The sequence below is a fragment of the Rhodopseudomonas sp. genome (genome assembly GCF_013377015.1).
Taxonomy (GTDB): domain Bacteria; phylum Pseudomonadota; class Alphaproteobacteria; order Rhizobiales; family Xanthobacteraceae; genus JARJEH01.
In genome coordinates, this window is record NZ_JACABA010000001.1 from 654177 (window position 1) to 710241 (window position 56065).

The 56065-nt window shown below is 65.3% G+C and carries 55 protein-coding genes (2 of these 55 only partly in view); 31 read left to right on the forward strand and 24 right to left on the reverse strand.

Annotated elements, in window-relative coordinates; translation table 11 throughout:
* Both HXX15_RS03190 and HXX15_RS03195 read right to left on the reverse strand, forming a co-directional pair.
* Positions 1-1092, reverse strand: partial view of an adenylate/guanylate cyclase domain-containing protein gene (locus tag HXX15_RS03190; RefSeq protein WP_296512570.1) — the 5' portion only. 1065 nt of this gene lie to the left of the window's left edge; the window shows 1092 of its 2157 coding nt (coding positions 1-1092); the start codon lies at positions 1090-1092; its stop codon lies beyond the left edge, outside the window.
* A gap of 30 nt (positions 1093-1122) precedes the next feature.
* Positions 1123-1785, reverse strand: coding sequence for a hypothetical protein (locus tag HXX15_RS03195; protein ID WP_296512572.1), 663 nt, complete (start codon positions 1783-1785; stop codon positions 1123-1125).
* 171 nt (positions 1786-1956) lie between these two features.
* On the opposite strand from HXX15_RS03195, the gene pap reads away from it, so the two are divergent.
* Positions 1957-3462, forward strand: coding sequence for a polyphosphate:AMP phosphotransferase (pap, locus tag HXX15_RS03200; RefSeq protein WP_296512573.1), 1506 nt, complete (start codon positions 1957-1959; stop codon positions 3460-3462).
* Between the two features lie 38 nt (positions 3463-3500).
* Here the strand turns inward: pap and HXX15_RS03205 are convergent, their stop codons facing one another.
* On the reverse strand, positions 3501-4520 hold the full coding sequence (locus HXX15_RS03205) for a CBS domain-containing protein (protein WP_296512575.1): 1020 nt from the start codon (positions 4518-4520) through the stop codon (positions 3501-3503).
* A 427-nt stretch (positions 4521-4947) separates the two neighbouring features.
* Between HXX15_RS03205 and HXX15_RS03210 the strand changes: the two genes are divergently transcribed.
* Positions 4948-5511 carry a hypothetical protein gene (locus HXX15_RS03210; RefSeq protein ID WP_296512578.1) on the forward strand — a complete coding sequence of 188 codons (564 nt, stop codon included), beginning with the start codon at positions 4948-4950 and terminating at the stop codon, positions 5509-5511.
* A gap of 80 nt (positions 5512-5591) precedes the next feature.
* Here the strand turns inward: HXX15_RS03210 and HXX15_RS03215 are convergent, their stop codons facing one another.
* Entirely contained in the window at positions 5592-5720 is a 129-nt protein-coding gene (locus HXX15_RS03215) for a hypothetical protein (protein ID WP_296512580.1), read from the reverse strand.
* Between HXX15_RS03215 and HXX15_RS03220 the strand changes: the two genes are divergently transcribed.
* Positions 5710-6192: an aminotransferase class I/II-fold pyridoxal phosphate-dependent enzyme gene (locus tag HXX15_RS03220; RefSeq protein ID WP_296512581.1), complete on the forward strand. Its 483-nt coding sequence runs from the start codon at positions 5710-5712 to the stop codon at positions 6190-6192. The genes HXX15_RS03215 and HXX15_RS03220 overlap by 11 nt on opposite strands.
* Positions 6193-6317: 125 nt before the next feature.
* Here the strand turns inward: HXX15_RS03220 and HXX15_RS03225 are convergent, their stop codons facing one another.
* Entirely contained in the window at positions 6318-7928 is a 1611-nt protein-coding gene (locus tag HXX15_RS03225; protein ID WP_296512584.1) for an ABC transporter substrate-binding protein, read from the reverse strand.
* Between the two features lie 243 nt (positions 7929-8171).
* Here HXX15_RS03225 and HXX15_RS03230 point away from each other — a divergent pair, with 243 nt between their 5' ends.
* The 10 genes from HXX15_RS03230 to HXX15_RS03275 all read left to right on the forward strand — a co-directional run bounded on the left by HXX15_RS03230 (position 8172) and on the right by HXX15_RS03275 (position 21112).
* Positions 8172-9302 carry a M20/M25/M40 family metallo-hydrolase gene (locus tag HXX15_RS03230; RefSeq protein WP_296512585.1) on the forward strand — a complete coding sequence of 377 codons (1131 nt, stop codon included), beginning with the start codon at positions 8172-8174 and terminating at the stop codon, positions 9300-9302.
* 146 nt (positions 9303-9448) lie between these two features.
* Entirely contained in the window at positions 9449-10390 is a 942-nt protein-coding gene (locus HXX15_RS03235; protein ID WP_296512587.1) for an ABC transporter permease, read from the forward strand.
* A 12-nt stretch (positions 10391-10402) separates the two neighbouring features.
* Positions 10403-11293, forward strand: coding sequence for an ABC transporter permease (locus tag HXX15_RS03240; RefSeq protein WP_296512589.1), 891 nt, complete (start codon positions 10403-10405; stop codon positions 11291-11293).
* A gap of 2 nt (positions 11294-11295) precedes the next feature.
* Positions 11296-12969: an ABC transporter ATP-binding protein gene (locus tag HXX15_RS03245; RefSeq protein ID WP_296514798.1), complete on the forward strand. Its 1674-nt coding sequence runs from the start codon at positions 11296-11298 to the stop codon at positions 12967-12969.
* Between the two features lie 144 nt (positions 12970-13113).
* Positions 13114-14607 carry a M81 family metallopeptidase gene (locus HXX15_RS03250; protein ID WP_296512591.1) on the forward strand — a complete coding sequence of 498 codons (1494 nt, stop codon included), beginning with the start codon at positions 13114-13116 and terminating at the stop codon, positions 14605-14607.
* A gap of 316 nt (positions 14608-14923) precedes the next feature.
* On the forward strand, positions 14924-15937 hold the full coding sequence (locus HXX15_RS03255) for an alpha/beta hydrolase (protein WP_296512593.1): 1014 nt from the start codon (positions 14924-14926) through the stop codon (positions 15935-15937).
* Positions 15938-16075: 138 nt separating this feature from the next.
* Positions 16076-17080 (forward strand): hypothetical protein, encoded by a 1005-nt coding sequence (locus HXX15_RS03260; RefSeq protein ID WP_296512595.1) that lies wholly within the window; start codon positions 16076-16078, stop codon positions 17078-17080.
* A gap of 46 nt (positions 17081-17126) precedes the next feature.
* Positions 17127-18236 (forward strand): AAA family ATPase, encoded by a 1110-nt coding sequence (locus HXX15_RS03265; protein WP_296512597.1) that lies wholly within the window; start codon positions 17127-17129, stop codon positions 18234-18236.
* A complete protein-coding gene (locus tag HXX15_RS03270) occupies positions 18229-19596 on the forward strand; it encodes a VWA-like domain-containing protein (protein ID WP_296512599.1) in 1368 nt (455 codons plus the stop codon). The genes HXX15_RS03265 and HXX15_RS03270 overlap by 8 nt, the downstream gene beginning before the upstream one ends.
* 115 nt (positions 19597-19711) lie before the next feature.
* The gene (locus tag HXX15_RS03275; protein WP_296512601.1) at positions 19712-21112 is read left to right on the forward strand and encodes a carotenoid oxygenase family protein; all 1401 of its coding nucleotides are present in this window, start codon (positions 19712-19714) and stop codon (positions 21110-21112) included.
* 33 nt (positions 21113-21145) lie between these two features.
* Here the strand turns inward: HXX15_RS03275 and HXX15_RS03280 are convergent, their stop codons facing one another.
* Entirely contained in the window at positions 21146-21982 is an 837-nt protein-coding gene (locus HXX15_RS03280) for a DUF1194 domain-containing protein (protein ID WP_296512604.1), read from the reverse strand.
* Between the two features lie 342 nt (positions 21983-22324).
* On the opposite strand from HXX15_RS03280, the gene clpS reads away from it, so the two are divergent.
* Entirely contained in the window at positions 22325-22630 is a 306-nt protein-coding gene (gene clpS / locus HXX15_RS03285) for an ATP-dependent Clp protease adapter ClpS (RefSeq protein ID WP_296512608.1), read from the forward strand.
* A gap of 37 nt (positions 22631-22667) precedes the next feature.
* On the opposite strand, the gene HXX15_RS03290 is transcribed toward clpS, so the two are convergent.
* The 4 genes from HXX15_RS03290 to fabI all read right to left on the reverse strand — a co-directional run bounded on the left by HXX15_RS03290 (position 22668) and on the right by fabI (position 26739).
* A complete protein-coding gene (locus HXX15_RS03290) occupies positions 22668-23855 on the reverse strand; it encodes an adenylate/guanylate cyclase domain-containing protein (protein WP_296512610.1) in 1188 nt (395 codons plus the stop codon).
* A gap of 172 nt (positions 23856-24027) precedes the next feature.
* Complete coding sequence (gene aroC, locus HXX15_RS03295) at positions 24028-25113, reverse strand: chorismate synthase (RefSeq protein WP_296512612.1); 1086 nt, start codon at positions 25111-25113, stop codon at positions 24028-24030.
* A gap of 58 nt (positions 25114-25171) precedes the next feature.
* Positions 25172-25777, reverse strand: a complete 606-nt coding sequence (locus HXX15_RS03300) for a histidine phosphatase family protein (protein WP_296512614.1) — start codon at positions 25775-25777, stop codon at positions 25172-25174.
* 143 nt (positions 25778-25920) lie between these two features.
* Complete coding sequence (gene fabI / locus HXX15_RS03305; protein ID WP_296512617.1) at positions 25921-26739, reverse strand: enoyl-ACP reductase FabI; 819 nt, start codon at positions 26737-26739, stop codon at positions 25921-25923.
* Positions 26740-26949: 210 nt separating this feature from the next.
* Between fabI and HXX15_RS03310 the strand changes: the two genes are divergently transcribed.
* Together HXX15_RS03310 and HXX15_RS03315 are read left to right on the forward strand one after the other, a co-directional pair.
* Positions 26950-27450: a sigma-70 family RNA polymerase sigma factor gene (locus tag HXX15_RS03310; protein ID WP_296512619.1), complete on the forward strand. Its 501-nt coding sequence runs from the start codon at positions 26950-26952 to the stop codon at positions 27448-27450.
* A gap of 238 nt (positions 27451-27688) precedes the next feature.
* Positions 27689-28459 carry an anti-sigma factor gene (locus tag HXX15_RS03315; RefSeq protein WP_296512622.1) on the forward strand — a complete coding sequence of 257 codons (771 nt, stop codon included), beginning with the start codon at positions 27689-27691 and terminating at the stop codon, positions 28457-28459.
* Between the two features lie 210 nt (positions 28460-28669).
* Here the strand turns inward: HXX15_RS03315 and HXX15_RS03320 are convergent, their stop codons facing one another.
* Positions 28670-29632, reverse strand: coding sequence for a DnaJ C-terminal domain-containing protein (locus tag HXX15_RS03320; RefSeq protein ID WP_296512624.1), 963 nt, complete (start codon positions 29630-29632; stop codon positions 28670-28672).
* Positions 29633-29762: 130 nt separating this feature from the next.
* The gene (locus tag HXX15_RS03325; protein WP_296512627.1) at positions 29763-30296 is read right to left on the reverse strand and encodes an RT0821/Lpp0805 family surface protein; all 534 of its coding nucleotides are present in this window, start codon (positions 30294-30296) and stop codon (positions 29763-29765) included.
* Positions 30297-30311: 15 nt separating this feature from the next.
* Between HXX15_RS03325 and pdxH the strand changes: the two genes are divergently transcribed.
* Both pdxH and HXX15_RS03335 read left to right on the forward strand, forming a co-directional pair.
* Positions 30312-30953: a pyridoxamine 5'-phosphate oxidase gene (pdxH, locus tag HXX15_RS03330; protein WP_296512629.1), complete on the forward strand. Its 642-nt coding sequence runs from the start codon at positions 30312-30314 to the stop codon at positions 30951-30953.
* Complete coding sequence (locus HXX15_RS03335; RefSeq protein ID WP_296512631.1) at positions 30950-31738, forward strand: SDR family oxidoreductase; 789 nt, start codon at positions 30950-30952, stop codon at positions 31736-31738. Before pdxH ends, HXX15_RS03335 begins: the two co-directional genes overlap by 4 nt.
* Positions 31739-31756: 18 nt before the next feature.
* Here HXX15_RS03335 and HXX15_RS03340 read toward each other — a convergent pair whose 3' ends face one another.
* The 4 genes from HXX15_RS03340 to petA form a co-directional block, all read right to left on the reverse strand.
* Positions 31757-31978, reverse strand: coding sequence for a hypothetical protein (locus HXX15_RS03340; protein WP_296512634.1), 222 nt, complete (start codon positions 31976-31978; stop codon positions 31757-31759).
* A gap of 146 nt (positions 31979-32124) precedes the next feature.
* Positions 32125-32799, reverse strand: coding sequence for a dienelactone hydrolase family protein (locus HXX15_RS03345; RefSeq protein WP_296512636.1), 675 nt, complete (start codon positions 32797-32799; stop codon positions 32125-32127).
* 143 nt (positions 32800-32942) lie between these two features.
* The gene (locus tag HXX15_RS03350; RefSeq protein ID WP_296512638.1) at positions 32943-35021 is read right to left on the reverse strand and encodes a cytochrome c1; all 2079 of its coding nucleotides are present in this window, start codon (positions 35019-35021) and stop codon (positions 32943-32945) included.
* Positions 35022-35070: 49 nt separating this feature from the next.
* Positions 35071-35598, reverse strand: a complete 528-nt coding sequence (petA, locus tag HXX15_RS03355; protein WP_296512640.1) for a ubiquinol-cytochrome c reductase iron-sulfur subunit — start codon at positions 35596-35598, stop codon at positions 35071-35073.
* Between the two features lie 275 nt (positions 35599-35873).
* On the opposite strand from petA, the gene HXX15_RS03360 reads away from it, so the two are divergent.
* The 3 genes from HXX15_RS03360 (at position 35874) to HXX15_RS03370 (ending at position 37293) form a co-directional block, all read left to right on the forward strand.
* Positions 35874-36335 (forward strand): tRNA (cytidine(34)-2'-O)-methyltransferase, encoded by a 462-nt coding sequence (locus tag HXX15_RS03360; RefSeq protein ID WP_296512644.1) that lies wholly within the window; start codon positions 35874-35876, stop codon positions 36333-36335.
* Positions 36336-36339: 4 nt separating this feature from the next.
* Positions 36340-36972 (forward strand): 7-carboxy-7-deazaguanine synthase, encoded by a 633-nt coding sequence (queE, locus tag HXX15_RS03365; RefSeq protein ID WP_296512646.1) that lies wholly within the window; start codon positions 36340-36342, stop codon positions 36970-36972.
* Positions 36973-37065: 93 nt separating this feature from the next.
* Entirely contained in the window at positions 37066-37293 is a 228-nt protein-coding gene (locus tag HXX15_RS03370; RefSeq protein WP_296512648.1) for a DUF2158 domain-containing protein, read from the forward strand.
* 48 nt (positions 37294-37341) lie between these two features.
* Here the strand turns inward: HXX15_RS03370 and HXX15_RS03375 are convergent, their stop codons facing one another.
* From HXX15_RS03375 to HXX15_RS03390, 4 genes are read right to left on the reverse strand one after another with little or no spacing between them, the layout of a single operon-like run.
* The gene (locus tag HXX15_RS03375) at positions 37342-38598 is read right to left on the reverse strand and encodes a CCA tRNA nucleotidyltransferase (protein ID WP_296512650.1); all 1257 of its coding nucleotides are present in this window, start codon (positions 38596-38598) and stop codon (positions 37342-37344) included.
* The gene (locus tag HXX15_RS03380) at positions 38595-38858 is read right to left on the reverse strand and encodes a DUF6111 family protein (RefSeq protein ID WP_296512652.1); all 264 of its coding nucleotides are present in this window, start codon (positions 38856-38858) and stop codon (positions 38595-38597) included. The genes HXX15_RS03375 and HXX15_RS03380 overlap by 4 nt, the downstream gene beginning before the upstream one ends.
* Complete coding sequence (locus tag HXX15_RS03385) at positions 38855-39520, reverse strand: CoA pyrophosphatase (RefSeq protein WP_296512654.1); 666 nt, start codon at positions 39518-39520, stop codon at positions 38855-38857. Before HXX15_RS03385 ends, HXX15_RS03380 begins: the two co-directional genes overlap by 4 nt.
* A gap of 8 nt (positions 39521-39528) precedes the next feature.
* Entirely contained in the window at positions 39529-40140 is a 612-nt protein-coding gene (locus HXX15_RS03390; RefSeq protein ID WP_296512656.1) for a DUF1285 domain-containing protein, read from the reverse strand.
* 269 nt (positions 40141-40409) lie between these two features.
* On the opposite strand from HXX15_RS03390, the gene HXX15_RS03395 reads away from it, so the two are divergent.
* From HXX15_RS03395 to HXX15_RS03415, 5 genes are all read left to right on the forward strand, one after another.
* Positions 40410-41414 (forward strand): MoxR family ATPase, encoded by a 1005-nt coding sequence (locus HXX15_RS03395; protein ID WP_296512658.1) that lies wholly within the window; start codon positions 40410-40412, stop codon positions 41412-41414.
* Positions 41414-42358 carry a DUF58 domain-containing protein gene (locus tag HXX15_RS03400; protein ID WP_296512660.1) on the forward strand — a complete coding sequence of 315 codons (945 nt, stop codon included), beginning with the start codon at positions 41414-41416 and terminating at the stop codon, positions 42356-42358. The genes HXX15_RS03395 and HXX15_RS03400 overlap by 1 nt, the downstream gene beginning before the upstream one ends.
* Positions 42355-45171: a DUF4159 domain-containing protein gene (locus HXX15_RS03405; protein ID WP_296512662.1), complete on the forward strand. Its 2817-nt coding sequence runs from the start codon at positions 42355-42357 to the stop codon at positions 45169-45171. Before HXX15_RS03400 ends, HXX15_RS03405 begins: the two co-directional genes overlap by 4 nt.
* 166 nt (positions 45172-45337) lie before the next feature.
* Positions 45338-45580 (forward strand): hypothetical protein, encoded by a 243-nt coding sequence (locus HXX15_RS03410; RefSeq protein WP_296512664.1) that lies wholly within the window; start codon positions 45338-45340, stop codon positions 45578-45580.
* A 108-nt stretch (positions 45581-45688) separates the two neighbouring features.
* Complete coding sequence (locus HXX15_RS03415) at positions 45689-47752, forward strand: hypothetical protein (RefSeq protein ID WP_296512665.1); 2064 nt, start codon at positions 45689-45691, stop codon at positions 47750-47752.
* Here HXX15_RS03415 and HXX15_RS03420 read toward each other — a convergent pair.
* The 3 genes from HXX15_RS03420 to hisS form a co-directional block, all read right to left on the reverse strand.
* A complete protein-coding gene (locus HXX15_RS03420; RefSeq protein WP_296512667.1) occupies positions 47749-48144 on the reverse strand; it encodes a thioesterase family protein in 396 nt (131 codons plus the stop codon). The genes HXX15_RS03415 and HXX15_RS03420 overlap by 4 nt on opposite strands.
* Positions 48145-48152: 8 nt before the next feature.
* Positions 48153-48359: a tautomerase family protein gene (locus HXX15_RS03425; protein WP_296512671.1), complete on the reverse strand. Its 207-nt coding sequence runs from the start codon at positions 48357-48359 to the stop codon at positions 48153-48155.
* A 155-nt stretch (positions 48360-48514) separates the two neighbouring features.
* Positions 48515-50038, reverse strand: coding sequence for a histidine--tRNA ligase (gene hisS, locus HXX15_RS03430; RefSeq protein ID WP_296512673.1), 1524 nt, complete (start codon positions 50036-50038; stop codon positions 48515-48517).
* 175 nt (positions 50039-50213) lie between these two features.
* Between hisS and HXX15_RS03435 the strand changes: the two genes are divergently transcribed.
* From HXX15_RS03435 to HXX15_RS03450, 4 genes are all read left to right on the forward strand, one after another.
* Complete coding sequence (locus tag HXX15_RS03435) at positions 50214-50957, forward strand: sensor histidine kinase (protein ID WP_296512675.1); 744 nt, start codon at positions 50214-50216, stop codon at positions 50955-50957.
* Between the two features lie 88 nt (positions 50958-51045).
* Positions 51046-52392 (forward strand): aspartate aminotransferase family protein, encoded by a 1347-nt coding sequence (locus HXX15_RS03440; protein WP_296512677.1) that lies wholly within the window; start codon positions 51046-51048, stop codon positions 52390-52392.
* Between the two features lie 87 nt (positions 52393-52479).
* Complete coding sequence (locus tag HXX15_RS03445) at positions 52480-53961, forward strand: EAL domain-containing protein (RefSeq protein WP_296512679.1); 1482 nt, start codon at positions 52480-52482, stop codon at positions 53959-53961.
* 12 nt (positions 53962-53973) lie between these two features.
* Positions 53974-54831: a TIGR01459 family HAD-type hydrolase gene (locus HXX15_RS03450; RefSeq protein ID WP_296512681.1), complete on the forward strand. Its 858-nt coding sequence runs from the start codon at positions 53974-53976 to the stop codon at positions 54829-54831.
* An 88-nt stretch (positions 54832-54919) separates the two neighbouring features.
* On the opposite strand, the gene HXX15_RS03455 is transcribed toward HXX15_RS03450, so the two are convergent.
* Complete coding sequence (locus tag HXX15_RS03455) at positions 54920-55315, reverse strand: response regulator (RefSeq protein WP_296512683.1); 396 nt, start codon at positions 55313-55315, stop codon at positions 54920-54922.
* Between the two features lie 339 nt (positions 55316-55654).
* Here HXX15_RS03455 and rlmJ point away from each other — a divergent pair, with 339 nt between their 5' ends.
* Positions 55655-56065, forward strand: partial view of a 23S rRNA (adenine(2030)-N(6))-methyltransferase RlmJ gene (gene rlmJ, locus HXX15_RS03460; RefSeq protein WP_296512685.1) — the 5' end (the start) only. The gene runs 450 nt beyond the window's last position; the window shows 411 of its 861 coding nt (coding positions 1-411); it begins with the start codon at positions 55655-55657; its stop codon lies beyond the right edge, outside the window.

A 56065-nucleotide genomic window follows, 5' to 3' on the forward strand; every position in this document is an offset into this window, starting at 1 on the left:
GACCAGGCCGGCAAAGCCGATCGCGATCAGCGTCACCGGCAGACGGCCGAGCTCGGCGACGGCATTGCCGTTCAGCAGATTGTTGACCGCGGTCGCGTGGATATAGACGCCCGCGATGGTGCGGCGCTGGAATTGCCCCTTTTGCACCGACTCCGGCAGGACGCAGCGCGGCGCGCGCGCCGCTTCGAGGCCGGTCGCCAGCCGCTTCGACGTCTGCTTGCGATCATCAAAATTGAGCAGCGTCCCGAGCAGCACGACCTTGCCGTCGAACTGGCGCTTGAAGAAATCGCGGTTGCCCTGTTCGACGCAGGCACGCAGATCGGCCAGCGAATAGGTCGGAATGTCGTCGGCGCCGCCTTCGAAATTCAGCGTCAGCGTGTTCGGGATGCGGCCGTCGATCCGGCGTCCGGCGAAACGCATGCTACCGTCGTCGGAGAATTCCGGCGCGACACCGCGCGCCCGCGCGGCCAGTTCGACGGCCATCGCTGGCGTCGGCCTGCCCTCCGATCCGAACGACAGCGGCAACCGGCGGACCACATCGTCCGGATCAGCATAGACGTTGAGCGGCCTGATATTGAGCTGCTGCCGAACCGCGATCCGCTGCCCGGGCGCGGGCCGGATCGGATCGTCGCGCTGCTGGACTTCGCCGAGCACCACCTTGCCGGCCGCCGCGGCGGACGCCAGCGCGCGCAAAAAATCCCGATCGAAGCCGCGCATCCGCGCGCCCAGCAATTCATCGCCGAACGGAATTTCGGATTGCTCGATCGAGGTCGGGAACACCACGTCGAAGCCGACGACCTTGGCGCCGCCATCGATGATCGCGCCGAGCACCCGGCCGATCTCCCGCGTCCAAGTCAGCGTCGGCGAGCCCTTGAACGGTGGCGTCTGGTAGCTCTGCTCGTCGATCGCGACCACGACCGTCGGGCTCGACGACGGATCGGTGCTCGGCCCGACCGTCTGCCAGCGCAGCGCGGTCAGAATATCGAGCGATACCCCACGCGCCGCGTCCAGCGCCGGCGAGGCGAACAGCACGCCTGAAGCGGCTGCAATCACAAAGGCCGCGAGCGCTTCACCTTTGGTGATGCGGCCCATTCGGATGGCCAGCGATCGACGCGCGGGGGACTACAGGCGCAGAAGTCGGCTGACGATCGGCGCATCGCCCAGCTTCGCCAATGGCGCGATCTTGAAGTCGATCTTCCGCGAGCCGAACACGGCGCGATAGCTCGCCCCCGGCATCAGCGACTTACCAACCTTTGCCATGTCATAGAATTTGCCTTTGACTAGGGTGTTCTTGTCGAGCAACACTTCGTCGCGCGATCCTGGAAGATCGGTCCGTTCGATCACCAGTTTACCGGGACCGGAGGTCTCGAACACCGGCGAAACGCCGTAGATCGTCAGCGGCGCAGACTTTTTGTCGCCGACGCTGCGGAACGTGGTCGCAGCACTCTGACTGGCTTCGCTGTCGGACAGCTGCATGCGCTGTCCAACGCAATCTACCTTGGTGCTTTCAAGATTGGCCATCGGGTCGACCTTGCTTTGCTCGGTGCCGACCAGGACCACGCCACCCGTGATCGTCTCGCGGATGCAGGAGGCAAGGTAACTCAGCACGATCGACCCCGAGGTGCCGAGCTTGATCACCTTGCCGGGGAAAACATAGTCCATGAATTCGATGCCGGCGACATTGCCCTTGACCTCCTCGACGACCGCGGCCGGCGCTTTGAGCTGAGCCGCGGCCGGCGCCACCAGCGCGACAATGGCGGTCGCTGCTAAGATCAAGGTTCGCATGTGATTCTCCTGTTGTAATCGACCCGCTTTGTGACCGACCCGTCTGGATCGAACGCACCCCAACCACACAATACCGGCCGGTCGCATTTATTCAAAAAACACCCTCGCGCCGGCGACGACTTTGACCTAGATCACGCAGGCCGCTTCATTTCGGGGAATACTTAACACGCTATGTTCGATTCCGCGAATTTCAAACATCACATCAGCAAGCCCGTCTTCAAGCGCGAAGAGGGCAAGCTGCGAGAGGCGTTGCTCGGCGCCCAGTTCGATCTGAAGGAGCAACATCGGTTTCCGGTGCTGATCTTGATCGCCGGCGTCGAAGGTGCCGGCAAGGGAGAGACAGTTAATCTGCTCACGGAGTGGATGGACCCGCGCCACATCCACACCAGTGCGTTCGGCAACCCCTCGGACGAAGAGCGCGAGCGGCCGGCGAACTGGCGATTTTGGCGTGCGCTGCCGCCCAAGGGCGAAATCGGCGTGTTTTTTGGCGCGTGGCATACGATGCCGATCGTCCAGCGGGTGATGGGTCAGATCGACGAAGGTGAATTTTCCTATGCGATCGGCGAAATCCGGCGGCTCGAACAGATGCTGTGCGACGAGGGCGTGCTGCTGCTGAAATACTGGTTTCATCTCTCCAAGGCGCAGCAGAAGAAGCGGCTGCAATCGCTCGAACAAGATCCCGATACGAGCTGGCGGGTGACCGACGTCGAGTGGGACTATTTCAAGCTCTACGACAAATTCATCAAGGTATGCGACCCGTTCCTACGCCAGACCTCGACCGGACAGGCACCGTGGATCGTGGTGCCCGGCGCCGATCCGCGCTACCGGGCGCTGACCGTGGGCCGGCATCTGCTGGCGGCAATGCGGGAGCGGCTCGACGAAAAGCCGTCGAAGCTGCTGCCCGACAAGACGCCGCCGCTGCCGGCGCCCGCCGACAAGGTCAATGTGCTGAGTTCGCTCAGCCTCGATCAGCCGATGACCCGGACTGACTACAAGAAGCAGCTCGAGAAATGGCAGGGCCGGCTCAATCGGCTGTCCCGGGATCCGCGTTTCAAGACCCTCTCGGTGGTCGTGGTGTTCGAAGGCAACGACAGCGCCGGTAAGGGCGGTGCGATCCGCAGGGTCACAGGGGCGCTCGACGCCCGCTGCTACGGCAACATCTCGGTGGCCGCGCCAACCGAGGAAGAGCGTGCCCAACCCTATCTGTGGCGGTTCTGGCGCCATTTGCCGCGACAGGGGCGCTTCGCCTTCTTCGACCGCTCCTGGTACGGCCGCGTGCTGGTCGAACGAATCGAGGGCTTCTGCCCCGAGGCCGACTGGATGCGCGCCTATAGCGAGATCAACGACTTCGAGGATTCGCTGATCCGGCACAATACGGTCGTGGTGAAATTCTGGCTCGCGATCAGCAAGCAGGAACAGTTGCGGCGCTTCAAAGAACGCAAGGTGGTCGCTTTCAAGCGGTTCAAGATCACCGAGGAGGACTGGCGCAACCGCAAGAAGTGGGGCGTCTACGAAACCGCTGTGTGCGACATGGTCGATCGCACCTCGACCGCCTCCGCGCCATGGACACTGGTCGAAGCCAACAACAAGTATTTCGCGCGGATCAAGGTGTTGAAGACGATGTGCGACGCGCTCGAGCAAGCTCTAGAGCGGGCAGAGCACAAGAAGAAGCGATAGCGCCCCGGCTGTTCAGTTCAAGTAACCGTAACTGGCGCTCAATGCTTGCCGGCATCGGCGTTGCCCCATGACAGGAACAGACCGATATCGCCCGGAACGCCGTCCGGGAAATCCACCACTCTCGCGTGCAGCGAGAAGCCATGCGGGCGCAATTCGGCCTTCCAACGCATGAAGATTTCCGCCGCCATGCCGCGCAGCGTGGTCGGCCAATCTGGATCCGGAGCATTCACCGCACGGCCGTGATCGCTGCACAGTTCGGCAGGAAATCGCAGCAGCATGTGCTCGTCCTCGCCCTTTTTCGCGGTGGCGCGGGCGTTGCTGAGCATCCGCTGCCAGGTCTCCTCGGTGAGATGCGACGCCAGCATCTGACTGGCCTGACGATGATGCTTCTCGTCCTCCAGACGCTTGGCCTGTTTGCGTCGTTCTTCTTCCTCGGCTTCGTGGCTGGACGCCAAATGCAGGAACGCGGCGGCGGAAAACTCGTCGTCCGCCGCGGCGTGCGGCGCCGGCGCCGGCTCCTGCTTGTGGCGCGTCAACGCTTCCAGCCGATCGGAGGCGACCGGCAACAGCGAGCCGTCGTCGGGCGCGGGTTCCGGGTCGCGCCTTGCTCCGGGCGAGGCCAGCGATCGCAGCAGATCCGCGCGGCTCACGATGCCGACCATCCTGCCCTCGCGCAGCACCGGCACCCGCTTGATTTTATTGGCGAATAGCAACTCGGCGAGATCGGCCAGCTCCATCCCTTCGTCCGCCGTCACCACTGGGGACACCATCATCTGCTGGGCGGTGCGGGTGTCGGCTTTCAGGAATTCAAGATAGTCCGGGTGCAGGTCCTCGCCCTCGGACATCATTTGCAGCCACCAGTCGCGGCGCGCCTCCCTCGCCGCCTCGTTGCGCGGCATCAGGTCACCTTCGCTGACGATCCCAATCACCGCGCCATTGTCGTCGACCACCGGTACCGCGCTGATCCCGTGCCGCAACAGCGTATCGGCGACCGAGCGGGCCAGCGTGTCGGCGCGTACGGTCACGACCTTCGTGGACATCACATCGCTGGCCTTCATCGCCTCTTCCCCTTGCTGTCCCGCACGCACCGCGCCCGCTGCCGGGCCGGATCATCTGCAACCAGCCTCACCCGAGGCCTGTTGATCTAGCTCAATTCGCCGCGGTTGACTTCGGCTGCATCCACACCGGCGCACCGAACGGTGCGGTGCGGCAACCGCTTTGGTCCGGCCGGAATGAATCAACATGCATTGCTTACTTACCAAGACATGTCGAGGCTGACCACCAGCGCGTTGATCTGAATCGAGCCGCCTAAATATGGAGGTTAACGCCGGTTAATGACGGTTAATAAGCGTTAACGCCAATCGGGGCCGCGTGACCGGTTCAGCAGCGCGGGACGCCGCTGGCTCCCACCGTCTCGCGAGGTTTTGATTTACCTCAACGCAACATCGCTGGCACGGGCTCTTTTGATTTCCGACAATGCGGCGAATGGCGCGTCAAATCTATACAGATTGCACCGCGCAAAGCACGGATGGAAAAAGCGACATGGAGTACCTATCCGCAATTGGCGGCCTCGTGATCCTGCTGGTCGTCGGCGTCGGCGGCGCCGTCATGATCTATCTGGTCTGGGATGATCTCCGCCCGGCCGAATTCTCGCGATGGCCCGATCTGCGTGGTACGGTCGAGACGAGGATCAAGTCGCTGTCGCCACAGACCATGGTGATGGCGAGCGCGGTCCTGCTTGCTGCGGTCGCGGTCTATCTGGTCGCAAGCAACGGCGCCCTGCAAGGCGATGGCGCGGGGAGCGCGAGCTTGGCGGAGGCCGCTTCGGTTGCGCCTCTGGTCAACCCGATTCGGACGGTCACCTCGACGTCCTGTTCCATCAATGGCTGTCCGGTGAGCTGTGCGCCGGACGAGACCCTGATCACGGCGTATTGCGTCGGCGGCAACAGCGCGCGGCTTTCCGATTCGTTGCAGCCTAACAACGGCGTGCTGACCGCAAGGTGCAGTTCGACCTTCGCCAGCATCGTGGCTTCCTGCGCGCGCAAGTGATCGCACCGTCGGCCTGATCCACTCGCGCTTGGGCCGACATCGGCTGCGGCATTGATTAGCCTCCGGGATCGCCCCCGAGGCTACGACTTGGCCGACGCGGCTCGCTTCGCCGACAATCGCTCGAGCAATTGCGCAATCTCCTCCGGCGGCACGGCCATGCTGTAGAGATAGCCCTGAGCCGCCTCCAATGGCGGCTTCGTGGCCTGCAACAGCCGCGCCGTGAAGGAGTATCTGCGCTTCTACAGCGCGCCGGCGACGTTCTCCAACGCGCTGTCCCCGGTGCAGGCGGCGATCGTGCTGAAGGCATTCGAGATCGTCGACTCCGAACAGGGTAGCGCGCTGCGATCGGCGCTGATGACCAACATCCTCAGCCTGCGCGCGCAACTGCGCGAGGCCGGAATGGATTACTACAGCGACCCGTCGGCGATCGTCTGCGTCAAGATGGGGACCGAAGGCCTGGCCCGGTTGGTGAGCCGGCGGCTGCCCGAACTCGGTCTGGTCGCCAATCTGGTGGAATTCCCGGCCGTTCCCAAAGGCGCCGTGCGAATCCTGATGCAGGTGATGGCGGGGCACTCCGAAGCCAATATCACCAAGGCGGTGCAACTGCTGAAGACCGCGCGCGAGCTGGCGACGTTGGAGTTCGAGGCCGTTGGCGAGCCCGCGATCCGCGCCGTGGCCTGAGCCCGCCGCCACCGAACATCAACAAGAAGCCGGCGTCTCGTTGCCGAGACGCCGGCTTCTTGCCTGACCTTACCTGAGCCGACCGGCCTTCTCTGGACCGACGCGCACCAATGCGGCGCCGCGCCTCACTCCGACTTGTCGATGTTCCAGAACACCGGGGTCGCCGGGCCGTCGACGACGCCGGTCAGCGATTTACGCCACACGCTCGGACTGGTGTACTGGCCGAGCGGAATGTAGATCACCTCGTCAAAGACTTCCTTCTGAATCTCGGCGGCGAGCTTTTTCTGATCGTCCGGCGAGGTGGCGCGAGCGAAGGCGTCGCGCAGCGCTTCCATCTTCGGGTCGTCGGCCCAGCCGAACCAGCCGCCATTCTTGCCCCGACCGCCGACCGAGACGTTAACCACCGGATTGACCACGTCGGCGGCGACCCAGTTGGTGAAGAACATGTTCCAGCCGCCCTCCTTCGGCGGCTTCTGGCTGGCGCGGCGCGCCACCACGGTCTGCCAGTCGGTGGCCTGGAGGTCGACCTTGAAGCCGGCGTCGCGCAGCAACTGCGCCGCCACGATCGGCTGCGCCTTCAAAGTGACGACATCGCCCGGCGCCATCACCACTACCGGTGTTCCGTCATAACCGGATTCGGCGAGCAGCTTCTTGGCCTCCGCCATGCCGTTGCCCTTGATCAGAGTCTCCGCGCCGACGTCGGTTGCCAGCGGCGTGTTGCAGACGAACACCGCGCCGCAGATCTGGTAGTAGTCCGGATTGCCGACCAGGGCGTCCAGCACCGGCTTCTGGCTCATTGCCAAAAAGGCCGCGCGCCGCACCTTGACGTTGTCGAACGGCGGATGCAGGAAATTCATCCGGCCCAGCGTCTGGTAGCCGAGCTTGTTCAGCGTGTCGATCTTCAGGTTCTTGTCGGCGGCCAGCACCGGCAGGATGTCGAAGGACGGGTTTTCCAGGAAATCGATGTCGCCGGATTGCAGCGCGTTCACCGCGGTCTGCGCATCCGCCATGGTGATCCATTCGACGCGGTCGACCTTGACCACCTTGCCGCCCGAGGTCCAGCTCGGCGCTTCCTTGCGCGGCACGTAGTCCTTGTTCTTCTCATACACCGCCTTGACGCCGGGCTGGAATTCGCCCGCCACGAACTTGAACGGACCGGAGCCGATCTGTTCCGGGATCGCCTTGTCGGGCGGCGTCTCGGCGATCCGCTTCGGCATCATGAACGGCACCAGCGACGACGGCTTGCCGATCGATTCCAGCACCAGACCGTAGGGCTCCTTCAGTTTCAGCGTGATGGTCTTGGCGTCGGTCGCCTCCAGGCTGGCGGTGAAGTCCATCAGCTTCTGACCCATGCCGTCCTTCTTGCCCCAGCGCTGCAGCGAGGCCACGCAGTCTTCCGCCGTCACGGGCGCGCCGTCGTGCCATTTCAATCCGTCGCGCAGCGTGAAGGTGTAGGTCAGCTTGTCGTCGGAAACTTTCCACTCGGCCATCTGCGGCTGGATCTTGAAGTTGGAGTCGGTTGCCAACAGTGTATCGTACACCATGTAGCCGTGGTCGCGGGTGATGTAGGCGGTGGTCAATCCTGGATCGATGATGCGCAGATCGGAATGCATCACCGCATTGATGGTCTTGGCGTCGACCGCCGCGGGCATCGCTAGCGCCGCGGCCAGCGTCAGGGCCGGCAAGCCGATCTTCGCCGCAACCGTTGAACCGAGCCAATGCGAGCTGTGGGACATTCGTTTTCTCCTGGCTGGAAACTGATCAACTGCCGCTGTCTGATTATGCAGAACGACAGAAGTTTAGGCGCTACGGGGGATTAACGCTCTGTAAGTCCTTGATAATCGAGACTTGCATCATGCGCGCCACGCGTCAATCGTGTTTCCGCGTATCGCGCGCGGCGCGATGGCGCGGCATCTTTCGCTTTACAAATCCGGCGCCAGTCATTCTCGTAGCGCCATCGGATCAAAAGAGAGAGAGCGATGAACCCAGCCAATCTTCCGTTCGATTCCGAGTCGATGCTGCAGGGACTGCGCGCCTGGGTCGAATGCGAAAGCCCGACCTGGGATGCCGCCGCAGTTGAGCGCATGCTCGATCTCGCCGCCCGCGAGATGGCGATCATGGGCGCAACTATCGAGCGCATCGCCGGGCGACACGGCTTCGCCGGCTGCGTGCGCGCCCGCTTCCCGCATCCGCGCCAGGGCGAACCCGGCATCCTGATCTCCGGCCACCTCGACACCGTGCATCCGATCGGCACACTCGAAAAACTCCCGTGGCGACGCGACGGCGGCAGATGCTACGGCCCTGGGATCTGCGACATGAAGGGCGGCAACTACCTGTCGCTGGAAGCGATCCGGCAGCTGGCGCGTGCATCCTTCACCACGCCGCTGCCGATCACCGTACTGTTCACGCCCGACGAGGAGGTCGGCACGCCGAGCACCCGCGACGTCATCGAGGCCGAGGCCGCGCGCAACAAATACGTGCTGGTGCCGGAGCCGGGCCGTGCCGATAACGGCGTCGTCACCGGCCGCTACGCGATCGCGCGGTTCAACCTCGAGGCGACCGGCAAGCCCAGCCATGCCGGCGCCACGCTGGCGTCTGGGCGCAGCGCGATTCGCGAGATGGCGCGGCAGATCATCGCCATCGACGCCATGACCACGGAGGACTGCACCTTCAGCGTCGGCATCGTGCATAGCGGGCAATGGGTGAACTGCGTCGCCACGACCTGCACCGGCGAAGCGCTCAGTATGGCGAAGCGGCAATCCGATCTCGACGCCGGGGTCGAACGCATGCTGGCGCTGGCGGGCACCTCGAACGACGTGACCTTCAAGGTGACGCGCGGCGTCACCCGGCCGGTGTGGGAGCCCGACACCGGCACCATGGCGCTGTACCAGAAGGCGCGCGGCATCGCGGCGCAACTGGGAATCGATCTGCCGCATGCCAGCGCCGGCGGCGGCTCCGACGGCAACTTCACCGGCGCTATGGGAATCCCGACGCTCGACGGTCTCGGCGTTCGCGGCGCCGACATGCACACCCTCAACGAATATATCGAAGTCGACAGTCTCGCCGAGCGCGGACGCCTGATGGCGGGGCTGCTGGCGACGCTGGAATGAGAGCGAAGGCAGGTCTTTCGTCATGGCAAATCGTCGGGGCTCCACGGTGCGGCGGCAGCCCGGGATTCCGCGACGGAGATGGCATGGGACTTGCTGACTTCTCGGCTGAATTCGTCATTCTGCGCGACTAGAGGAACCGCGATTCGATGCTTGGATATCTCATCCGCCGCGTTCTCGCCGCCATCCCGGTGATGGGCGTGGTCGCGCTGTTCGTGTTCCTGCTGCTGCGGCTGACGCCGGGCGATCCGGCGGCGATCATTGCCGGCGACAGCGCCACGCCCGAGCAGCTCGCGCGTATCCGGACGATGCTCGGGCTCAACGAACCGCTCTACACCCAGTTCTTCACCTGGATCGGCCGGCTGCTGCACGGCGATCTCGGCGTCTCGCTGATCTCGCAGGTGCCGGTGCTGCAAATGATCGGCCAGCGCATTGAGCCGACCATCGCCATCGCGGTGTCGACCATCATCCTGGCGGTGGTCGTCGCGGTGCCGCTCGGCGTCGTCGCGGCGTGGAAACACGGCAGCTGGATCGACCGCTTCGTGATGGGACTCTCCGTGGTCGGGTTTTCGGTGCCGGTGTTCGTGATCGGCTATGTGCTGATCCAGATTTTCGGGATCGAGCTGCGCTGGCTGCCGGTGCAGGGCTATCGCAAGCTGGCCGGCGGGTTCGGACCGTTCTTCGAGCGGCTGATCCTGCCGACGCTGACGCTGTCGTTCATCTACATCGCACTGATCGCGCGGATGACCCGGGCGGCGATGCTGGACGTGCTCGGCGAGGATTATGTCCGCACCGCGCGCGCCAAGGGCATCGCGGAGAGCGGCGTGCTGTTGCGTCACGCCCTGCGCAATGCCGCCGTGCCGGTGATCACGGTGATCGGCACCGGCTTTGCGCTGCTGATCTCCGGTGTCGTCGTCACCGAAAGCGTATTCAACCTGCCGGGCATCGGCCGCCTCACCGTCGACGCGGTGCTGGCGCGCGACTACCCGGTGATCCAGGCGATGATCCTGCTGACCTCTGGCATCTATGTCGCGGTCAATCTGCTGATCGACGTCGCCTACACCCTGCTCGATCCCAGAATCCGTTACTAAGGTACACAACTGATGGCGATCGATACAATCCCCGAGCCCTCGATCCCGATCGCCGCTGCGCCGCGGTCAGGGCTTGGATTTCTCACCTCGACGCCGATCATCGCCACCGCCACGGTCTGCCTGCTGCTGGTGATCGCCTCCGCGATCCTCGCGCCGCTGCTGTCGCCGCACGATCCGCAGCTGTTGGCGCCGGCACAGCGACTGAAGCCCGCCAGCGCGCAATTCCTGCTCGGCACCGACGCCTATGGCCGCGACGTGCTGTCCCGCATTCTCTATGGCGGCCGAATTTCGCTACTGATCGGGCTCGGCGCTGCGGTGATCAGCATTGTCATCGGTCTCGTCATCGGCCTGGTCTCCGGCTTCTTCAAATGGGTCGACGCCGTGCTGATGCGGGTGATGGATGGACTGATGGCGATCCCCAGCATCTTGCTGGCAATCGCGGTGGTCTCGCTGTCCGGCGCCAGCCTGGCGACGGTGATGATCGCCATCACCATCCCAGAAATTCCGCGGGTCGCCCGGCTGGTGCGCTCGGTGGTGCTGTCGGCGCGTGAAGAGCCCTATGTCGAGGCGGCGATTTCGGTGGGATCGAGCCTGCCGAAGATCATGGCGCGGCACCTGATGCCCAACACCGTGGCGCCGCTGATCGTGCAGGGCACCTATATTTGCGCCTCGGCGATTCTCACCGAGGCGATCCTGTCATTTCTCGGCGCCGGCATCAGCCCGGAGACGCCGACCTGGGGCAACATCATGGCGGAGGGCCGCGCCTATTTCCAGATCAAGCCGTCGCTGATCTTCTGGCCGGGTCTGCTGCTGTCGATCGCGATTCTCAGCGTCAACCTGATCGGCGACGCCGCCCGCGACGCGCTCGACCCGCGAATGAAGCAGCGGGAGGGCGCCAAGTGAGCGTGGCAATCGACGCGGGCGCGCCGGCCCTCGAGATCGACAACCTAGTGGTCTCGCTCGGCAGCAGGCCCGGCGGCGACCGGGTGATCGACGGGATTTCGCTCAGCGTGCGCCAAGGTGAGACGCTGTGCCTGGTCGGCGAGAGCGGCTCCGGCAAGTCGGTGAGCTCGCTGGCGGTGATGGGGCTGTTGCCGAAGGGCGCGCTGCGGACCTCAGGCGGCGGCATCAGGCTCGTCGGCGAGGACGTACTCGCCGCCAGTGACCGGCGGCTGCGGCAATTGCGTGCCACCACCATGGCGATGATCTTTCAGGAGCCGATGACCGCGCTCAATCCGGTGGTGCCGGTCGGCCGCCAGATCGACGAGGTGCTGCGGGTTCACACCGATCTCGATTCCCGAGCGCGCAAACGGCGCATCCTCGACATGATGGCACAGGTCCACCTGCCCGAGGTCGAGCGGATCTTTTCCTCCTATCCACACCGGCTCTCGGGCGGGCAGCGCCAGCGCATCATGATCGCGATGGCGCTGGTGCTGGAGCCGAAGCTGTTGATCGCCGACGAGCCCACCACCGCGCTCGACGTCACGACACAGAAGCAGATTTTGACGTTGATCCGCGAATTGCAGCGCGACCACGGCACCGCGGTGCTTTTCATCACCCACGACATGGGCGTGGTCGCCGAAATCGCCGACCGCGTCGCAGTGATGCGGCAGGGCCGGCTCGTCGAAACCGGAACCCTTGACGATATCCTGCGCCGGCCGACGATGGAGTATACGCGCAAGCTTCTGTCCGCGGTGCCGAGCCTGATCCCGCGCCCGCCGCGCGCCGATGCCACCACGCCGGTCGTGCTGGAAGCCAACGAACTCGGCAAGATCTATCGCGAGCGTTCGTTCTTCGGCGGCAGCCGCGAAGTCGTCGCCGCACGGGACGTGACGCTGACCCTGCACCAGGGCCGCACCCTCGGCATCGTCGGCGAAAGCGGATCGGGAAAATCCACCGTGGCACGCTGCATCGTGCGGCTGATCGATCCGACCTCGGGCGGCATCCGGCTGATGGGCCGGGAAATCTCCGAGCTGTCGCGCCGCCTGCTGCAGCCGCACCGCAAACGGATCCAGATCATCTTCCAGGACCCCTACCGCTCGCTCAATCCGCGCATCAGCATCGGCGAGACCATCGCCGAGGGCCCGATCAATTACGGCATGTCGCATGCCGATGCGCTGGCCAAGGCGCGCGAATTGCTCGAGCTGGTGCACTTGCCGGCCGACGCGATCTCGCGCCACCCACATCAATTCTCCGGTGGCCAGCGCCAGCGCATCGCGATCGCCCGCGCGCTGGCGCTCGATCCCGACGTGCTGGTGGCCGACGAGGCGGTCTCGGCGCTCGACGTCTCGGTGCAGGCGCAAGTGCTCGACCTGCTCGACGAGATCCAGGCCCGGCTCGGCATCGCGCTGTTGTTCATCACCCACGATCTGCGGGTGGCGGCGCAAATCTGCGACGACGTCGCGGTGATGCAGAAGGGCCGCGTGGTCGAACAAGGCCCGGCCGCGCAGGTCCTCACCAATCCGCAACAGGCCTATACGCGGCAATTGCTCGACGCCGCGCCCGGCCGCGACTGGGACTTTGCGAACTTTCGGCCGATCCATCCGATATCGAGCGAAGCTCCGCTCACCGCCCCATGAGTTCGTCATTGCGAGCGAAGCGAAGCAATCCAGAGGCGGCGAGCGCAGCGCTGGATTGCTTCGTCGCAAGTGCTCCTCGCAATGACGCTGCAACCGTGAACGCCAATCGGCAGTTCACCGCCTCCTGCTAGATCGAGATAGTTCATGACCCGCATCGCCGTCGGCGGCTTCCTGCACGAGACCAACACCTTCGCGCCCACCAAGGCGACCTGGGACGACTTCGTCCATGGCGGCGGCTGGCCGTCGATGACGCAGGGGCCCGACGTGCTCGCGGTGATGCGCCATATCAATGTCGGGCTGGCTGGCTTCGTCGAACAGGCCGAGGCCAGGCAATGGGAGCTGGTGCCGACCATCGCCTGCGGCGCCAGTCCCTCGGCGCATGTCACCGAAGACGCCTTCGAGCGCATCGCCAAGGTGATGATCGACGGCATCAAGGCGGCGGGGCCGCTCGACGCGGTCTATCTCGACCTGCACGGCGCCATGGTGACCGAGCATCTCGACGATGGCGAGGGCGAGATCCTGGCGCGGGTCCGCGCCGCGATCGGCAACGACCTGCCGCTGGTGGTCAGCCTCGACCTGCACGCCAACGTCACGCCGCGGATGGTCGAACACGCCGACGCGCTGATCGCCTATCGCACCTATCCGCACGTCGACATGGCCGACACCGGCCGCGCCGCCGCCCGGCATCTGGCGCTGCTACTGCAATCCGGCCACCGCTTCGCCAAGGCGTTCCGGCAATTGCCGTTCCTGATTCCGATCAGTTGGCAATGCACCTTTGACCAGCCCTGTAAGGGTATTTACGAAAAGCTGGCGGCGCTGGAGAGCGACGCGGTGCCGACGCTGTCGTTCGCGCCGGGCTTTCCCGCCGCCGATTTCCCCGATTGCGGCGCCAGCGTGTTCGCCTATGGCCGCACCCAGCAGGACGCCGACGACGCGGCTGACCGGATCGCCGCGCTGGTGATCGGCCACGAAAACGATTTCGACGGCCGCATCTACACCCCGGATGACGGGGTCCGCCATGCGATGGAGCTGGCGAAAACCGCGACGAAGCCGATCGTGATCGCCGACACCCAGGACAATCCCGGCGCCGGCGGCGATTCCGACACCACCGGCATGCTGCGCGCGCTGGTCCGCAACAACGCGCAGCGCGCCGCGATCGGCGTGATCTACGATCCCGATTCGGCGCAGGCCGCCCACGAAGCGGGCGTTGGCGCCACCGTCGCGCTCGCGCTCGGCGGCAAGTCGCGCATCGCCGGCGACGCGCCGTATAAGGAAAGCTTCGTAGTCGAAACGCTGTCGGACGGACGCTTCGTCGCGAGCGGTCCGTATTACGGCGGGCGCGACATGGACATGGGCCCGTCGGCGTGTTTGCGGATCGGTGGCGTCCGGGTCGTCGTCGCATCGCACAAAGCGCAGCTCGCCGACCAGTCGATGTATCGCTTCGTCGGGATCGAACCGACCGAACAATCGATTCTCGTCAACAAGAGCTCGGTGCATTTCCGCGCCGACTTCGAGCCGATCGCCGAAACGCTGCTGATCTGCGCGGCGCCCGGCGCGATGCCCGCCGACACCGCCGCACTGCCCTGGGCGAGGCTGCGCCCCGGTATTCGCACCAGGCCGAACGGCGCGCCGTTCTAGCGAATCGATTCAACAATCCACAACATTTTGCGGCGGCTGCAGCGGACGATCGTCTCGCTGTGCGGCACAGCTTGACGTCAATCGAAAGTTACATCGGACAAATTCACACGATCGCACGGCGACCAGATCAGCCCCCTACCTTCGCGCCACGCGTCTTCGGGATCGCAAGCCATCAGAAGTCATCATACGCGCGAACTAAGCGTATGTGAGTACCGCAGCCCATTGAGATTGTCGTAAACCTCGCCGACGCGGGAACTAAGCGCGCTCTCCAATATTTGATTACCCGGTTCAATCAATTTCGGAGGAGGTTAACAGTATGCCGGCCGCAGCAAATAAGGCACTCGACAAAGCGTCAATCCCTCAAGGAGGTTACGTGCAATCTGGACTGTCGAATCCATTACACGGATCGCGAAAAGACATCGTCAGCGTTGCCGGACGGCTCGCTACTTACTCATCCGGCGCGCCGACGCCCGCAGGGCCGCCCAACCCCCTGCTGTTGATCCATAGCGTCAACGCCGTCGCATCGGCCTTCGAGGTGAAGCCGCTTTACGATCTGTACGCAGATAGGCGCCCGGTCGAGGCCGTCGATCTTCCGGGATTTGGACAATCGGAACGGCATGATCGCGAATACAACGCCCGGATGATGACCGATGCGGTGCATGCCACCGTCGCCAGACTGCGAGAGGCCAATGGAAACTTGCCAATCGACGCCGTGGCGCTCTCGCTGTCGTGCGAATTCCTGGCTCGTGCGGCGGCGGAAGATCCGGCGGCGTTTCGATCCGTCGCCTTCATCAGCCCCACCGGATTCGAAGGCAAGGCGCGCGACGCACGCGTGGCCGGCAACCGCGGCAAGCCCTGGTTGATCAAAGCGCTGTATTGGCCGATCTGGAAGCGCGGCGTCTTCCGGCTACTGACCATGCGTCCCGTGATTCGGAAGTTCCTGGAGAAGGCCTGGGGCTCGAAGACCATCGACGAACCGTTGCTCGAATACGATTGCCAAACCGCACAACAGCATGGCGCGCGTCATGCCCCGTATTACTTCGTGGCCGGCTATCTGTTCAGCACGGACATCCTCCGCATCTACGAGTCGCTGCAACTTCCAGTGTGGATGGCCTACGGCGTGCGCGGAGATTTTGTGGACTACCGACACAAAGACCGTATAGCAGGCAGATCGAACTGGACCATTGAGCAATTTGAAACAGGCGCTTTCCCTCACTTTGAGGTACTCGATCAAGTAGCCGCTTCGTACGATGCGTTCCTCGCTCAACTACCAACAGAGAACAACAAAAGCGCCCCCGGATTTCACCCCGCTCTGCTGCCGATTCCGTAGTCGGCAGCGCGGACGAACGCCGACGGCACTTTCGACGACTACGCTGCATTGAGACTTAAATGCCACTTTTGCGGAGTTCGATGGACAGGAATGACATATGCACGTTTGATGACCGGAGCGACGGGTCGAGACGATCCAATGCACCCTCTGACCCATCACGAGATCCTCGGCCTGATCGAACCGTTCACGCGACGCGACCGCCACATCGATCTAGCCGCGAGTGATCGAACCCGACGACGCCTGCTGTTCAAGCCGATCGAGCACACCGACGAGGCGCTGACCGACGCATGCGAGATTCTCCAGCTTGAGAATCTTCGACCTGATCGCTATCGGCTGACCCGAACCATCACCCTTGGCTGCGGTCTGAAGGCGACCCTTCAGACCGAGGGTCCGGATCCGGGAGAGTTGCTGACGCGCATCGAGACCGTGCCGCCGCAACGGCATTTTCGTTCCGAAGCCAACGCCACGATCGCGCAGAGCTACCGTTTGTCGCCAACCGCCAGCGGCTCGGCGGCGGTGCAACTGGAACTGATCCGGGCAGATGTCGCAGTCGGGGGACTCACCGTGATCGTGCACGCCGCGACTGTGAAGGGATATCCGGCCGAAGTCGATCTGATCCCGAACACCCCCGGCGTCGTGCTGCCGGAGGACCTCCTGGCGGTGATGGGCTGGGCCTGGGGGCCGCTGCGCAAGACTCGCGAAGGATGGACCGGGAAGCTGCGGGTTCGCGGCGACGAGCCTCAATTGAGTCGCAAGACCGAGGCCAAGGTGGAAACGCTGGTCGCGCATCTGGCGCGCACGCTGACGAAACCGCCGCACCACTTCCACGAGACGCTGCGGCGCGCGCGCTGGGGCGTGGTGTTCCGCCGCGCCTTACCGCTGTTGTTCTTCGCCGTGCTGATCGTGGGGGCAGGCAGTTTGACGCAGGTGCAAATTCCAAGCGACTCCATTCTCAATCTGCTGATCATGGGAGCCCCACCGCTGCTGATGTTCGGCGCATTCGGCATGCGCGATACGCCGCCGCTGGAGATTCCGCCATTGCCCCGGCGTTCGAAGGTCGGGGTCTGGCCATTGCAACCCGCAGCGGTCGCGGCACCGCAGGACGTCTCGTCCGACCGAACCACGCTCCTGGCAGCCGAATAAGAGTCACCGAACGAAGACAACAAAGCGAAAAGAAGTGTGAGGATCGATGCACGGCAATCCCATGAATATTCCGCCGGTCTCAATCGCCGCGGCCAAGGCCGCCTTGATCGAGCAATACTCGGATCCTACCTTGCGGCGCCGCGCATCGATGCTGTGGGGAACACGCGGGGTCGGCAAGTCGTCGATCGTGCGCCAGGTCGCCGAGCATTTCGGCATTCCCCTCGTTGACCTGCGTCTGACCACGATCGAGCCGGTCGATATCAGGGGCGCGATCTATGCCGACGAAGCCCTCGCCAAGACCGTATGGTTTCCGCCCGAATTCCTGCCGACCCCGAACCAGCACGAGGGCATCCTGTTTCTCGACGAACTGACCGCCGCCGACCAGCGGCTGCAGATCTCGGCCTATTCGCTGATCCTCGACCGCCGGGTCGGCAACTATCACTTGCCCGATGGCTGGCAAGTCGTCGCCGCGGGCAACGCCAGCTTCCATGGCGCGATCAGCCACGACATGGGCACCGCGCTGGCCGACCGCATGTTCCACTTCAATGTTCAGACCGTGATCGATGCGTTTCTGGCGCATGCGCTGGCCGCGGATTTCGCACCGGAGGTCATGGCCTATCTGAAGATCCGCCCCGACAAACTCGACGACACCCAGGCGCAACTCGCCGGCGACCACCTGATCGGCGCCAGCCCGCGCGGCTGGGAAGACATTTCCAACGTGCTGAAGTCCGGGCTGTCGGACGGCGCCAAGCGGCTGTTCGTGCAGGGCCGCATCGGCGCGGCCAACGCGGCGGAATTCTTCGGCGTGCTGCGCGAGATCCAGGCCGGGGTCGACGTCGTGCGGCTACTGGCGGCGCGGCCCGGTCCGGAGACCGCGGCGCTGCTGCCGAAGACGCTCGATGCCCTGTACGGCATGATCTACGGGTTGCTGGCCGCGAGCCATGACGTCCCCGCGCTGGCACGCGCGCTGGAGATCATCGAGCAGCTGCCGGATATCCGGGGCACGATGCCGCTGCCGATCCGCGAGGCACAGACGCTGGCGATGGAGCTGTTCATGCAACGCGGGCTGGACGCCGGCCTCGAGGCGGCGATTCTCGACAGCCCAGCCTACCATCGCTATGGCGAACGCCGCCAGCTGGAAAGCCAGCATGCTTGATACCACCGCGCTGTATTGCCATCGCGGCACGCGCGCGATCCAGCGCATGGTGGAATATGCGCCGTCCACCGGCGGACTCGCGCTGTGGGTCAGGCACCTCGACCTGCCCGCCGACGCCGAGGCGCCGGCGGCGATGACCGACGGCAACACGGTGTTTTACGGCGCGGCGTTCGAAGCCCTGCCGCTGCCCGAACAGGTCGGGCTGGTGGCGCATGAGGTGATGCACATCGCGCTACGCCATCCGCAACGCTTCGTCGATCTGCAGCGCCTGCTCGGCGACGTCGATCTTCAGCTGTTCAATATCTGCGCGGATGCGATCGTCAACAGCACGCTGGCGCATCTGAGCTGGCTGAAGCTGCCGTCGACCTCGGTGTTCCTGGAACAGATTCTCGCCAAGGCCCTGAACCAGAAACAGGATGCCGAAGTGGCGCTACTGGAATGGGACGTCGAGCGGCTGTACCGCACCATCGACGATCGCCGTATGCAGGAACAGAGCAGCAGCAAGAAGGACGGCAGTAAATCGGACTCCGGCGGCAAGGCGACCAACCCGGGCGCCGGCGGCCAGGACCAGCCGGAATCGGCGGGCGAACAGGAGCGCGCCGACGGCCGCGAGGACGGACCGAAATCCGCCAAGGTGCGCGATCTCGGCAAGAACGGCCCGATTGATCTGGTGCCGAGCCCGGAAGCGCAGGGCGCGCCGGAAGCCGAGGCCGAACAGGCGCGCGAGTGGAGCGAGCGGCTGATGCGCGGCCACGCCGGCGACGGGGCGTTCTCGATGTTACGGACCCTGATTGCCGATCTGCCGCGGAGCCGGACGCCGTGGAACCATGTGCTGAGGGTGCAACTGGCGCGCGGCCTGGCGCGCAAGCCGTCGATCTCGTGGTCGCGCCCGACCCGCTCCTATATCGCCAATCAGGGACGCAGCGGCAGCCACCGGATGCCGTTCGAGCCCGGCACCAGTCCGACCAAGATCTCGCCGCGTCTGGCGCTGATCATCGACGTCTCCGGTTCGATCGACGAAAACATGATGGAGCGCTTCGCCGTCGAGATTGAGTCGATCACCAGGCGTCAGGAAGCCGGATTGGTGCTGATCATCGGCGACGAGCGGGTGCGCAAGGTCGATATCTTCGAGCCCGGCCAACCGATCGACCTCGGTGCGATCACATTCTCCGGCGGCGGCGGCACCGACTTCTCGCCGCTGCTGGCGGAAGCCGACAGGCATCATCCGGACATCTGCGTGGTGCTGACCGATCTCGAAGGCCCGGCGGAATTCCGCCCGCGCTGGCCGGTGATCTGGGCGGTTCCCGATACTTGCGTGGCGGTGGTCCAGCCGTTCGGGCGCAAGCTGACGATCAACTAATAGGTCGTTCTCACACCTCGCAGGGGTGGCATGGGGACGACCGCGATCAGACCGGCCGCGAACCGCTGACTCAGGCGATCGCGGCGATCCAAGAAGTTGCATTCGGGAGATTGATATGCTGCACGTGATGGGAATTCCGGATGCGACCAGCAATCTCGCGCCGATTCCGATGGAATGCGACGCGCCGTATCTCGCCGTTAAGGGCGAATTACCGCGCGGTCTCAACGGCACGCTGTATCGCAACGGCGCCAATCCGCAATTCGCCACGCCCGACGCGCACTGGTTCTTCGGCGACGGCATGCTGCACGCCTTCCGGCTCGAAAACGGCCGCGCCAGCTATCGCAATCGCTGGATCCGCACTCCGAAATGGATCGCCGAGCACGAGGCCGGCCGGCCGCTCTACGGCAGTTTCAATCGCAAGCTGCGCGACGCGCCGGCGTCGACCCCGGTCGACGGCGGCGTCGCCAACACCAATATCGTGTTTCACGCCGGCAAGCTGCTGGCGCTGGAGGAGGCGCACCTGCCGACCGAGATCGAACCCGGCAGCCTGGCGACGCGGGGCTATTGCGATTTCGGCCACGGCATTTCCGGGCCGTTCACCGCGCATCCTAAGATCGACCCGCTGACCGGCGAGATGCTGTTCTTCGGCTACAACGCCAAGGGGCCGATGACGCGGTCGATGTCGCACGGCACGATCGACGCTTCCGGCAAGGTGACCCAGTTCGAGCGCTTCAAGGCGCCCTATGCCAGCATGGTGCACGACTTCATCGTCACCGAGCGGCATATCCTGTTTCCGATTCTGCCGCTCACCGGCAGCCTGTGGCGGGCGTTGCGCGGCAAGCCGCCTTACGCCTGGGACCCCGGCAAGGGCTCCTATGTGGGGGTGATGAAGCGCGGCGGCTCGGTCCGCGACATCCGCTGGTTTCGCGGCGAGGCGTGTTTCGTGTTTCACGTCATGAATGCCTGGGACGACGGCGACCGCATCGTTGCCGACGTGATGCAGTCCGAGGTGGCACCATTGTTTCCGCATCCCGACGGGCGGCGCACCGATCCGGAAAAATCCCGCGCCCGGCTGTGCCGCTGGAGCTTCGATCTCGCCGGCAACAGCGACGGCTTCACCCGAACCTATCTGGACGACATCAGCGGCGAGTTTCCGCGCATCGACGAACGCCGCGCCGGACTGCGCAGCCAGCACGGCTGGTACGCCAGCGCCGATCCGTCACTGCCGCTGGGGGCGTTTTCCGGTCTGGTCCATGTCGATGGCGAAGGCGCGCCGCGCGGCCAATATCGGCTTCCGCTTGGCGACACCGTCGGCGAGCCGGTCTTTGTCCCGCGCGACAAGGACTCCGCCGAGGGCGACGGTTGGCTGCTCGCGGTGATCTGGCGCGGCACCGAAAACCGCAGCGACCTCGCGGTGTTCGAAGCGTCCGACGTCGCGGCCGGGCCGGTCGCGCTGGTGCAGCTGGGCCATCGCATGCCGAACGGCTTTCACGGCAACTGGGTTCAAGCCGGCTGAGCCGGGTCGCGTGGCTCAAGCGCCGCTCGGTCGTCACCTGCCCCAGCGGTCCTCCCAGATCTTCTCGCCGATCATGCAGGACACCCGCGGCTCCTTGTCCGCCACCGGAATGATCCGGCTCTCGGACGGGCGGCCGGCGACCTCAAGCACCAGCTTGGTGTGGATCGCTTCCTTGAACTTCTCGCGGTCCTTGATGGTGATGACGAACGAGCCGGGACCGCCGACCACGCAATCCTCGTAGTAATAATCGAGGTTTTCGATATCCATCGTCGAGAACGACGGCTCCTTCACCATGATAGGCAGGCCGTTGATGATGACGCCCTTCTCCAGCGCGGCGTCGCGCGCCAACGTCACCGGCATGCCGTTGTTGTTCGGGCCGTCGCCGGAAATGTCGATCACGCGGCGCAAACCCTTGTAGGGATTCTGCTCGAACAGCGGCATCGCGAAGTTGATCGCGCCGGAGATCGAGGTGCGCGAAGCCCGCCGGATCGGCGATTTCAGGATTGCGGCGGCGACCGCGTCGGCGGATTCCGGACCGTCGATCAATTGCCAGGACAGAATGATCTTCTGGTCGCCCGAGGCCGCCCATTCGAAATAGGTCACCGCGATCCTGCCGGTCGGACCGCTCTTCAGCGCCTGCAAGAAATCCTTGGAAACCAGCGCCTCGGCGTAGCCCTCGCGCTGAATCGCCAGTTCTTCCATGTCCATCGAATAGGAAACGTCGACCGCCAGCACCAGTTCGACATCGACCCGCTTTGCGTCCTTGTCGTCGGCGAGCTGCAGTGCCCGGTTCGGCGCCGCCCTGCCCGCGAGCACACCGCCGGCCATCGCAGCCGCGACAAGCATCGCCCCGATCGAGACCCAGCGCATGGCGGCCCTCCCGTCGAATGATTTATTAATGGTGACACGCAAACGCAGTTGCGAAAAGCGACGAACGAGGGCGCGCGTTCACATTCGGGTCACTTGCGGGCCGCCTGCGCAGGTGACGGCCACAATTCCGCCGCGGCAGGTCGCGGAGGCCACCGCGCTCGATCAGACCGGCGCGATGGCGGCACAGATCGACCTCAAATTGTCGCAGTACCCCGGTTTCGCCACCGCCCCGGAGGCGGTAAACTACTTGCAGCGAAGGGACCCCGATGGCGACAGGGAGTCTGGCGGGCCGCCGCGCCAAAATGATGTGTCGTGTGCATCGGTCAACGTTCGTGAGTCCGCATGAGCAATGTCGTCGTCAAGCCGATTGCCAAGACCAAGCCGAAGGTCGAGCGGCCGAAGCTGCACAAGGTGATTCTGATCAATGACGACTACACCCCGCGCGAATTCGTGGTCCGCGTCCTGCAAGGCGAATTCAAGATGACCGAGGACCAGGCCCACAAGGTGATGCTCACCGCGCATCAGCGCGGCGCCTGCGTGGTCGCGATGTTCACCAAGGACGTCGCCGAAACCAAGGCCACCCGCGCCACCGACGCCGGCCGCGCCAAGGGCTATCCCTTGCTGTTCACGACGGAGCCGGAGGAGTAGCGCGGAGAGCGCGTGTCCCGGGCACGCGCGATAACGCTCAGGCTTGCAGCGGCGCCTCGTCCCGCAACCCATAGACCCGCTCGGCATTGGCGAAGCCCGCGATCGGGAATTCCCCGAGGTCGGCCCAGCCGTCGGCGAAAGCGCCGGCGAAGCGGGCGGAGGCGACCACAGTGCGGTTGAGCCGGCCGGCGATCTTCTCCATCCGCGCCGCGAGATTGACCGCCGGGCCGATGCAGGTGAAATCCAGCCGGTTGCCGCCGCCGATGTTGCCGTACAGCACCTGCCCGACATGCAGCGCAACGCCGAAGCGAAAGCTGTCGATGACGTGGTTGCCATCGACGTAGCTCATGGCGTCGACATGGCCGCGGCATTCGTTGACCGCCTCCAGCATCCGGGCGCACACCTTGGCGGCGTCGGCGCCGTCCTCAGCGATCGGGAACACCGCCAGCAGGCCGTCGCCCATGAATTTCAGCACCTCGCCGCCATTGCGCAGGATCGGCCCGACCTGGCAGTCGAAATAGCTGTTCAGTACCTTCACCATGGTCTCCGGCGGCAGCCGGTCGGAAAGAGCGGTGAAGCCGCGCAGATCCGACAGCCAGATCGCGGCCAGCATGGTCTCGGTGTGACCGCGGCGGATCTGCCCGGCCAGAATCCGTTCGCCGGCGCGATTGCCCACATAGGTGTCGAGCAGCATCGACGCGATCCGCCGCATCCCGATCACCTCGATCAGCCGCGCCAGCGGCCGCACCACCATCCGCAAACCGTCGAGTTGCGCGTCGGTGAAGCCGCCGGATTGCTTGGTGGTCCAGCTCGAGGCGTGATAGTCTCCATCGATGAACCGCAGCGGCAGCGCGACATAGTCGGTGACGCCTTCGGCGCGCATGTCGTCGAAGAACGGAAAGTTCCGGCTTTCCGGATCGTCGAGCCGGTAGCGAACTTCTTCGCCACTGGAATAGAGAATCGCCAGCGGGCTACGCAAGAACTCAGGCGACTGCTGGATATCGAAATCGGCGGTGCCGATCGCCACCTCCTGGCCCTGGCGCCAGATGAAATTGCGGCCGAAGATATCCGGATGCAGCGTGCGCACGAAGATGCCGACCCGCCACAGCGGCAGCCCGGCCGCGACCAGCCGTTCGCATAGCTGCGACAGCAGAGCGCCAGGCCCGACCGCCGACCGCGCGCCGTCGATCAGCCAGTCGCTGATGGCTCTGAGTTCGGATTGCATGCGCTTATCTTAACGGGAGCAAGCCATGGAGCAAGCAACAACAAACAATGCTTGAAATCGTCATTGCGAGGAACCGTTGCGACGAAGCAATCCAGCGCTGAGCGCGCTGCCCCTGGATTGCTTCGCTCGACGGGCGACGCTTCGCGCCGACCATCGGCTCGCAATGACGGCGCTACCCGACCTGGCCGCGATGGCGCAAAAAGTGGTCGGCCAGCACGCAGGCGACCATCGCCTCGCCGACCGGCACCGCGCGGATCCCGACGCAGGGATCGTGGCGCCCCTTGGTCAGAATGTCGGTGTCGTGGCCTTCGCGATCGATAGTCCGGCGCGGCGCCAAAATGGACGAGGTCGGCTTCACCGCGAACCGCGCCACCACCGGCTGCCCGGTGGAGATGCCGCCGAGAATCCCGCCGGCATGGTTGGAGAGAAACACCGGGCCGTGATTGCTGGTCCGCATCTCGTCGGCGTTCTCTTCGCCGGTGAGAGCCGCGGTGGCAAAACCGTCGCCGACCTCGACGCCCTTGACGGCGTTGATGCTCATCAGCGCCGCGGCGAGATCGGCGTCGAGCTTGGCGTATATCGGCGCGCCCCAGCCCGCCGGCACGCCTTCGGCCACCACTTCGATCACCGCTCCGATCGAGGAGCCGGATTTGCGGATGCCGTCGAGATAGTCCTCGAAGAACGCGGCCTTGTCCTTATCCGGGCAGAAGAACGGATTGTTGCCGACCTCGTCCCAGTCCCACTTGTCGCGATCGATTTTGTGCGGCCCCATCTGCACCAGCGCCGCGCGGATCGTGATGCCGGGCACCACCTTGCGGGCGATCGCGCCGGCGGCGACACGGCTGGCGGTCTCGCGCGCCGAGGAACGGCCGCCGCCGCGATAATCGCGGATGCCGTATTTCGCCTCATAGGTGAAGTCGGCGTGGCCGGGACGATACTTGTCCTTGATATCGGAATAGTCCTTGGAGCGCTGGTCGGTATTCTCGATCAAGAGCGCGATCGGCGTGCCGGTGGTGACCTGCGCACCGGTTTCCGGATGCGCCATCACGCCGGACAGGATTTTGACCTGATCGGCTTCCTGGCGCTGGGTGGTGAAGCGCGACTGGCCCGGCCGGCGGCGATCGAGATCGCGCTGGATCTCCTCGACGCTCAGCGGCAGCAATGGCGGACAGCCGTCGACCACGCAGCCGATCGCGACGCCGTGGCTCTCGCCGAACGTCGTGACCCTGAACATGTGGCCGAAAGTATTGAACGACATGGTGTTTGCCCGCGCGAAGAAGACCCAAGGGCTGTGGTAACGCGCCGTTCCGGGGCGGTCAAACGGCCTCGCCTTGGAAGATCGTCAGCCCACCATCTTTGAATTCATAGACCGCGCCCTGCAGGATCGGGCCTTCCAGCGCTTCCGCCGGTGTCTTCAGGCCGAGCGCGACCAGCAGCGTGCGGCAGGTCCCGACATGGCCGACCGCGACGGTGTCGGCGGTGACCGAGTTCAACCAGTCGGCAATGAACGGCAGCCGGCTGGCATAGCTCTCGCCCCGCAACGGCGCAACGTTCCAGCGGTCGGCGTGGCGCGCCGCATAGACCTCGGCGTCCGAGTGCTCCATCTCTTTGAGCGTGAAGCCTTCCCAGGCACCGTAGGTGATTTCGCGCAGCCGCTCATCGACCGCGTAGTCCGGCGGCGGCAGGCTCATGGCGCCGCGCAGCAATTCCATGGTGACGCGGGCGCGGCCGAGCGGGCTCGCCACATAGGCGAGCGACGCCGGATCGTGGCCTTCCTTCGCCAGCAGCTGGCCGAGCCGCCCGCCCGCGGCGACAGCCTGCAGTCGGCCCTTGTCGTTCAGCGGAATGTCCTGGGTGCCCTGAAACCGACCGGACGCGTTCCAGTCGGTCTCGCCGTGGCGGATGTAGTAGATCGTGGGCATTTGCGAAATCAATTCGGAACGAGGACCATCAACCCGTCATGGCAGGGCTCGTCCCGGCCATCCATGTCGTCGACAAATGCACCGCTTGAAAGACGTGAATGCGCGGAACAAGCCAAGACGAATGCGAACGAGGGCGTGAACGCTTAGTCCTTCGCCAACGTGATGTCGGGGGCGGTCGGCACCTTCATGCCGACCACGTGATAGCCGGAATCGACATGGTGGACTTCGCCGGTGACGCCGCGCGACAGGTCCGACAACAGATACAGCGCGCTGTCGCCGACCTCGTCGATGGTCACGGTGCGGCGCATCGGTGAATTGTATTCGTTCCATTTCAGGATGTAGCGGAAGTCGCCGATCCCGGATGCCGCCAGCGTCTTGATCGGTCCCGCCGAAATCGCGTTAACGCGGATGTTCTTCTCGCCGAGGTCGGCGGCGAGATAGCGCACGCTGGCCTCCAGCGCCGCCTTCGCGACGCCCATCACGTTGTAGTGCGGCATCCACTTCTCAGCGCCGTAATAGGTCAGCGTCACGATCGAGCCGCCGTCGGGCATCAGTCTTTCGGCGCGCTGGGTGATCGCGGTCAGCGAATAGCAGGAGACCAGCATGGTCTTGGAAAAATTATCGGCAGTGGTCTCGACATAGCGGCCGACCAATTCGTCCTTGTCGGAGAACGCCACGGCGTGGACCACGAAATCTATCGTGCCCCACTTCTCCTTCAGGATGTCGAACGCGGCATCGATCGTCGCGGGCTCGGTGACGTCGCAGTGCCCGAGCAGCAGGCCGCCGAGTTCCGCGGCCAGCGGCTCGACCCGCTTGCGCAGCGCGTCGCCTTGCCAGGTCAGCGCGATCTCGGCGCCCTGGGCGCGGCAGGCCTTGGCGATGCCCCAGGCGATCGAGCGGTTATTGGCCAGGCCGAAGATGACCCCACGCTTGCCCTTCATCAGGCCTGAATCTGCCGTCATTCCGTTTCCCATCGCCTTGATCGAGTCTGGAGGTACACCAGCGGTCAGCCTTGGTATAGCCCAAATCCACGGCCGAATTCAGCGGTTTGGGGCCCGGCAGCATTGCGCGGAATAGGACCTTCGTCGCGGTGTTATGCTGCAAGGGCGTTCGCCGCCGGATTTTTCGGGCGAGCGCGGCGATTGTGTCCGGATGCGGACGATCGGGATCCGATGAACCAGTTTCGCGACGATGTCGAAGCCATGATTCCGACGTTGCGGCGCTACGCGCGAGCGCTGGCGCGCGACGCCGACATCGCCGACGATCTGGTGCAGGATACTCTGGTGCGGGCGTTGCGATCGGAGCGGCTGTTTCTCGGCGGTGACCTGCGCAGCTGGCTCTACACCATCCTGACCAATCTAAACCGCAACCGCCGGCGCTCGCTGGCGCGGCGGCCGACCATGATGCCGCTCAACGACTCTGGCCCCGATGCCAGCGTCGACGCCAGCGGCACCGAAGCCGAGGGCCGCGACATCGCCCGCGCGCTGGCAACGCTGGTCGAGGACCAGCGCTCGGTGCTGCTGCTGGTGATGCTGGAGGGCCTCAGCTACCGCGAGGTCGCCGACATCCAGGGTGTGCCGATCGGCACCGTGATGTCCCGCCTCGCCCGCGCCCGCGCCTCAGTCCGCGCCTTCCTCGAAGGCGAGCGCGCCCCGCTGCGACGGGTGAAGTGAGGACGATGATGGGCCAGTTTGAAACGATGCAGCAATGGTCTCTCTCCCCCTTGCGGGAAGGGTCGGCCGAGCGAGGCGATGCGAAGCATCGACGGAGCCGAGGCCGGGGTGGGGGTGCGACGAGCACTGCGCCCGTGGCACCCCCGCGCGACCGGCCTTCGGCCGGCCACCCTCCCCGCAAGGGGGAGGGAAAAGAAGTCCGCGCAGCCAACATCCCGACCACCCAGAGACCACGCCGATGACCGACAGAATTATCCCCGTCACCGAGGACGAACTGCACGCCTTCGTCGACAACGAACTGCCGGCCGAACGGCATTCCGACGTCGAGGCGTGGCTGGCGGCCCATCCGGAGGACGCCCAGCGGGTGGCATCGTGGCGCGCGATGGCCGAGGCGCTGCACGCGCGCTACGATTTCATTCTGGACGAGGCGGTGCCGCCGCGGCTCGATATCGAACGACTGACCCGACAGCCGCGCAAATGGATCGCAGGCGCAATCGCCGCAACGCTGGCGGCGTTCGTGCTCGGCGGCGGCGTCGGCTGGTTCGCGCATGGCGCCGCGGCGACGCCCTCCACGTTCCAGAATTTTACACTCGATGCGCTGGACGCGCACCGGCTCTACGTCGTCGAGGTCCGCCATCCGGTCGAGGTCGCGGGAAGCGAACGTGCGCATCTGCAGCAATGGCTGTCGAAGCGCGTCGGCTATGAACTGAAGGCGCCGGAGCTCGACGCCACCGGCCTGAAGCTGGTCGGCGGGCGGCTGCTACCCGGACCTCAGGCGCCGGCCGCATTCCTGATGTATGAGAGCGCCAGCGGCGAGCGCTTCACGCTCTACACCTCGCGCGCCGCCACCGCGGAAACCCAGATGCGCTACGCTACCCACGACATCGACGGCGCGTATTTCTGGGCCGACCGCGGCGTTGGCTACGTGTTGTCCGGCCCGACCGACAAGGACCGGCTCAGCCAGGTCGCGCGGCTGGTATACGATCAGACTGAGAAGAGCGGGGGGTAACTGGACGTGCATGCCGTTGTGAGCAGGCGCAGCGTCCAAATTCCGACATCGATAATCGCGAATCAAACCACCAGCGCGCCTCAATATCGTCCCGGGTGATAACGATTAATTGACCTGCGTCTGATCCGCCGATCGACGCACGCGGCCTTGACCGGGGTGACGCGCTGATCCCCCGGTCGAGGCCGTACTTTTTACGGCCGGTAACTGCAACTACCCGATCTCGCTACGCGGATGGTAGGGATGGTCGTCGCGCCACTTCTGCATCAAGGCTTCGAGTTCGGCGTCGTGGCCGTCCGGCAATACGATCCGCATGGTGACGAACAGGTCGCCGCTGGCGCTTCCGGCTTTCGGCATGCCTTTGCCCTTGAGCCGAAAGATTCGCCCGCTCGAGGTGTTCTTCGGGATCGATAGTTCGATCGCACCGGTCAGGGTCGGCACCCGGACCTTGCCGCCCAGCACGGCCTCATACAGCGTGATCGGCAGGTCAACCCGCAGATCGCTGCCGTCCACCTTGAAGAACGGATGGGTGGCGATGGTGACGGTGATCAGCAGATCGCCGGGGCGGTGTCCGGGGGCGGTCTCGCCCTGCCCGCGCAGCCGGATCTGCTGGCCAGAGACCACGCCGGCCGGAATCTTGACATTGAGTTCCTTGCCGGTCGGCAGCCGGACTCGCTTCTCGGTGCCCTTGACGGCTTCTTCCAGCGACACCGTCATCGCGACGTTGAGATCGAGATCGGCCGCCAGGCCTCCGGTATCGAAATCGAAAGTCTGGCCGCCGCGCGCGCCACGGCCGGCCGCGGCCCCGCCGAACATGCTGTTGAGGATGTCCTCGAAGCCGGCACCACCGCCCATACCGCCGGGGCCGCCGCTGGTGCGGAAAGTTTGCTCAAAGCCCGCGCCGGGCGAAGGCCCGCGTCCGCGCCCGCCGCCGGGAAAGCCCTGGAACCGCGGCTTGCCCTCGGCATCGATCTCGCCGCGATCGAACTGCTTGCGCTTGTCCTCGTCGCCAATGATCTCGTTAGCCGAGTTCACCTCCGAAAACCGCGCCGCGGATTTCGGATCGTTCCTGTTGTTGTCCGGGTGATGCTTCTTGGCCAGCTTGCGATAGGCGCTCTTGATAGCCGCAGCGCTGGCGTCCCGCTGCACCCCCAGGACCTCATAGGGGTCGCGCATCCGTCACTTCTCCTTCAGGGAATTCACTAAACTCGAATCGAAACTATCCGGCCCGAAGGCCCTGCCCGCATTCATCTGGGGGCTTCGTGTCATTTTTGCAACTGGTTTCGGTCGACTCAGCGCACCGATTTCAACTCCGCCGCCAGGGCTTCAGCGTGTGGATCTCCCAGCGGCCCTGGGCGGACTTGCATGCCGCACCTTGCAGCCAGCTCTCCGATCTGTCCTTGACATAGCTCGCCAGAAAATCCCGGCAGGTGCGCCCGTCCGTGGTGTAGGCCGCCGCCACCGGCGTCACCGAGCCGCGTGCGCCGGTCGCCGGATTTTCCCATGGCTGACTGGAATCCTTGTCTCCCTTGGTCAGCACGTCGGAGGCGGCGTTGCGCGTCAGGGCGAGATCGGCCTCGGTCGGGCTGCTCGGCGACGCCGCCAGACCAGGGGTCATGGCGGCGATCGACCCGGTGAAGTCCTTGGCGTTGTCCTCCATCTGCGCGAATGCCGCATCGTTACGCGCTACGCTGCAACCGCCGACGCCGGAGCCGATTAGAATCGCTATCATCGTTGCGGCCAGCGGCCCGATCGCGGATAGGCCAACGCCTTGTCGTGCCCTATATAGGTCTGACCTACATAGAATCTGCAACGCGTTCTGGACCGCGGTGAAGCGCAACTCGGAAATCCTCGCATGAGCGATACCTCCTCCATCAAACACCCAACTCCGTTAACGTCCGGTGATTTCACCGCGGCCGAGGAGCCTTTTGGGCTGTTCGCCGAGTGGTTTGCCGAGGCCGCGGCGGCCGAACCCAACGACCCCAACGCGATGGCGCTCGCCACCGTTGATGCCGACGGCCTGCCCGACGTCCGGATGGTGCTGATGAAGGGCTACGACGCCGAGGGCTTCGTGTTCTACAGCCACATCGCTAGCCAGAAGGGTCGCGAACTCGCCGCCAACCCGAAAGCGGCGCTGCTTTTTCACTGGAAATCGCTGCGTCGGCAGGTCCGCGTCCGCGGCGGCGTCACGCCGGTCAGCGCCGCCGAGGCCGACGCCTATTTCGCCAGCCGGGCGAAGCAGGCCCAGATCGGCGCCTGGGCCAGCAAACAATCGCAACCGCTCGAAAGCCGCTTTGCCTTCGAACAGGCGATCGCCAAGGTGGCGGCCCGTCATCTCGTCGGCGAGGTGCCGCGCCCGCCGGGCTGGAGCGGCTGGCGAATTGCGCCGGCGCAATTCGAATTCTGGCACGATCGGCCATTCCGTCTACACGACCGCATCGAATTCCGCCGCGGGACCTCCGATGCCCCCTGGACCAAGACAAGGCTGTATCCATGAGCCCCGACTCCACCAGACCAAGGTCAGCGAGCGCAACCTCCGACAGCAACGCCCAGCGACGGACCATGATCCTGACCGGCGCCAGCCGCGGCATCGGCCATGCCACTGTGATCCGGTTTTCCAGCGCCGGCTGGCGCGTCATCACCTGTTCGCGGCATCCGTTCCCGGAAGAATGCCCGTGGGGCGCCGGCCCCGAGGATCACATCCAGATCGACCTCGGCAACCGCGCCGATACCCTGCGCGGCATCGCCGAAATCCGCGAGCGGCTGGATGGCGGACAGTTGCACGCCCTGGTCAACAACGCCGCGATCTCGCCGAAGGCCGCCGGCGGTGCCCGGCTCGGCTCGATCGACACCGAAATGGATACTTGGGAGCACGTCTTCCACGTCAACTTCTTCGCGCCAATCATGATGGCGCGCGGCCTGATCGACGAATTGAAGGCGGCTAAAGGATCGGTGGTCAACGTCACCTCGATCGCCGGCTCGCGGGTGCATCCGTTCGCGGGCGCCGCCTACGCCACCTCGAAGGCGGCGCTGGCCTCGTTGACGCGGGAAATGGCGTCGGATTTCGGCCGCATCGGGGTCCGGGTCAATTCGATCGCGCCGGGCGAGATCGACACCTCGATCCTGTCGCCCGGCACCGACAAGATCGTCGAGGAACAGATCCCGTTGCGCCGGCTCGGCACCCCGGACGAGGTGGCGAAGATCATCTACGTGCTGTGCACGGAGACCTCGTCTTACGTGAACGGCGCCGAGATCCACATCAACGGCGGCCAGCACGTCTGAACCGCGGGTCTGGCGGGCTCAGTCGGCGCGATAGCGGCGCGGTGGGCGCGCCCAGCCGGGACGCTCGACGACGATGCCGGCGGTCGAGCAATCGTCCTCCGACTCACCTTCGGCGAGGCCAGCGCCGCAGTGCCGGCAACACCGATTGCTGATCGCCGACGGTTCGCTGGCACGCAAGGCGCGCTGATAGTTGACGAAGTCGACGATGTTGCGTCCGGGCCTTGTTGATTTCTCGTCCATAGCTGTCCTTGCGGCGTGAGACAGCGTTATCGCAGCAAGCCTTCAGTCAAATGTTCAGCCGTTCGCTCAAATTTTACCGGTGACAGGGTCGCTCGCCGCGTCGTTTCGCATTGGTTACGACCCTCGTAGAATTTCGGGGTGGACGACTAACCGAGATGCTTGTGGAAGAACGCCGTGGCGCGGCCCCATGCGAGTTCCGCCGCCTCGCGGTCATGCACCGCGGCGCGCTGCTCGTTGACGAAGGCATGGTCTGCCTCGTAGCGGAAGAACTCGGCGGTCTTGCCGGCCGCCTTTAACCCCTTCTCGAACGCGTCGACCACCGCCGGCGTGCACCAGTCGTCGCGGCTGGCGAAATGACCCTGCAGCGGAATCTTGACGTCGGCGGGCTTGGCGGCCTGCTCCGGCGGAATGCCGTAGAACGCCACCCCGGCGCTGAGCTCGGGAATCTTGCAGGCGCCGATGATGGTCACCGCTCCGCCCATGCAGAAGCCGGTCAGTCCGACCTTGGCGCCGTTGCGCGCCAGATAGGCGGCGGCACCGCGCACGGTCTGCGTGGTCGCATCGATGAAATCGAGCGACCCCATTTCCCTGTTGGCGGCCTCAGTGTCGTGATACGGCACCACCACGCCGTTATAGAGATCCGGCGCCAGCGCATCGAATCCGGCCAGCGCGAAACGGTCGGTCAGAGCCTTGATCTGTTCCGACAGCCCCCACCATTCCTGAATCACCACGACTCCCGGCGCGTTGCCGCGCGCGGCGTTGGCGAGATAGCCGCTGGCATCCTTGCCGTCGGGACGCTTGAAGGTGATGCTGGTGCCCATGGGATCCTCCGGAATTCTCTTGCGGTATTTCTGATCCGCATTTTGGCGGCGATGCAAGCAATAGGCAATCGCCCTGTCGAATTGCCTCACACAACAAAAAAGCCCCCGAAGGGGCTTTCTGTCATCAGGCTACCGCGATCCGCTCAATGGGCGTCGGCCCAGATTTTCTTCTTGGTGAAGTAGAGCAGTCCGGTCAGGATCAGCAGGAAGATCATCACCTGCAGCCCGAGCCGCTTGCGCGCCTCGAGGTGCGGCTCCGCGGTCCACATCAGGAACGAGCCCACGTCCTGCGCATACTGCGCCACCGTCTGCGGGGTGCCGTCTTCATAGGTCACCTGACCCTCGGAAATCGGCGGCGGCATCTTGATCGAGTGGCCGGGGAAGTACTTGTTGTAGTAGGAGCCATCCGGAAGAGTGAAGCCGGCCGGCGGCGTGTCTTCATAGCCCTGCAGCAGCGCCGCGATATAGTTCGGACCCTGCTCCTGGAACTGGGTGAAGAAGTCGAAGATGAACTGCGGGAAACCGCGATCATAGGAGCGGGCCTTGGCGAGCAGCGTCATGTCCGGAGGCGCGGCGCCGCCATTGGCCGAGCGCGCGGCCATCTCGTTGGCGAACGGCGAGTGGAACGGATCGGCCAGGCGGCCGGGACGATCGAACATATCGCCAGCGTCGTTCGGTCCGTCCTTGATCGAGGCTTCCGCCGCCACCGCCGCGGCCTGCTCCTTAGTGAAGCCGGGGCCGCCCGGATCCGCTAGGTTGCGGTAGGACAGCAGCTTCATCGAATGGCAGGCCGAGCAGACTTCCTTGTAGATCTTGAACCCGCGCTGCAGCTGCGCACGGTCGTATTTGCCGAACGGACCGGCGAACGACCACTGCAGCGACGGCGGCACATTCTCTTCGGATCCCGCGGCGCTGGCATTGCCGGAGCCGCCGAGCAACAGACCGCCGGCCAACGCCAAAGCGGCAACCAGACTGGCCACCTTTGTGGCGCCGGATGCGTTGCTTCTTGCCAACACGTCATCGGCGATCGAGTTCGGCAGCGGCAGGGTCTTTTCCACCCGGCTCAGCATCGGCAGCACGATCAAGAAGTAGGCGAAATACGCCGCCGTCAGTACCCGCGCCAGGATGGTGTAGATGCCTTCCGCCGGCTTGCCACCCAGCCAGCCCAGCAGCAGGCAGGTCACCACGAAGGCCCAGAAGAACCGCTTGGCCAGCGGCCGGTAGCGCGACGAGCGCACCTTGCAGCTGTCGAGCCAGGGCAGGAACAGCAGCACCAGGATCGCGCCGAACATCGCCGCGACGCCCATCAGCTTGTTCGGGATCGCGCGCAGGATCGCGTAGAACGGCAGGTAGTACCATTCGGGCACAATGTGCGGGGGGGTCACGCCCGGGTTGGCCGGAATGTAATTCTCGGGGTCGCCGAGATAGTTCGGCATGTAGAAGATGAACCAGCAGAAGAACAGCAGGAAGCAGGACATCCCGAACGCGTCCTTCAGCGTCGCGTAGGGGGTGAACGGCACGGTGTCCTTCTCGGTCTTCGGCTCGACGCCGGTCGGGTTGTTCTGGCCGGTAACGTGCAGCGCCCAGACGTGCAGCACCACCACGCCGGCGATCACGAACGGCAGCAGGTAATGCAGCGAGAAAAAGCGGTTCAGCGTCGGATTGCCGACCGAGAAGCCGCCCCACAGCAGCGTCACGATGCTGTCGCCGACCAGCGGAATGGCCGAGAACAGGTTGGTGATCACGGTGGCGCCCCAAAAGCTCATCTGGCCCCACGGCAGCACGTAGCCCATGAACCCGGTCGCCATCATCAGCAGGTAGATGATCACGCCGAGGATCCACAGCACCTCGCGCGGCGCCTTGTACGACCCGTAATAAAGGCCGCGGAACATGTGGATGTAGACCGCGATGAAGAACATCGAGGCGCCCGCGGCGTGCATGTTTCGCAACAGCCAGCCGTAATTGACGTCGCGCACCAGCCGCTCGACCGAGTCGAAGGCCATGTCAACGTGCGGCGTGTAGTGCATCGCCAGCACCACGCCGGTGACGATCTGCACCGCCAGCATCATCGACAGGATGGCGCCGAAGGTCCACCAGTAGTTCAGATTGCGCGGCGTCGGATAGGCCACGAACGAGGAATGAACCAGCCCCGCGATCGGCAGGCGCTGCTCCAGCCACTTCATGACGGGGCTCTGTGGCTGATAGGTCGAGGGTCCGCTCATGGTGCGATCCTAAGCAATTTTCTGGCGTCGCTGATCGAGAAGATCCGCGTCAGCCGATCTGGATTTTGGTGTCGGAGACGAACTGGTAGGGTGGGACGGGAAGATTGGCCGGAGCGGGACCCTGGCGGATGCGGCCCGACGAATCGTATTGCGAACCGTGGCACGGGCAGAAGAAACCGTCGTATTTGCCCTCATAGGCCATCGGGATGCAGCCGAGATGGGTGCAGATGCCGATCACCACCAGCCACTGCTCGTGACCTTCCTTGGTCCGGGCCTTATCGGTCTCCGGATCTGGCAGGCTCGACAGCGCGACGGACTGCGCCTCCTCGATCTGCTTCTTGGTGCGGTTCATGATGTAGATCGGCTTGCCGCGCCAGAACACCTTGATGTCCTGACCTACCGCGACCGGGGCCAGATCGACTTCGATCGGCGCGCCTGCTGCGATGGTCGAGGCATCCGGATTCATCTGCGAGACGAACGGCCATGCGGCTGCGACTGCGCCGACCCCGGCCACTGCGCCCGTTGCGATAAAGAGAAAATCACGGCGTGTCGGTTCCGCCGAAGCCTCTGTCGTCACGATCCCAAGCCCTTTCATATCTGCAACCGGTGAACCCACCCGGGCGACGCGCAATGCGATCGGCCGAGAGAAGCTGCCGGTGTCCGCAACCCCGACGCGGCCAATCGCCGCTTCTGACGCCAGCCGGGTGGAACAGACAGTCCAGAATCGATCTATTGGCACCCTTGCCGATTGAGCGCAAGCCCGGTATCGGCTCACTGGTGTGCATTGCATGAAAACTGCGCACGTTGATGATAGTCCATAAGTTTCATGGCAACCTTACCGGCCACCGGCAGATGCGGATTGCGCTTTTTCAGCCCGACATTCCGCAGAACACCGGAACCATCCTGCGGCTCTGCGCCTGCCTGAATGTCGAGGCGCATATCATCGAACCGGCCGGATTTCCGGTCTCGGACCGGCATTTCCGTCGCGCCGGCATGGACTATCTCGATCAGGTGACGATCCTGCGTCACGATTCCTGGTCGAAATTCGAGCTCTGGCGCCGTGAAAACGGCTGCCGGCTGATTTTGCTTACGACGAAAGGCGAACAGCGCTATCTCGACCATCGATATCGGCCCTCGGACGTCCTGCTGCTGGGGCGTGAATCGGCCGGGGTGCCGGCCGAGGTCGCCGCCGCGGCCGATGCGCGGCTGGTGATCCCGATCCAGCCCGGGCTGCGTTCGCTCAATGTCGCGATGGCCGCCGCGATGGTGCTCGGCGAGGCGCTGCGCCAGACCGGCGCCGAGATGAAGGATTGATGGCGTGAGTTACGCGGTGAAGGAGATCTTCCTGACCTTGCAGGGCGAAGGCGCGCATGCCGGCCGTGCCGCAGTGTTCTGCCGGTTTGCCGGCTGCAACCTGTGGAGCGGCCGCGAACAGGACCGCGCCGGCGCCATTTGCCAGTTCTGCGACACCGATTTCGTCGGCACCGACGGCACGCTGGGCGGGCGCTATGACAGCGCCGAACGGCTCGCCGACATCATCCTCGGACAATGGGTCGGATCAACCTCGGATCGTTACGTGGTGCTGACCGGCGGCGAACCGCTGCTGCAGCTCGATGCCGCGCTGATCGATGCGCTGCATGCACGCGGCTTCTCGATCGGCGTGGAGACCAATGGCACGATCGAGCCGCCCGCCGGCATCGACTGGCTCTGCGTCAGCCCGAAGGCCGGCGCCGAATTGCGGGTCCGGCACGGCCACGAACTCAAGCTGGTGTATCCGCAGCAGGATGCGCCGCCCGAACAATTCGCGGGCCTCGGCTTCGAGCGATTTTCGTTGCAGCCGATGGACGGACCGGACGCCGCGGACAACACCACGCGCGCGATCAATTACTGCCTGCGCCATCCGCAATGGCGACTCAGTTTGCAGACCCATAAGACGTTGGGCATTCGGTAGAAGGCGATCGCCCGCGAATTTCTGTCCGTGATCGGCGTGTCATGACGAATCGCTAGGGTGCCTGTTGTGCCAACACATTTGCAGGAGCGGATCATGGACCTGAGACCAGGCGACGTCGTCATTTTGAAATCCGGTGGCCAGGCGATGACGGTCGCTGAAGTCCACGAAGACGCCATCGCGTGCGTGTGGATGGGCGACGAAGGCGACCTGTTCCGGGAAACTCTGCCGCTCGCCGTCGTCGAACGCGCTGAAATCGAGATCCTCGATGACGAGGAAGGCGACGACGAAAGCGAAGAAGACGAGACCAGCAAGGTCGCCTGAACCAGGGCGTGCGGCCGCCGGGACACCGCCCGGCGGCTCGCTAACAGGTCATAGCCGTTGATCGCGCGTGAACCGCGCCGCGGTCTGGTCGGCGATTGCGCTCAGTGCCGGCGGATCTAGCGGAAAGTCCGCCGCCAGCCAGGCGTCTTCCGCCAGCGTCAGCAGATGCCCGAGCGCCGGGCCCTGGGCGAAACCGCGGGCGATGAAATCGGCGGCCTTGAGTGGAAACACCGGCGCGCGCCAGCGCTGCGGCAGCGCAATCGCCTCGCGCCATCGCGCGGGATCGGCGACGCGACCGGCCCGCGCCCAGGCCAGCATCATCCGGTCGTGAAAGCGCGGTTCGCCCAGCCGATACAGCCGGCGCCGCGCGGTGGCCTCGTCCATGCCGGATAGCCGCCACCAGCGATGGCCCATCGAATCCAGCCGCTTGGTCTCGGCCTTCGACAACCGCAGCCGCTGCGCCAGCCGCCTCGCGTCTTCGGTGACGGCAACCGCCAGTGCACCGAGCCGGCGCACCGCGTCGGCATCGAGGCCAAGCGCGCGCTCCGCCGCGATCATCGCCGCGAACGGTCCGTGAAACGTCACGCCGCCGAGCACCGCCAGCAGTAAGCCGCCCTCGCCCATCGCGGTCACCGAAGCCAGCGCGCCGTGCGCGACCATCAGCTTCAGCATTTCCATCCGCACCCGCTCGGCCGACAGCGTCGAAAGCCCGCCGCGGCCGCGAATGCAGGCCAGATAGCCGGCACGGTCAGGCTCTCCGGCGCCATAGCTGGCATGAATCCGGAAAAACCGCAGGATGCGCAGATAATCCTCGGCGATGCGCTGATCCGGATCGCCGATGAACCGCACCCGTCGCGCCGCGATGTCGTCGAGCCCACCGACGTGGTCGTGCACAACGCCATCCGCGGAGATGGATAGGCCATTGATGGTGAAATCGCGGCGCTGCGCGTCGCGCACCCAATCGCGACCGAACGCGACCTTGGCCTTGCGGCCGAAAGTCTCGACATCCTCGCGCAGCGTGGTGATCTCGAACGGATGGCCGTCGAGCACCAGGGTGACGGTGCCGTGGTCGATCCCGGTCGGCACGCTCTTGATTCCGGCCGCCTTGGCGCGGCGGATCACCTCGTCGGGCAGCGCCGTGGTGGCGATATCGACGTCGCCGATCGGCAGCTCGAGCAGCACGTTGCGAACCGCGCCGCCGATCACCCTCGCCTCTTCGCCGTCGCCGTTGAGCAGCGCGAGCACCCGCGCGGCCGGCCCCGACCGGAGCCACGGCGCGTCGCTGAGCACCGGCCTTACGTTCATTTCTCGATCCCGGGCACGAGCTTGCCGTTTTCGACATGCGCCGGCACATAAGTCGATGTCGGCGGCGCGCCGGAATAATGCACCAGCAACAACAAGCTGACGATGGTGAGCAGCAGCGCCGCCAGCACCAGCCAGCCGACGACATGTACCGGCCACGACGATCGATGCAGCACGATGGAGCGACTGGCGAACAGGAACGCCGCGTACAGCACGAACGGAATGAGGAAGATTCCGATTTCAGTCAGGATCGGACGAATCATGGCAGATAAATCCGCTCATACAGCACGCGCAGGATTCCCGCGGTGGCGCCCCAGATATAGCGTTCGGCGAACGGCATCGCGTAGTAGGAACGCATTGCGCCGCGGAATTCCTTTCTGTGCAGCTGGTGATTGTCCGGATCCATCAGAAACGCCAGCGGCACCTCGAAGGCGTCGTCAACTTCCGACTTGTTGATGGTCAGCGCGAAGCCGGGCTTGACCCGCGCCACCGTCGGCAGAATCCGGAAACCGAATCCGGTGCCGTACAGGTCGAGATAGCCGATCGGATCGACAAAGGAACGATCGAGGCCGATTTCCTCCTCGGCCTCGCGCAGCGCGGCGTCAAGCGGCGAGCGGTCGGTCGCATCAATCTTGCCGCCCGGGAATGCGATCTGGCTGGCGTGATCCTTCATATGCGCGGCGCGCATCGTCAGCAGCACGGTCGGCTCGGCGTGTTCGACCACCGGGATCAGCACCGCCGCCGGTCGGATCGGCAGTTCCTTCGCGACGATCCGCAACATCCGGTCGGTGCCGTGATCGCCGCTTTCCGGGACGATGCTGGCGTCGTTCAGACCCGGCGGCACGTCGAACCGCAAGCGCTCGCGGGCGCGGTCGAAAAATTCAGCCGAACTGACGCTGCCGGCGGCAGGATCGGTCCCCAACATCGGCTCGTTCAATGCGCTTCCCTCATTTGCTCCGCGTCGGCCATCGAAAAGAAGTCGCCGCCGGAAGCAATCCCGAACATCGGACGGCCATCGACCACCCGCTCCTCGCCCATGTCAACCAGATCGTAGTACAGAGCCCGCGTCACCTTGGCCCAAAGGTCGGCACGAACGTGCAGATAGGGCGTCAACCCGCCATCGGCACCGGCTTCGAAGCGCAGCCGGTGCGCCGAATCGCAATCCACCCAGTCGTCGACATTGGTGCGGAACCGCAGCAGCCGCCCGCGCGCGTCCTCGTCCTTGGCCATCTCGACCGCCAGAAACGGCGCGTCCTCGACCTGGATGCCGACCTTCTCGACGGGCGTCACGAGAAAGTGCTTGCCGTCCTCGCGTTTCAGAATGGTCGAGAACAGCCGCACCAGCGCCGGCCGGCCGATCGGGCTGCCGAGATAGAACCAGGTGCCATCGCGGGCAATTCGCATGTCGAGATCGCCGCAGAACGGCGGATTCCACAGATGCACCGGAGGCAGTCCCTTGCCGGACGACGAACTCGCTGCGGCATCCCGGGCAGCCATCGTCAGCGCATCGAGACTCTGGTTCGCGCTCTGCCCTTGCTTCGCCATTGTTTACCCTGACCCTGTCGCCTGAGTTTGGCACGATTGATGCTTTTCGTAGAACCGGGGACTGGTTCAGAACCTGGAGCAAAACGCAGAGCCGTGCCTCGAATTTCAACTCTCCACATCGTGATGCGGTTCACCGCCCGCGACGCCCATAATGTGGGGATAGTTTTGGTCAACGAAACCATAGCCTTCGCTTGGCTCTCGCAACAGCCTAGCATGACCATCACGACAGGACGACGCCCTCGCGGCGGATGACGGCAAGGAGAGACCGGATGGCTGGCGCAGACAGTGTCGAAAAGCTCGAAGACGTGATCGTGCGCTCGGCCGAGCAGGTCGCCGGCGAGATCCGCGCCGCCAAGGACGCGATTTCCACCGTGATCTTCGGTCAGGACCGGGTGGTGGAAAATACCTTGGTGACAATCCTGTCCGGCGGCCATGCGCTGCTGATCGGCGTTCCTGGCCTGGCCAAGACCAAGCTGGTCGAGACCCTCGGGGTGACGCTGGGGCTCGATGCCAAGCGAGTCCAGTTCACACCCGACCTGATGCCCTCGGACATTCTCGGCGCCGAAGTGCTGGACGAGAGCACCACCGGCAAGCGCTCGTTTCGCTTCATCGCCGGGCCGGTGTTCGCACAGCTGCTGATGGCCGATGAAATCAACCGCGCCAGCCCGCGCACCCAATCGGCGCTGTTGCAGGCGATGCAAGAGCAGCACATCACCGTGGCCGGCGCCCGGCACGATCTGCCGAAGCCGTTCCATGTGCTGGCGACGCAGAATCCGCTGGAGCAGGAGGGCACCTATCCGCTGCCCGAGGCGCAGCTCGACCGCTTCCTGATGGAGATCGACGTCGACTATCCGGATCGCGACGCCGAGCGGCGCATCCTGTTCGACACCACCGGCGCCGAACAAACCTTGGCCAAGGCGGCGATGACCGCCGAGACGCTGATCAGCGCGCAGCGGCTGGTGCGGCGGTTGCCGGTCGGCGATTCCGTGGTCGAAGCCATTCTGACGCTGGTACGCTCGGCGCGTCCGGGACCGGATGGCGGCGACACCGGCAAGCTGATCGCCTGGGGTCCCGGCCCGCGCGCCAGCCAGTCGCTGATGCTGGCGGTGCGAGCCCGCGCCTTGCTCGACGGGCGGCTGGCGCCGTCGATCGATGACGTTCTCGACCTCGCCGAGCCGATCCTGAAGCACCGCATGGCGCTGACCTTCTCGGCCCGCGCCGAAGGCCGCACGATTCCGGACGTGATCCGGCAGCTGAAGTCCAGGATCGGTTGATGGCATTGGCGACGACGGGGCACGCAGAACAGGAGATCCTCGCAGTCCGACGCGCAGATGGCGAAAGCCGAACGCTGGCCGCGTCGTTGCCGCGCCTGATGCTGGAAGCCCGCCGTATCGCCGCCAACGTCACCCACGGCTTGCACGGACGGCGCCGCGCCGGTTCCGGCGAGAATTTCTGGCAATATCGCCGCTTCGTCTCCGGTGAGCCGTCGCAGAACGTCGACTGGCGGCGCTCGGCGCGCGACGACCATCTCTACGTCCGCGAGTTGGAATGGGAGGCAGCGCACACTGTCTGGCTGTGGCCGGACCGTTCCGCCTCGATGGCCTTCGCCTCGAAGACCGCGCGCGACAGCAAGCTTGAGCGCGCGCTGATCGTCACCTTCGCGCTCGCCGAACTGCTGGTCGCCGGCGGCGAGCGGGTCGGCGTGCCCGGCCTGATGAATCCGACCTCCAGCAACAACGTCATCGACAAGATGGCGCAGGCGATGCTTCACGACACCGCCACCCGCGCCAGCCTGCCGCCGTCCTTCGTGCCGTCGGCGCTGGCCGAGATCGTCGTGCTGTCGGATTTCTGGTCGCCGATCGGCGAGATCAGGACCATGCTGGCGGGACTGTCGGCCTCCGGAGCGCACGGCACGCTGGTGCAGGTGGTCGATCCAGCCGAGGAGAGCTTCCCCTATTCCGGCCGGATCGAATTCGTCGAGCCCGAGGGCGGCGGCATGATCACCGCCGGCCGCGCCGAGAAATGGGCCGCTGACTATGTCGCCCGGGTGGCGCTGCATCGGGACCAGATCCGCGACGAGACCGGCAAGCTCGACTGGCTGTTCTCGACCCACACCACCAGCCGCTCCGCGGCCGAGCTGTTGCTGTTCCTGCACGCCGGCATGATGGTCAACAAGGGCAGCGAGCGCGCCAGCGTCAAAGTGGGACGCGGCGCATGATGGGCCTGCCGCTCTCCTTCGCCGAACCGCTGCTGCTGCTGGGCCTGGTCACGCTGCCGGCGCTGTGGTGGTTGCTGCGGGTGATGCCGCCGCGCCCGCGCCGGATCGATTTCCCGCCGACCAGGTTGCTGTTCGAGATCGCGCCGAAGGAAGAGACCCCATCTCGCACGCCGTGGTGGCTGACCGCATTGCGCCTGCTCGCCGCCGCGCTGGTGATCTTCGCGCTCGCCGGACCGATCTGGAATCCGCAGACCGGCGTCGCCGGCAGCAAGGCGCCGCTGCTGCTCCTGCTCGACGACGGCTGGAGCGCCGCCGCGAGCTGGGACGCGCGGATCACCGCGGCGGATCATTTGATCGCCGAGGCCGACAGTTCCCGCCGCAGCATCGCACTGATGCCGTTGTCGGAACCGCTGCGCGATGCGACCTTGATGCCGGGCGGCACCGCGCGGGTGTCGCTGCGGCAGCTTGCGCCGAAGCCCTATGCGATTGATCGGGTCGACGCCCTCCCGGCGATCGGACGATTTCTCAAGGCCGCCGGCGACGCCGAGATCGTCTGGCTCACCGACGGAGTCGACACTGGGCGCGGCAGTGAATTCGTCGAGGGGCTGGGCAAATTGATCCAGGATCGCAGCCTGACGATCGTCGAAGGCGGCGCGCCGCCGGCGCATGCGCTGGCCGCGGCCGAAAACGCCGCGGCGAAAATGATCGTGAAGGTGCTGCGTGCCGGCACCGGCGGCATCGACACCGGCGTGGTGCGCGCGCTCGACCAAAAGGGCTCGCCGATCGGCGAGGCGCGCTACAATTTCGCGCCACAGGATCGCGACACCGAAGCCGCGTTCGAGCTGCCGGTCGAGCTGCGCAACGACATCGCACGGCTGGAGATCTCCAGCGAACGCTCCGCGGGCGCGGTGCAACTGCTCGACAAGCGCTGGCGCCGCCGCGCCATCGGCATCGCCTCCGGCGCGACTGCCGACACGGCGCAGCCGTTGCTGGCGGCGACGTTCTACCTGACCCGGGCGCTGGCGCCGTTCGCCGATGTCCGGCTCGGCGATCGGGCTCCGCAACAGGCCATCACGCAGTTTCTCGACCAGAAGCTGCCGATGATCGTGCTCGCCGACGTCGGCGCGCTGTCGCCGGAGCTGCGCGAGCGCCTCAACGGCTGGATCGAACAGGGCGGCGTGCTGGTGCGGTTCGCGGGTCCGCGACTGGCACAGCAAACCGACGACGATCTGGTGCCGGTGAAACTTCGCCGCGGCGACCGCAGCCTCGGCGGCAGCCTGACCTGGGAGCAGCCGCAGCATCTGGCGGCGTTCGCCGCCGACGGCCCGTTCGCCGGCCTGGCGGTGCCGAAAGATATCACCGTCAACCGCCAGGTGCTGGCCGAACCCAACGCGACGCTTGCGGCGAAGAGCTGGGCCTCGCTGGTCGACGGCACCCCGCTGGTGACCGGCGAGCATCGCGGCAAGGGTCTGGTGACGCTGTTCCACGTCAGCGCCGATATGCGCTGGTCGGACCTGCCGATGTCTGGCACCTTCGTCGAGATGCTGCGGCGAATCGTCGATATTTCCGGCTACACGTCGACTCCCGGCGCCGGCGTCGCGGCTGACGCCAGCACCGAGACGGTCGCGCCATTGCGTACGCTCGACGGCTTCGGCGCCTTCGGCCCGCCGCCTTCGACCGCCAAGCCGCTGCCCGCTGATTATCGCGACCGCGCCACGCTCGATCATCCGCCTGGCTTCTACGGCCCGGCCGACGGCCCGCTCGCGGTCAACACGCTGGCCGCCGCCGACCGGCTCGCGCCGCTCGATACCTCGGCGATGAAGGCGCGGCGCGCCAGCTACACCAATGCCGAACCGCGCGACCTGCGTGGCATGCTGCTGTCGGCGGCGCTCGGGCTGTTTCTGATCGACGCCGTCATCGTCGCATTTCTCGGCGGCGGCTTTGCCGCGCTGCTGCGCCGCCGCCGCGCGGCGCCCGTCGCCTTGGCGATCGTGCTCGCGCTGTCGGCGATCGTCACGGCACCCTCGCCGTCCCGCGCCGAAGCTGCGAACGACGAATTCGCCATCAAGGCGGTGGCGCAGACCCGCCTCGCTTATGTCGTCACCGGCAACGCCGACGTCGATTCGATCGTCAGGGCCGGGATGTCGGGGCTGACCCTGTTCCTGGCGCAGCGCACCGCGCTGGAGGCCGGCGAGCCGGTCGGGGTCGATCCGGCGCACGACGAACTGGCGTTCTTCCCGCTGATCTACTGGCCGGTGCTCGCCGGTGCGCTGAAGCCGCCGCAGGACGCCATCAACCGGATCGACGCCTACATGAAGCAGGGCGGCACCGTGCTGTTCGACACCCGCGACGCGCTCGAGGCGCCGCCGGGGCCGAACGGCGAATCGCAGACGCCCGGAATGCTCGCGCTGCGCACCATCCTGGCCTCGCTCGATGTCCCCGAACTGGAGCCGGTGCCGCGAGAACACGTGCTGACCAAGACGTTCTATCTGCTGCGCGACTTCCCCGGCCGCTTCATCGCCGGCCAGACCTGGGTGGAAACCCTGCCGCGCCAGGAGGACGACGACGCCGCTTCTCGGCCAGCGCGCGGCGGCGACGGCGTCTCGCCGATCATCATCACCTCGAACGACCTCGCCGGCGCCTGGGCGATGCGGCCGGACGGCCAGCCGATGCTGCCGCTGTCGCCGGGCGAACCGCGGCAGCGCGAATTCGCGTTCCGCGCCGGCGTCAACATCGTGATGTACACGCTGACCGGCAACTACAAGGCCGACCAGGTCCATGCCCCTGCGCTGATCGAGAGGCTGGGACAGTGATGCAACAGCGACAGCAGTCGAGCCGCGCGCTCTTCACCTCTCCCATAGGGAGAGGTCGGCGCGCAGCGCCGGGTGAGGGGTTTCGCCCTATCGAGAGTCCGTACCCCCTCACCCCAACCCTCTCCCCATGGGAGAGGGGGCCGGCCATCTTCGGAGCTAACGCCTGATGCAATACGGCATCGCCTTCGCCCCTTTCGTCTCCATGCCGATGCTGTGGATCGCACTCGGCGCCACCATCGTGACAATTCTACTGTTGTCGATCCAGCGGAGGCGCCAAGCGGCCCCGAAAACGAAAAGCGATCCTTGGGGCTGTATGGCCGGCACCATCACGATCATGCCCGACACCGATCTGACGGCGCCGACCGGCGACCTCTGGAATGCGGAGCAAGGGAGATTGCTCAATGAGTAGTCCCCGGCTCGATGCCTGCACCGTTCCCTGCGTGACCGTGGTGACGCGCGATCGTCAGATTCTTGAATATTCCCGCGCCGGGCACGTGCGCACGTTGGTGTGTTGATCATGCAATACGGCATCACCTTTGCGCCGCTGGTACCTGCACTCGTGCTGTGGATCGCGCTTGCCGCGATCGTGGCGATCGCGGCGCTGCTGCTGATCGGCCGCGCCCGCGGCGCGTGGGTGCGGCTCGGCGCGTTGGCGCTGATCCTGCTGGCGCTGTCGAACCCGTCATTTACCCGCGAGGAGCGCGAGCCGCTGTCGTCGGTGGCGGCGGTGGTGATCGACAAAAGCCCGAGCCAGAATTTCGGCGACCGCAAGCGCGAGACCGCGCAGGCGCAGGAGGCGCTGGTCAACCGGCTGAAGCAGATCAAGGGTCTCGAGGTCCGCGTGGTCGAGGCCGGACAGGCCGACGGCGAGACCGACGGCACCAAGCTGTTCGGCGCGCTGACCAATGCGCTGTCGGACGTGCCGACCGATCGCGTCGCCGGCGCGTTCCTGATCACCGACGGCCGGGTCCATGACATTCCGGCCAATGCCGCCGCCCTTGGTTTCCAGGCGCCGGTCCACGCGCTGATCACCGGCAGCAAGGACGAGCGCGACCGCCGGATCGCGATTACCGCGGCGCCTCGGTTCGGCATCGTCGGCCAGTCCCAGACCATCACCTACCGGCTCGACGACCAGGGCATCGTCAATGATCGCGCCAAGGTGACGGTGCGCCGCGACGGCGACGTCATCAGCGAACGCACCGTGCTCTCTGGCCAGACCGTCAATGTCGAGATCGACATCAAGCACGCCGGCCCCAACATCGTCGAGATCGAGGCGTCGCCGGTCGAGAACGAACTGACGCTGGTCAACAACCGCGCGGTGGTGGCGATCGACGGCGTGCGCGACAAATTGCGGGTGCTCTTGGTGTCCGGCGAACCGCATGCCGGCGAGCGCACCTGGCGCAACCTGCTGAAGTCCGACGCCAGCGTCGACCTGGTGCATTTCACCATTCTGCGGCCGCCTGAAAAGCAGGACGGCACCCCGATCAACGAATTGTCGCTGATCGCGTTTCCGACCCGCGAACTGTTCCAGCAGAAGATCAACGAGTTTCAGCTGATCATTTTCGACCGCTACGCCCGCCAGGGCGTGCTGCCGATCGCGTATTTCGACAACATCGCGCGCTATGTGAAGAACGGCGGCGCGGTCCTGGTCTCGGCCGGTCCCGACTATGCCTCGACCACCAGCATCTGGCGCACTCCGCTCGACGTCGTGCTGCCGGCGGAGCCGGTCGGCGTCACCGAGAAGCCGTTCTACGCGCATCTGTCCGACGCCGGCAAACGCCATCCGGTCACGCGCGGGCTGGAAGGCTCAAGCACCGAACCGCCGCATTGGAGCCGGTTCTTCCGCACCGTCGACACCCGCAACCCGACCACCGCGCCGGTGATGACCGGCGCCGACGGCAAGCCGTTGCTGCTGCTGTCGCGCTACGGCGAGGGCCGCGTCGCGCTGCTGCTCAGCGACCACATCTGGCTGTGGGCGCGCGGCTATGAGGGCGGTGGGCCGCATCTCGACCTGCTGCGGCGGATGTCGCACTGGCTGATGAAGCAACCCGATCTGGATGAAGAGGCGCTGCGGTTGTCGACCCAGGGCAAGGATCTGGTGGTTTCGCGCCAGACCATGGCCGACGGCGTGCCGCCGGTCACGGTGACTTCGCCGTCCGGCGCCACCCGCAATCTGACGCTGAGCGCCGCCGACCCCGGATCGTGGCGCGCCACCACCCCGGCCGACGAGCTCGGGCTGTGGCAGGCCACCGACGGCACGCTGAAGGCGCTGATCAATGTCGGGCCGATCAACCCGAAGGAGTTCTCCGAAGTCACCTCGTCGACCGAGCCGCTGAAGCCGCTGACCCAGGCCACCGGCGGCGACGCCCGGCGCATCGCCGACAGCTCCGGCGTCGAACTGCCGCGGATCATTCCGGTGCAGGCCTCAAGCGTGTTTCGCGGCGATGGCTGGCTCGGGGTGCGGATGCGCGACGCCAGCGTTGTGCGCGGCGTCGGCGTATTGCCGATGTTCTCCGGCCTGATCGGCCTGCTGCTGCTGCTCGGTGCCTTCGCGGCGACCTGGCTACGCGAGGGACGCTAACCCGCGCCGAACCGCTTGGTGAATTGCTCAACATTGACCAAGCCGCGGGCATGGCGGCCGTCACCGATCTTCTGATCGCCGTCGAACGCTTCAACCTCGAACCGGATCACCCGGCGCTCGACCGCGGTGACCCGCGCGGTGGTGCGCACGATGCGGCCGACCGGGGTCGCGGCGAGATGGCGGATATCGACCTCGGTGCCGACGGTGACCCAGCCCTCCGGCAGAAACCGCGAGATCGCGTCGCCGGAGGTCATTTCCATTTCCAGGATCATCAGCGGCGTGCCGAACACCGCCGGCATCGTCGGCACGAAATGCCGGACCGTCTGCTCCGGCGTCACCGTCAGCAGTCGCTCGGCGCTCATGTCGACGGTGATGAAGTCGCGTGCGTCCATCTGCCGAACTACTTCTTCGCCAGCGCGGCCTTGCGCTCCACAAAAGTCTGGCCGCCCTTCATCTTGTGCGCCAGCGGCGCCTCGTTGATCTGGATCACCACGGCTTCGGCATCAACGCCGAGATGGGTCACCAGCGCCTTGGTGATGTCGCGCATCATCCCGGCCTTCTGCTCGTCGGTGCGGCCTTCGGCCATGTTCACGGTGATCTCAGGCATTTCGATTCTCCCAGTTCTTTGTTTGCGTTTCTATATTACGCTCGTCATTCCGGGGCGCGAGCCTTTGGCAAGCGAACCCGGAATCTCGCCACTCGACCAGCCGCAAGATTCCGGGTTCGCGCGCAGCTGTCGCTGCACGCGCCCCGGAATGACAGCTAACCCCACTTCACCCCACGCTTGTCGAGAATCTTCCGCACCGTGTCGAGCAGATCGGTCTCCGGCACCTTCTGCTGCGCCTCGGCCTGCTTCTGCAGATATTCGTCGCGATCCTTTTCCAGCGACGCCAGTTCGGCGCCGAGGATCAGGTCCTTGACGATGATCTGCGGCCCGGCAGGATCGTTCTTCTCGTCGGAGCCCTGGATGATCACGCACGGGCTGTGACGGCGGTCGGCGTATTTGAGCTGGTTGCCCATGTTCTTCGGATTGCCGAGATAGAGTTCGGCGCGAATGTTGGCGTTGCGCAGCAGCGCGACCATCTTCTGATAGTCGGCAACGCGGTCGCGGTCGAACACCGTGACCACGACGGGGCCGGCCTGCGGCTTGGTGTCGAGCTTGCCGAGCAGCGTCAATGCGGCCTGCAGCCGCGATACGCCGATCGAGAAGCCTGTGGCGGGAACGGGCTCGCCGCGGAACCGCGAGACGAGGCCATCATAACGCCCGCCACCGCCGACCGAACCGAACCGAACCGGGCGGCCTTTTTCGTCGTTGGTCTCGAGCGTCAGTTCAACCTCGTAGACCGGACCGGTATAGTATTCGAGGCCGCGAACGACGGAGGGGTCGATGCGGATGCGATCGGGGCCGTAGCCCGACGCGGCGATCAAACTCGAAATCTCGCTGAGTTCGGCTCGCGCCTTCTGCACCGTTTCGGATTCAAACAGATAGCGAAATGCGGCTTGATCAGCGCTTGAAGGATCCCCGAAGCTGGTCGCGATGGCGCGGGCGTCGCCGTCACTCAGGCCGGCGCCCTTGGTGAAGTCGCCTTTGCCCTCTTCACCGCCATCCCAGCGGCCAGGCCCGAGCAGCTTTTCAACTTCAACGATAGGGAATTTGTCGAGCTTGTCGACGGCGCGCAAAACAATCAGCCGCCGCCCCGCATTCTCGTCGCCGCCAAGCCCGATGCTCTCCATCACCCCGTCGAGCACCTTGCGGTTATTCACCTTCACCACATAGCTGCCGCGCGGCACGCCGAGCGCTTCCATCGTATCGGCCGCCATCATGCACATTTCGGCGTCCGCCGCCGGCGAGGCGCTGCCCACGGTGTCGGCGTCAAACTGCATGAACTGGCGGAACCGGCCGGGGCCGGGCTTTTCGTTGCGGAACACCCAGCCGTTGCGATAGCTGCGGTAGGGCAGCACCAGGTTCTCGGTGCCGTAATTCTCGGCGACATAGCGCGCCAGCGGTGCGGTGAGATCGTAACGCAGGCTGATCCACTGTTCGTCGTCGTCCTGGAACGAGAACACGCCCTCGTTGGGGCGGTCCTGGTCGGGCAGGAACTTTCCGAGCGTGTCGGTATATTCGAACGCCGGGGTCTCGACCGGCTCGAAGCCGTAGCGCTCATAGACCTCGCGGATTTTCGCCACCATCGCCCGCGTCGCGGCGATCTCGGCGGGGCCGCGATCGGCCAGCCCGCGCGGCAGTCGGGCGCGGAGTTTTTGCGGTTTTTTGGGTTTTTCAGCCATTTTGCATCGATCTCGCTCTGGTCGGGTGGTACCAGCGCCGGCGCAAGGCGGCAAGGCGACGTTGTGATCCCTCCCCACCCCTATGTCCGGTAACCGAAATAGCCGCACTGCGGCCAAATAAACGTGCTAGCAACGATCAGCAAACAAAAGGAAGTCCTTCGGGGCTAGGTGACCGATGGCTGGCCCGACTGGAATTCTGCAGGCCGAGAATGACGGACTGCGGCTGCTGCTCGAACAGGCCGGGATCGACGCACGGGCGCTGCTGGCGCAGGCCGGAATCGACGCCCGCGAGCGCGAGACCGCCGACAAGCTGCAGAAACTGATCCTGGAAGAGCTGCACCACCGCATCAAGAATACGCTGGCCACAGTCAGCGCCATCGCCTCGCAAAGCCTGCGCACCGCCACCAGCATCGAACACGGCCAGCACGCGATCGAGGGCCGGCTGGTTGCGCTCGGCCGCGCCCACGATCTGTTGTTGCAGGCGCGCTGGAGCAGCGCCAGCCTGGCCACCATCGTGCGCGGCGCCACCGAGCCCTACGAAAGCCGCGACGCCGCCCGGTTCACAATTTCGGGAGCGGAAATCAACATCACCTCGGGCGCGGTGCTGGCGCTGGCGATGACGCTGAACGAACTCTGCACCAACGCCACCAAGTTCGGCGCGCTGTCGGTGCCGACCGGGCGGATCGCGATCCACTGGGACATCGATGCCGAGAAGCAGCGGCTGCGCTTGAGCTGGACGGAATCCGGCGGGCCGCCAGTTCGGGTGCCGACCCGGCGCAGTTTCGGTACCAGGCTGATCGAAACGATGGGCAAGCAGCTCAACGGCGAGGTCGACTTTGCCTACGCGGCAAGCGGATTCGTCTATACGCTGGATGCACCGCTGGCGTCGCTGCAGGCATCTGGCACCACGGAAATTTGACGCAGTCGTTGGCGCACTGGGATGAAGCTGGTACCGTGCCGCGCAATCCAACGCCGCGACTTGCATCCCGACTTGCATGAGGACCTCCATGTTAGACAAGAGCCTGCCCACCTCCGCCGTCAGCGTGCCGAATGACCTCGCCGCGTTCTGGATGCCGTTCACCGCGAACCGCGCCTTCAAGCGCGCACCGAAGATGCTCGCGGGCGCCAAGGGCATGCACTATTTCACCGCCGACGGACGCAAGGTGATCGATGCCGCCTCGGGCATGTGGTGCACCAATGCCGGCCATGGCCGCGAGCAGATCGCCGCCGCGATCGCCAAGCAGGCTGCCACGCTGGACTACGCGCCGCCGTTCCAATTCTCCCATCCGCAGGCGTTCGAACTGGCCAGCCGGATCGTCGAACTGGCGCCGGATGGCCTCGACCACGTGTTCTTCTGCAACTCCGGATCGGAGGCCGCCGACACCGCGCTGAAGATGGCGATGGCCTGGCAGATGATCCGCGGCCAGGGGTCCCGTACCCGCTTCATCGGCCGCGAGCGCGGCTATCACGGCGTCGGCTTCGGCGGCACCGCGGTCGGCGGCATCGGCAACAACCGCAAGATGTTCGGCACGCTGCTGAACGGCGTCGACCACCTGCCCTCGACCTACGACCGCGACAAGCAGGCCTTCACCAAGGGCGAGCCGGAGTACGGCGCGCATTTCGCCGACGCGCTCGAAGGCCTGGTGAACCTGCACGGCGCCAACACCATCGCGGCGGTGATCGTCGAGCCAATGGCGGGTTCCACCGGCGTGCTGCCGGCGCCGCAGGGCTATCTCAAGAAGCTGCGCGAGATCACCAAGAAGCACGGCATCCTGCTGATCTTCGACGAGGTCATCACCGGCTACGGCCGGCTCGGCCATGCCTTCGCGGCCGAGCGCTACGGCGTGGTGCCGGACATGCTGACCTTCGCCAAGGGCATCACCAACGGCGCGGTGCCGATGGGCGGGGTGCTGGTCAGCGACACCATCCACGACGCCTTCATGACCGGCCCCGACTACGCCGTGGAGCTGTGCCACGGCTACACCTATTCGGCGCATCCGCTGGCCTGCGCCGCGGGTCTTGCCACGCTGGACATCTACCGCGACGAAAAGCTGTTCGAGCGCGCGAAAAAGCTCGAGCCGGTGCTCGCCGACGCGGTGATGGCGCTGAAGGGCGAGCCGAATGTGGTCGATATCCGCACCGTCGGCCTGACCGCCGGAATCGATCTCGCGCCGCGCCCGGATGCGCCCGGCCAGCGCGGTTTCGAGGCGATGAACAGCGCCTTCCATGACAACGAAATGATGCTGCGAATCGCCGGCGACACTCTGGTGCTGACGCCGCCCTTGATCATCAGCGAGGACCAGATCGGCGAGATCGTCGACAAGGTGGCCAAGGTAATCCGCGCGGTCGCCTGACCCGGTTTGGATGGCGGCGGACGAAAGCAGTGGACTCGTCCGCCGAATCACCAATGATGTCGGGATCGGCAGGGAAACCTCGGCTTAATGATCCGCATCTCGACGATTTTTATTGCCATCTGCATGGTGCTGGTCGCAGCCTCGCTCGGCATGGTGCTGTATTCGATGGCCGGATTCAGCGCCACCGAATCCGCTATCGTTGCGCTGGCGACGCTGACCGTGTTCGTTCTCTACAATGCGGTGTCGATGCGGCTGCGCGACCGTTCCGACGTCGGCGGCCAGATCGCCGACCTGTCGCGCGGCACTGCCGACCTCGCCCGCCAGGTCGCCGAATTCGGCCGCCGGCTCGCCGCGATCGAGGGCAAGATAGTCTCGGCCAACTCCGCCAATCAGGATCGGGTGCAGTCGGCGCTGAATGAAATCGGCGAACTCGGCGGGCTGGTGAAGCAACTGGCGGCCTCGGTCGCGAGCCATGACGAGATGCTGGCTTCTGGCGTCACTGCCAGCACCGCCACACCGTCCGCCGAATCGGACGGGCCGACGCCGGCTGCCGAGGCCGATGCTGAAACCGCGAGCCCCTCGACCGCCAGCGAGCCCGCAAAGGTGGCAGCCGCGCCGGTCGCCACGCCCCTCGCCCGCAACGCGGCGCAGCTGCTGACCGCGGTGAGGAACGCGGTCGAAGCCAACCGCATCGACATCTATCTGCAGCCGATGGTGACGTTGCCGCAACGCAAGGTCCGGTTCTACGAGGCGGTGACCCGGCTGCGCGACGACGCCAATCTGATCCTCACCGCCGACGAATTCATCGCCACCGCGGAATCCGCCGGGCTGATGGGGCGGATCGATCACGCCGTGATGCTGCGCTGCATGCAGGTGCTGCGCCGGCTGATGGTGCGCAACAAGGAGGTCGGGGTATTCTGCAACGTCGCAGCGACCACCCTGGCCAATCCCGAGGGTTTCGCGCAGTGCCTGGACTTCCTCGAAGCCAACCGCGCGCTGGCGTCGTCCTTCATCCTGGAATTCAAGCAAGCGACGTTCCGCAATCTCGGCGCCACAGAGGCCGAACACCTCGCGGCGCTGGCGCAGCGCGGCTACCGGTTCTCGATCGACCATGTCGTCGACCTGCGGATTGATCCGCGTGAACTGGCTGATCGCGGCGTCCGTTTCATCAAGGTGCCGGCGGCCCTGCTGCTTGATCCGCGCGAATATCCGGCGTCCGACATTCACCCCGCCGACCTGTCGGATCTGCTCGGCCGGTTCGGCATCGACCTGATCGCCGAACGGATCGAGGGAGAGCGCGCGGTGGTCGACTTGCTTGACTACGATGTGCGGTTTGGGCAGGGATTTTTGTTCGCGGCGCCGCGTCCGTTGCGGCCCGAGAGCGCGACTGGGCCGGCGGTCGCCGCGGACAATCCACAGCAGGTCGCTGCCCATGACGCAGGCAAGCCCTCGCAGGGCGACGTTACCAAGGATTCGGCTCGGGACTCGGCCCGCGATACGGCCCGGATCGATCCGCCACGCGTCACCGGAAATGCCGCGCTGGCGCGCCGCGCGGCCGGACCGGCCTGAGTACCCGATGCAATGACCACACTTCGTTTCGTTGAACATTTGCGCGACCTCGTCGGCGGCGTCGATGTCGTGTTGAGCGATATCTGGGGCGTGGTCCATAACGGCCTGGTGGCGTTTCCCGAGGCCTGCGACGCGCTGCATAAGGTCCGCGCCCAGGGCAGCACGGTGATCCTGATCACCAATGCGCCGCGACCTGCGGATTCGGTGCAGCGACAATTGCGCAAGCTCGGCGTCACCGACGACACCTACGACGCCATCGTCAGTTCCGGCGACCTCACCCGGACCTTTGTTTCAGAACGTGCCGGGCAATCGATGTTCTGGCTTGGGCCGGAGCGCGACAACTCGATCTATCGCGGGCTCGACGCGGTGTTCGCGCCGCTGGAGAGCGCCGACTACATCGTCTGTACCGGACCGTTCGACGACGAAACCGAATCCGCAGAGGACTATCGCGGAATGATGACTGAGGCGCGCGCGCGCAACCTGACGCTGGTCTGCGCTAATCCCGACATCGTGGTGGAGCGCGGCGACCGGCTGATCTATTGCGCCGGCGCAATCGCCGAACTGTACCGCGAACTCGGCGGCGAGGTGATCTTCTACGGCAAGCCGCACCGGCCGATCTACGACCGCGCGATGACGATCGCGCAAGCCTGTCGCGGCAATGTGGCGACGCCGACCAGCCGCGTGCTGGCGATCGGGGATTCGGTGCGGACCGATCTGGCCGGCGCCCAGGGCTTCGGGATTGACTGTCTGTTCGTGACCCGCGGGATTCACGCCGACGCGTTCGATGGCATCGACCGGCTGGATTCGGTGGCGGTCAAGGAACTGTTCGGCCATCCGCCGTTGGCGCTGACCCGCGAACTGCGCTGGTAGCGCCGCCCCGACAACAAGACGTCACCCCGAAGATCGCGCCGCTCGGGCGCGTCTCGATGGATGACGTCGAGTTTGATCGAAAGTCGGCTTACGCCGGCACGGTATCCGGGAACACGGCCTCGATCTTGGTCTTCAAGGTCGCGGCGTTGAACGGCTTGACGATATAGTTGTTCACGCCGGCCTTTTTGGCGGCGATGACGTTCTCGGTCTTGGATTCGGCGGTGATCATGATGAACGGGGTCGTTGCCAGATTAGGGTCGGCGCGAACCTCCTTGAGCAGGTCGTAACCGGTCATCGGCTCCATGTTCCAGTCCGAGATCACCAGCCCGTATTTCTTGGTGCGCATCTTGGCGAGCGCGGCCGAGCCGTCGCTGGCGTCGTCGATATGCTCGAACCCGAGCTGCTTGAGCAGATTGCGAATGATCCGGATCATGGTGTTGTAGTCATCCACCACCAGCACCGTCATCGACAAATCAACCGCCATCTTCAACTCCCCATAGCCCACCGCGCGGGTGCGCCGAAACATCCATGAATCTGCCGGCCGTCGCCGGGCCGCCCGAAAGAGCGCTGGCGGTGGTCTGCCGGGTCTTTCGCGTCAGCCATGCTTAGCACCGCTGATTAAACAGCCCGTTAACCCCGGCGCCGAACCGCCGCGCCGAAGCGCGGCGAACGCGAACTTTTCGCAAATCTGCGACCGCTTGCCCCCGGCAACCCCGTATTCTTACCTAGATCAAGGCCACCCGCCGCCCGATCGGGCGACGCCCGACGGCCGCGGCCGCGGTCAGGCGTGGCGGCGTCCGGCTCATCCTGCTAGTGGTTCGGGATGAACTATCGCCACGCCTTCCACGCCGGGGGATTCGCCGACGTTATCAAGCACATCGTGCTGGTGCGTATCCTCACCTACCTGCACGAAAAGCCTGCGCCGTTTCGGGTGGTCGACACCCACGCGGGCGCCGGGATCTATGATCTCACCGGCGAGGAGGCGCAGCGCAGCGGCGAATGGCTCACCGGGATCGCCCGGCTGATGCAGGCCCGTTTTTCCGAAAAGGTCGCGCCGCTGGTCGCGCCCTATCTCGATATCGTCCGGGCGTTCAATCCACAGCGCAGCCTCGAGGCCTATCCTGGGTCGCCGCTGATCGCCCGCGCCCTACTGCGGCCGCAGGACAGCCTGGTCGCCTGCGAGATCGAACCGGGCGCCCGCAAGCTGCTGATCGACGCATTGCGCCGCGATACC

Excerpts from the sequence above, each read along its gene's own strand:
- HXX15_RS03400 (WP_296512660.1), top strand. The coding sequence starts at position 41,414 with ATGGCATTGGCGACGACGGGGCACGCAGAACAGGAGATCCTCGCAGTC.
- HXX15_RS03195 (WP_296512572.1), bottom strand. The coding sequence starts at position 1,785 with ATGCGAACCTTGATCTTAGCAGCGACCGCCATTGTCGCGCTGGTGGCG.
- HXX15_RS03300 (WP_296512614.1), bottom strand. The coding sequence starts at position 25,777 with ATGCCCACGATCTACTACATCCGCCACGGCGAGACCGACTGGAACGCG.
- HXX15_RS03440 (WP_296512677.1), top strand. The coding sequence starts at position 51,046 with ATGTTAGACAAGAGCCTGCCCACCTCCGCCGTCAGCGTGCCGAATGAC.
- HXX15_RS03455 (WP_296512683.1), bottom strand. The coding sequence starts at position 55,315 with ATGGCGGTTGATTTGTCGATGACGGTGCTGGTGGTGGATGACTACAAC.
- HXX15_RS03280 (WP_296512604.1), bottom strand. The coding sequence starts at position 21,982 with ATGCGCTGGGTCTCGATCGGGGCGATGCTTGTCGCGGCTGCGATGGCC.
- fabI (WP_296512617.1), bottom strand. The coding sequence starts at position 26,739 with ATGACGGCAGATTCAGGCCTGATGAAGGGCAAGCGTGGGGTCATCTTC.
- HXX15_RS03380 (WP_296512652.1), bottom strand. The coding sequence starts at position 38,858 with ATGATTCGTCCGATCCTGACTGAAATCGGAATCTTCCTCATTCCGTTC.
- HXX15_RS03270 (WP_296512599.1), top strand. The coding sequence starts at position 18,229 with ATGCTTGATACCACCGCGCTGTATTGCCATCGCGGCACGCGCGCGATC.
- HXX15_RS03290 (WP_296512610.1), bottom strand. The coding sequence starts at position 23,855 with ATGCAATCCGAACTCAGAGCCATCAGCGACTGGCTGATCGACGGCGCG.
- HXX15_RS03205 (WP_296512575.1), bottom strand. The coding sequence starts at position 4,520 with ATGAAGGCCAGCGATGTGATGTCCACGAAGGTCGTGACCGTACGCGCC.
- HXX15_RS03310 (WP_296512619.1), top strand. The coding sequence starts at position 26,950 with ATGAACCAGTTTCGCGACGATGTCGAAGCCATGATTCCGACGTTGCGG.
- HXX15_RS03395 (WP_296512658.1), top strand. The coding sequence starts at position 40,410 with ATGGCTGGCGCAGACAGTGTCGAAAAGCTCGAAGACGTGATCGTGCGC.
- HXX15_RS03405 (WP_296512662.1), top strand. The coding sequence starts at position 42,355 with ATGATGGGCCTGCCGCTCTCCTTCGCCGAACCGCTGCTGCTGCTGGGC.
- HXX15_RS03385 (WP_296512654.1), bottom strand. The coding sequence starts at position 39,520 with ATGTTGGGGACCGATCCTGCCGCCGGCAGCGTCAGTTCGGCTGAATTT.
- HXX15_RS03255 (WP_296512593.1), top strand. The coding sequence starts at position 14,924 with ATGCCGGCCGCAGCAAATAAGGCACTCGACAAAGCGTCAATCCCTCAA.
- hisS (WP_296512673.1), bottom strand. The coding sequence starts at position 50,038 with ATGGCTGAAAAACCCAAAAAACCGCAAAAACTCCGCGCCCGACTGCCG.
- pap (WP_296512573.1), top strand. The coding sequence starts at position 1,957 with ATGTTCGATTCCGCGAATTTCAAACATCACATCAGCAAGCCCGTCTTC.
- HXX15_RS03435 (WP_296512675.1), top strand. The coding sequence starts at position 50,214 with ATGGCTGGCCCGACTGGAATTCTGCAGGCCGAGAATGACGGACTGCGG.
- HXX15_RS03425 (WP_296512671.1), bottom strand. The coding sequence starts at position 48,359 with ATGCCTGAGATCACCGTGAACATGGCCGAAGGCCGCACCGACGAGCAG.
- HXX15_RS03320 (WP_296512624.1), bottom strand. The coding sequence starts at position 29,632 with ATGCGCGACCCCTATGAGGTCCTGGGGGTGCAGCGGGACGCCAGCGCT.
- HXX15_RS03335 (WP_296512631.1), top strand. The coding sequence starts at position 30,950 with ATGAGCCCCGACTCCACCAGACCAAGGTCAGCGAGCGCAACCTCCGAC.
- HXX15_RS03225 (WP_296512584.1), bottom strand. The coding sequence starts at position 7,928 with ATGTCCCACAGCTCGCATTGGCTCGGTTCAACGGTTGCGGCGAAGATC.
- clpS (WP_296512608.1), top strand. The coding sequence starts at position 22,325 with ATGAGCAATGTCGTCGTCAAGCCGATTGCCAAGACCAAGCCGAAGGTC.
- HXX15_RS03315 (WP_296512622.1), top strand. The coding sequence starts at position 27,689 with ATGACCGACAGAATTATCCCCGTCACCGAGGACGAACTGCACGCCTTC.
- HXX15_RS03350 (WP_296512638.1), bottom strand. The coding sequence starts at position 35,021 with ATGAGCGGACCCTCGACCTATCAGCCACAGAGCCCCGTCATGAAGTGG.
- HXX15_RS03410 (WP_296512664.1), top strand. The coding sequence starts at position 45,338 with ATGCAATACGGCATCGCCTTCGCCCCTTTCGTCTCCATGCCGATGCTG.
- HXX15_RS03240 (WP_296512589.1), top strand. The coding sequence starts at position 10,403 with ATGGCGATCGATACAATCCCCGAGCCCTCGATCCCGATCGCCGCTGCG.
- HXX15_RS03370 (WP_296512648.1), top strand. The coding sequence starts at position 37,066 with ATGGACCTGAGACCAGGCGACGTCGTCATTTTGAAATCCGGTGGCCAG.
- HXX15_RS03235 (WP_296512587.1), top strand. The coding sequence starts at position 9,449 with ATGCTTGGATATCTCATCCGCCGCGTTCTCGCCGCCATCCCGGTGATG.
- HXX15_RS03260 (WP_296512595.1), top strand. The coding sequence starts at position 16,076 with ATGCACCCTCTGACCCATCACGAGATCCTCGGCCTGATCGAACCGTTC.
- HXX15_RS03420 (WP_296512667.1), bottom strand. The coding sequence starts at position 48,144 with ATGGACGCACGCGACTTCATCACCGTCGACATGAGCGCCGAGCGACTG.
- pdxH (WP_296512629.1), top strand. The coding sequence starts at position 30,312 with ATGAGCGATACCTCCTCCATCAAACACCCAACTCCGTTAACGTCCGGT.
- HXX15_RS03390 (WP_296512656.1), bottom strand. The coding sequence starts at position 40,140 with ATGGCGAAGCAAGGGCAGAGCGCGAACCAGAGTCTCGATGCGCTGACG.
- HXX15_RS03250 (WP_296512591.1), top strand. The coding sequence starts at position 13,114 with ATGACCCGCATCGCCGTCGGCGGCTTCCTGCACGAGACCAACACCTTC.
- HXX15_RS03415 (WP_296512665.1), top strand. The coding sequence starts at position 45,689 with ATGCAATACGGCATCACCTTTGCGCCGCTGGTACCTGCACTCGTGCTG.
- aroC (WP_296512612.1), bottom strand. The coding sequence starts at position 25,113 with ATGTCGTTCAATACTTTCGGCCACATGTTCAGGGTCACGACGTTCGGC.
- HXX15_RS03360 (WP_296512644.1), top strand. The coding sequence starts at position 35,874 with ATGCGGATTGCGCTTTTTCAGCCCGACATTCCGCAGAACACCGGAACC.
- HXX15_RS03275 (WP_296512601.1), top strand. The coding sequence starts at position 19,712 with ATGCTGCACGTGATGGGAATTCCGGATGCGACCAGCAATCTCGCGCCG.
- HXX15_RS03450 (WP_296512681.1), top strand. The coding sequence starts at position 53,974 with ATGACCACACTTCGTTTCGTTGAACATTTGCGCGACCTCGTCGGCGGC.
- HXX15_RS03340 (WP_296512634.1), bottom strand. The coding sequence starts at position 31,978 with ATGGACGAGAAATCAACAAGGCCCGGACGCAACATCGTCGACTTCGTC.
- HXX15_RS03345 (WP_296512636.1), bottom strand. The coding sequence starts at position 32,799 with ATGGGCACCAGCATCACCTTCAAGCGTCCCGACGGCAAGGATGCCAGC.
- HXX15_RS03265 (WP_296512597.1), top strand. The coding sequence starts at position 17,127 with ATGCACGGCAATCCCATGAATATTCCGCCGGTCTCAATCGCCGCGGCC.
- HXX15_RS03230 (WP_296512585.1), top strand. The coding sequence starts at position 8,172 with ATGAACCCAGCCAATCTTCCGTTCGATTCCGAGTCGATGCTGCAGGGA.
- HXX15_RS03445 (WP_296512679.1), top strand. The coding sequence starts at position 52,480 with ATGATCCGCATCTCGACGATTTTTATTGCCATCTGCATGGTGCTGGTC.
- HXX15_RS03375 (WP_296512650.1), bottom strand. The coding sequence starts at position 38,598 with ATGAACGTAAGGCCGGTGCTCAGCGACGCGCCGTGGCTCCGGTCGGGG.
- HXX15_RS03210 (WP_296512578.1), top strand. The coding sequence starts at position 4,948 with ATGGCGCGTCAAATCTATACAGATTGCACCGCGCAAAGCACGGATGGA.